Origin of the sequence: Cobetia sp. MM1IDA2H-1 (genome assembly GCF_002916775.2) — a bacterium.
Taxonomy (GTDB): domain Bacteria; phylum Pseudomonadota; class Gammaproteobacteria; order Pseudomonadales; family Halomonadaceae; genus Cobetia; species Cobetia marina.
Window position 1 is genome coordinate 2,703,584 of sequence record NZ_CM133225.1, and the last position, 57,671, is coordinate 2,761,254.

Below are 57,671 nucleotides of genomic sequence, written 5' to 3' on the forward strand. Positions count from 1 at the left end.
TCTTGTTGAGCAGCTGCACGTAGATCTGCTGATTGACTTCGACTTCACGCTCCAGACGCAGGATCTCCTGCTGGGTGTCCGGAAGATCCCCCACCTGCTTCTCGAGCTCACTGCGCGTGCGCTCAAGATCCGCGCGCTTCTTGCGCAGTGCCACGTAGCTTGGGTGGCTCGGGTTGAACTTGCCGGAGAGCTCCGCTTCCTCGAGCTGGGTCTGGTTGAGCTGGTTGTCGATGTTCACCAGCTGCTCGAGCACCGACTTGGTCTCGAGATCCAGATTCACGCTGTCGCTCTTGCCGCGATAGGCATTGAGACGCTCTTCGGCCTCGGTCAGCTTCTTGCGGACGGTCGGCACCTGTTCCTTGAGGAATTCGAGCGACTTCTCCGCTTCCGCCGATTGACGGTCGATGTTCTGCTGCTGATAGGTCTCGGTGATGCGCTCAAGCACCTGCTGGGTGCGCAGCGGGTCTTCCCCCACCAGTGCCAGCCCCAGCACGCCGGTCTCCTTGCCCATCTCGGCCACCGCGAAGCGCGCGCGCAGTGCATTGGTGGCTTCCAGAGTGGACTGGTGCATCAGGGTGAACTCGGCTCCCTCGCCCGCGGTGAGCGAGGTCACCTCGAGACTCACCTCGCCCAGCGGCCCCTCGAAACGCTCACGCTTGCCCACCGAGCCTGTGCCGAGCACCTTGCCGTCGTAGCGCAGTTCATAGCGGCCCTGCTCACCCGAGCCGAGCGTCACCAGCGTCAGCGGGACGTTGTCCCAGGCCTTGGGCACGGCCAGGCTGGCCACTTCCAGTGACTCGCCGGCCCACACCATGCTGGAACCGGACAGCCAGCTCGGGCGCTCCACCTCGTGGCTGCGCAGGAAGGTCCCGATCACCGGGTACTGGTAAGGCTTGACCACCAGATCCAGCTGCTCCTTCTTGACGGTCTCGCCCAGCACCAGGCGCGAGGTGATGATCTGGATCTCGGATTCCGACGGCGGCGCCTCCCCCCGCAGCATGCTGGAGACATCCCGCAGCGGATTCATGTTGCTGCCACCATCCTCGACCTGCACCAGCGCATCGGCCTTGTAGATCGGCGTCGCCAGCAGCGCATAGAGCACCGCCAGCACGGTGAAGGTGCCGGTGATCAGCGCCAGCGTCAGGCGGCTGTCATACAGCTGACCCAGCATGCGGCCCAGATCGAGACTGGTGCGCGCCGGTACCGCTGCGGGTTCGGTGGCCCCCGTCTGACGGGAGGAATGGGCATTGCGAATCGACATCGTTGAGTCACTCTCCTGGTGTCCTGCCCGTGCATCGCGACGGGTAGGGACGCCTTGACGACCCCTCGCCTTACTGGCCGAGGGTATCGAGGTTGTCCTGGATTTCGGTGCTGTAGTAGATGGAGCTCACGGTGGGCAGCAACTGACTGATCACGCGGTTCCAGCGCGACACCGGCGCGGCCGTGACATAGACGACATCCTGCGGCTTGAGCGTGAAGTCGGCGCCCAGAATCAGGGCCGTGGTGTTGCGAGCATCCAGCTGATAGACGGTGGCCAGCTTCTCGGGGTCTTCCCGGTCCCGCCGTACCACGAAGATGCCGGAGGCATCCGCGGAGTCTTCCTTGATGCCGCCCGCCTGGGCGATGGCATCGGTCAGCGAGATGGGGCTTCTGCCCAGCGGCAGGCTGACCGACTTGTCGACCTCACCCATCACGAACACCTTGCGGGTCCCGACATCCGGCACATACAGGACATCACCGTCCTTGAGCAGCCGATCACGTGCCTCGCCGGTCGCCGCATTGCGCTGTGCCAGCAGCTCATAGAGCGAGATGACGGTCTCCTCGCCATTGCGCTTGAGCACCACGTTGTGCCAGTCCGCGTCTCCGGTCATGCCGCCGGCAGCGGCGATGGCATCGAGCAGACTCAACGGCACATCATTGATGGGCTGCACGCCAGGCTGCTCCACCTCACCGCTGATCCGCACCTTCTGACTGCGGAAGGCCGCCACCTTGACGTCGATCTGCGGCTCGTTGAGGTAGGGCTGGAGGCGCTCGCCCAGCACCCGACGGATCTCGTCCAGGGTCTTGCCGCTGACCTGGACACGGCCGATGTAGGGATAGAAGAGCGTGCCGTCGGCATGCACCACGTTGCCGGCTTCCTGGGCGCTGCGCTCGGAGCCCGTGGGCAACGACAGCTCCGGGTGGTCATAGACGACGATATTGAGAATGTCGCCCGGCCCCACGTGGTACTGATAATCCGGCGCCAGTTGCGCACGGGTGCTGCTGTTGAGCTCCTGGGTCAGCGCCTGCTCCAGCTCGCGCTGGGTGCCGTCACCCCGAGCCGCCTGGCGTGCCTGGGCATCCGCCCGCGCCTGGGCCTTGATCAGGCCGAAGGTGATGGGCTCCACATCGACGATGTCATCCACCGGCGCGGCCGAGGTGTCATAGTCGATGTCGCCGCCGGGCGCGAAGACGCAGCCCGCCAGTCCGGTGAGGGCGCCGAGGCTCAAGCTGGCGCCCAGAAGTCGTGCGATCAGTGCATTTTTCATCTGAAGTCCGTTGAGTCGACAGACCCGAGCAGCGATTGATGCGAGGCTGCCCCGATCATTCCCGCCGCACGCTGACGCCGGGACCAATTCGATAACGTCTTCGGTTCGCCTTGCGTAACGCGATGGCCCCATGTGCAACGACGGTTGCAACGACGGTGACCTCGGGCCGAGGGTGATCCCTCGTGCTGGTGTCATGTCTTGGTTTGCTTGAGTACTTGCGCCTGCTGGCGTCCCGCCCCTTGCATGACGGCTTGCGCCTGTCTGGCAATGGCGCGAACACTCCCTTGGGCAATCACGCGAATGCTGGCCCATGAAGACGATGAATGTGATTGAGTCCCCTTCGATTTACACGAAGTCTTCCTCATAAAATCACGTCTCTGCTGCACATCGATGACACCTTTTACAGGCACATATTCACGCCATCGACAGTGCCCACCACACCCACCTGACGGCGCAGGTTCCACAACGTGATGGCAACGTTTATCGCACTGTCCGCTGCGTCGTCTTCATGGGCATCAAGAGTGGAGTGACCAGACTCCATCTGTTGCGCATTTTACCTGATCCACGCCGCTCGCCAATCGAGCGCTGTTACAAAAATCCAATAAAAACATTGCTTTGTATCATCATCAGCACGACGTGTGTCGCTAACCGCCACATGATGACGTAGCCGATCACAGACAGTGCAACGCTGGGTTCGTCTGTAAATCGACACATCCTTCACAAGAATTTCAGCAGCCATGCGGATCAAGTCCAGCGCCCGCGGTGTCTGAAAGATCGACAGGCATGTCTGCTTTTATCCACACCACGATTACTCTTTTTTACATAAATATTTCGCTTTCCATCAACGCCACATCGACGCGACCTCTCTCGCTAGACAGCCGACATTTTCTGGTTAACATGGGCCTCGCTTTCACGGGGGGATAGAGAGAGGCGTCCGCCTGAAATGTGCATGCACATTTCTCATGACGACGGCGATGTCATCACCTCGAAAGCGAGCAATACGGTGGCCAGGGAATGCGGCCATGGCAGGAACACCTCAGGACGAGGCTGCGCCAGGGAAGATGCTACGGACGGTATCAGGGACGGCGCCCTGCAGATCATGGAACAGGCGTGAGCTTGCTCACGCACACCACGACGCAACTCTCAGCAGCAGTGTTGCCGATGGTCAGAGACAGCACGGCATCCGGCATGCACGACGCTGGCCTTGGCCACCCATCACCGAGCCCAGTCATCGCAGCGCCCTGACTGGCAGATGACCGGCAATGCTCATCAAGGAGACTTCATATGCGCAAGTCACATATCGGCGCCATTCTCGGCCTGTCCGGTGCCCTGCTGTTGGCAGGCAACGCCATGGCGGAAGAGGAGGCACCTGCCGCTGGGCAGGCTGCGACGGGGACGACCGGCACGACCGGTACCACTGGCACGACCGGTACCACTGGCACGACTGGCACCACCGGCACGACTGGCACCACCGGCACGACTGGTACTACCGGCACGACCGGCACGACCGGCACCACCGGCACGACCGGTAGCGTTCCCACCGGCAGCGCCGCTGGCAGCGGCACGGCTAGCCAGAGCGCGTCCGGCAGCGTGACCCCGAGCACCAACGGCGGCAGCATCGCGGCCGGCGCGGCCACGGGCACCGTCGGTGGCGGGACGACCGGCACCACCGGTACCACCGGCACGACAGGTACCACCGGCTCTACCGGGACACGTTGATGACGTCGCGCTCCGCATCGCGTCGTTCAGGCGCGAATCATCGCCAATCGCCAGCCAGGCACCTTCCAGGCATCCGGCGCTCGCTGACGCTGCTGGGCATCACTGCCTGTGCCGTGTCAGTGAGCGGCTGTGCCCAGATAGTGGCCAGTTCGGTGGGCGATGCCTTCGGCAAGGATGACTTCGAGGCGGCGCGCGCCAGTGAACTGCCCTACGCCTCCCTCAAGTTCCTGCATGGCAACAACACGGCACTGGTCGTGTTGGCCACGCTCGAGGATGAGGGACGCATCGCGCGTTTCGAGAGCCAGGACCGCGGCATCATCGAACTGCGCGACGGCGTACTGTCCGCGACATCCGGCTTCACGCGAGACATCGCGGACAGGCATGAGCAAAGCACTACCGGGCGCGCCTTGGCGCGTCCGGCCTGGCTGATGGCTGACGACAGCCGCTATCGCGTCAGTGTCAGCGCCCTGAGCCCCTATCCTCGCCGGCTGGAGCGGGCAGATGCCGCTTCCTCCGGCAGTCAGCATCAAGATGACGTGCCGGTGATGCAGGTGCATGAAGCCGATGCACATCTGCGCTGTGAGGCCGCCGCGCCACACGCGCTGCCACTGGCCGAGCTGTCGCTGCAACACTGCACCGAGACCCTGGCATGGGACGATGGCCACACCACCACCAACGAGATATGGCGCGATGCCACTCGGGTGTGGGCCGCCGACATGACGGCCTGGCCGGACGGGCCACGCTTCGGCTGGGAGATCGCCAAGGCATGGTAATGCGCTTTTCACGACGTGATTCTGCTCGCCCCGCACACGACTCGGCCCGCGTCGAGGGGCCGCTGCGCGCCCTCGCCCGCACATTGCCCACGGGGGTGTGCCTGGCCGCCCTGCTGATCCCGACCCTCGCCCGAGCGAACGAGACGCCGCTGCCCTTCAGCGCCGCCAGCACGCCACTGGCCAGTCAGGTACTGGAACAGCAATGGTCCTCCCATCAGACCCGCATGGCGCTGGACTGGCGCTACAGCTTCGTCAGCACGCCGCTGATTCGCCGCCAGATGGCCGCGACCGCCAACCGCCTGAGCGCCGAGATTGAACTGATCGCGGCTCGCTACGCGGTGGGGGCGCCCGAGGGCAGCTCTCGGGCCGCCTATGTCGAGGGGTTGCACGCCTGGCAGCGCTATCTCGATCAGGGCCGTCAACAGGGTGAGCCACGCAGCGTGCTGGCACGCCTGCCCGGCCAGCTGAATCCGCTCACTGACATGCGCGATGGCCCGCGGGCGATACGCATCGCTCCCGGCATGGTGATCGGTGCCTGTCAGGCTCCCCGCGACGTGGTGATCCTGGACGCCAGCGGCGTGCACCAGCGCCAGTGGAGCCCCGGCCTGACACTGGACGCCTTGATCGATGAGCGCCGCGCCGCCGACTCGCTGGGCCAGGCGGCACGGGCCAGCCTCGTCACCCCCCAGGGGCAGGTGCTCACGCGGCCCATCGCCAGCTGGAATCGCCTCACACGTGGCGCAGCCGACCTGCCGGTCGCGCCGGGAGCCAGCCTGGTGATCCATACCCCCGGTATCGATACCGCGCAGCAATGGGTCAACGAGGCGCTGCCGCAATGGCTGGCCAGCCGCCTGCCCGGTGAGAACTGTCACAGCTGGCAGCTGGACGCCGCCTCGCTGCCGTCAGCGGACGACAAGCCGACAGCTCCCGGGACGTCAGGCAGTGACCCGCAAGCGCCGGCCCGCTAGCGGTCGTTCCCGGCACTGCCAGCATCGCCTCGATGTTTCTATCCTCCATACCCTCATTCACGCTCACGCGCCTGTCGCGCGGGAGCATGCGAGACGCCCATGTCGAGTCCCTTTCGCCCAGCCCATCCCTCCACGCGCCCCCGAGACGAGCAGCGCCCTGCTCCGGCACGCACCGGCTGGCTGGCGCTCGGCATGGCGGGAGGCCTGCTCGGCGCCCAGATCGCCCACGCCGCCACCGGGGAATCCCAGAGTGATTTCGGCGGCGTGGGGCTGATGCAGACTCCCACGGCACGCTTCGCCCCACAGGGCGAGCTGAGCTTCACCTACAGCCGTACCCAGCCCTACAAGCGCTTCAGCGTCAACGCCGCCCCCTTCGAGTGGATGGAGCTGGGCTTTCGCTATGTCTCGGTGGAAACGGTCAGCTACGGTGAGGCCGCCCCGGACCGCGACTACCTGGATAAATCCTTCGACACCAAGTTCCGGCTCTGGGAAGAGGACCGTTATCGCCCGGCACTTGCGGTGGGTCTGCGAGATCTCGGCGGTACGGGGCTGTTCAGCTCTGAATATCTGGTGGCCAGCAAGCGCTACGGTGATCTTGATGTCAGTCTGGGGCTTGGCTGGGGCTATCTGGGCACGCGGGGCGACTTCAGCAACCCGCTGGCGCTGGTGAGAAGCAGCCTCGAGACGCGCAGCGATACCACCAGCGACAACGGGGGCGACTTCCAGCTGGGCAGCATGTTCAGTGGCAGCCCGGCCGTCTTCGGCGGTATCGAATATCAGACGCCCTGGGACCCGCTGACCCTGATGCTGGAATACGAGGGCAACGACTACTCCGACGAGCCCCTGACGGTGGAGATAGACCAGGATTCACCGCTCAATCTGGGCGCGACGTTCAAGGTCAATGACAACCTGTCCCTGCATGGCGGCTGGGAGCGCGGCAACACCGCCATGCTGGGCCTGTCGCTGTCCACCAATCTGGCGGGGCTGGCTCAGGCCAAGGATGACGGCACCCCGGAAGATGTCGCCCCCAGTCACCATTCGCGCTACCGCCATGACCAGACCCCGGAAGCCTTCCGGGTGCGCTCGCTGGATGCCGTCAATCGTGGGAACAGCGAGACAGTCCCGTCGGATCGCCCGCCACGTCCCGCCAGTGCCACGCCGGCCTCAACGCCCTCGCTGGCCGGCGACGAGGCTGCGCCGCTCTCAACGCCCTCGCCGACCGGCGACGAGGCTGCACCTCAAGGCCGCCTGCTGACGCTGCCGACCTCCCCGAGTGCCACCACGGGCGAGCCCGCCGCAAGCCCGCCAGCGCCGATACGGCTGGAGGACGTTGACTGGCAGGCACTGGCCGCGACGCTGCGTGCCCAGACGGGGCTTGAAGTCTCCCGCCTGCGGGTAGAGGGCGAGACCTTGATCATCGAGGCGGAGGCCACGCGCTTTCGCAAGGACCTGCAGGCCGAAGGCCGCGCCAATCGCGTACTGCACAACCGCCTGCCCGCCGAGATCACCCACTTCCGCTACCGCCTGAGCAGCAACGGCCTGGCGCTGCGCGAGGATGAGCATCCGCGAGAGGCCTTCGTCGCGGCCGCCAACGACAGACGTTTCGGTGCCGAGTACGAGCATTCCATCACCGCTCGCGCCGCCTCTCCCGCGCCTGACGACGACGCCAGCGCGGATGCCGCCACGGTGCTGGACAGGGAACCCGCCGGCTTCAACTGGGGATTCTCGCCCAACCTGAAACAGAACTTCGGCGGACCGGACGGCTATCTCTACCAGCTCAACCTGCAGCTGGATGCCCTGTGGCGCACCGATCGCAATGGCTGGCTCTCCGGCGTGGCCACCTATCAGCTGGCCGACAACTACGAGAACTACGAGTACATCGCCGACTCCGACCTGCCACGCGTGCGCACCTACGTCGGGGATTACGTCAAGGAGACCGATCTGGGCATCACCAATCTGCAGTACACCCGCACTCATCAGTTCGGGCGTGACTGGTATGCCCAGGCCTACGGCGGCATTCTCGAGATGATGTATGCCGGTGTCGGTGCCGAGGTGCTCTATCGCCCGATGAACAGCTCGCTGGCACTGGGGCTGGATATCAACCGCGTCCGCCAGCGGGAATTCGATCAGCAGTTCGGCCTGCGCGACTATTCCGTCACCACCGGCCATGCCACCGCCTACTGGCAGTCCGGCTGGCACGATGTGCTGGTCAAGGGCTCGGTGGGGCGCTATCTGGCCGGCGATATCGGCGCGACGCTGGATCTGTCCCGCCGCTTCTCCAACGGGGTCAGCGTCGGGGCCTGGGCGACCATGACCGATGCCGGCGATGACTATGGCGAGGGCAGCTTCGACAAGGGGCTCTACGTCAGCATTCCGCTGGACGCCTTCTTCACCACCTCCAGCAAGGGCAGTACCGGCTTTGCCTGGGCACCGCTGACCCGTGATGGTGGTGCGCGCCTCAATCGTCGCTACCAGCTCTATTACATGACCGATGACCGGGACCCCGAGGGCTACTGGGAAGGGATCGACAAGGTCTACAAGTAATCCGTGCGTGAGTATGTTTCACTGCCGGCTGAAGCGTGCCGATGATGGCACCTGACTCACTGTGGCTGACCCTGACCCGATGAATATTCCGATTACCGACGTATCGCCGTTCGCTACCGGCGATACGACACCTGTGAATCCCGAGATCACCTGCAGCAACTGCCAGGCCTGCTGCTGCAGGCTTGAGGTCATCCTGCTCACCGATACCGGCGTGCCGGACTATCTGATCGACGAGGATGAGTGGGGGGGCGAAGTCATGCGCCGCCTCGATGATGGCTGGTGTGCCGCCGTCGATCGCGAGACGCTGATGTGCACCATCTATGATCGCCGCCCCCAGCTATGCCGTGACTATGAGATGGGCAGCCCGGAATGCGAAGACGAGCGCAAGGAAAACGGTCTGGATCAGTGATCCGCCCTCCTGTCGCTCGTCGCTTGGCTTTCGTCGCCTGTCGCTTGCCGCTTGAGTCAATCACTTGAGTCAGTCGCCTGAGCCGCCCTGGTTTCTGGCGTCTGGTGGCTGGCCTCTGGCCGCACCGGTGGCGAGAGCGGCCTGAACGCCGCGCTAGCCGGCGCTGACCTTCTCACCTGCCTGCTCCGCCGGCACATCGCCGCGTTGCTCAGGCGTGCACAGGGCGCGCATGTTGCCGTGCACTTCCACCTCGCGATGCCAGCTGAGCGCCTGCTCCAGGCAATGCGGGGTATGGCCGCCCCGCCGGCAGGCCTCCTCGAAGTAGGCCCGCAGCGCGGGACGATAGCGCGGGTCGGCGCAGTTCTCGATCACCAGCACCGCGCGTTCTCGCGGTGCCAGGCCCCGCAGATCCGCCAGGCCGTGTTCGGTCACCAGAATGTCCACGTCATGCTCGGTGTGATCCACGTGACTGACGAAGGGCACCACGCTCGAGATATCCCCGCCCTTGGCCAGTGACTTGGTGATGAACACCGAGAGCTGGGCATTGCGCGCGAAGTCCCCGGAGCCGCCGATACCGTTCATCATCCGCGTGCCGCACACGTGGGTGGAGTTGACGTTGCCGTAGATGTCGAATTCCAGCGCGGTATTCACGGCGATGACGCCGAGACGCCGCACGATGCCCGGATGATTGGACAGCTCCTGCGGACGCAGGATCAGACGGTCACGGTAACGCTCGAGGTCCTTCCACAGGGTGCGCCCGCGCTCCTCGGTGACGGTGATGGAGGAGCCGGAAGCGAAGTCGAGCTTGCCGGCATCCAGCAGATCGAAGGTGGAGTCCTGCAATACCTCCGAGTACATGGTGAGGTGCTCGAAGGGCCCCTCCTTCAGTCCGCTCATCACCGCGTTGGCCATGCTGCCGATCCCGGCCTGCAGCGGCAGCAACTCAGGCGTCAGACGCCCCAGCGTGACCTCCTGCTTGAGCAGTTCGACCAGATGGTCCGCCATCCGCCGGGTATCCTCATCCGGCGGGGTACAGGTCGAGGGGCTGTCCTTGCCACGCGTCAACACGATGGCGGCGATCCTGGCAGGATCGATGGGGATGTACGGCGTGCCGATACGCGAATCCGGCGCCACCACCGGGATCGGCTGACGGCTGGGGCGCATCTGCGGAATGTAGATATCGTGCAGTCCCTCGAGTGCCGCCGGGGACTCGAGATTGAGCTCGATGATCACCTTGTCGGCCAGAATCGCGTAGCTGGCCGAATTGCCCACCGAGGTGGTCGGCACGATCCCGCCGTCGGCGGTGATGGCACTGGCCTCGACCACCGCGACGTCCATGTCACTCAGCTGATGGTTGCGCAGCAGCTCCACCGTCTCCGAGAGATGCTGATCCATGAACATCACTTCGCCGGCATTGATGGCACGGCGCAGCACCGGATCGACCTGGAACGGCATGCGCCGCGCCAGCATGTGGGCGTCCGCCATCTGACCGTCGAGGTCATTGCCCAGCGAGGCGCCGGTCATCAGCGTGATGGAGAACGGCTCGCGGCGCGCCTTCTCCACCAGCGCCAACGGCAGGGCCTTGGCCTCCCCCGCCCGCGTGAAGCCGCTCATGCCCACCGTCATGCCATCGCGAATCAGCTCGGCGGCCTGGCTCGCGCTCATGTGGCGTGACTCCCATCCCTGCCAGCGACAGCGCCGGGCGAGCTCGCCACGCAGCGCCTCGTCGAGCTCCGTCACCTCCATGCGCGACAGCAGCGAGAACGACTGGCGAAAGGACTGGGCATCGGCCACGTCGCTCGCGGCAGGCGGTGCATCAACGAATCGGGACTTGGAAGAAGACACGGTACGGGTTCCTCGATGACAACGAACAAGGGGTAGGCAGCAAGTCGCGCAAACACCTCACGACACTGGTCAGGCTGTCATCCAGCATCCCACGCGCCGTGGCGGCGTCGCATCAGGCCTTGGTCGCAAGCCGGGGTCGTGCACTGAAACAGGACGGTGCGCTCCAAGCGACGCCCTGACGCGGGCCTGTCCCTGCCCCGGAAACACGAAGACCCGCTTCGAGGAGCGGGTCTTGCGATGCCAGGCAGGCCTGAGGGGAGCCCTGTCACGTCATGGCCGGCGTTACACCATGCCGTCGAGGTCCATGTTGTCGAAGCTTTCCGGGGCATCGGCGTAGCCGTAGAGCGTGTTGCGGCGCTGCAGGCGGAATTCGCCCAGCAGCTGCTCATAGCGACGCGGCACCTCGGCATTGTCACGCGTGACGATGTACAGGTTCTCGTAGACGGCCTCGGTGAGCGGCATCTCGCGCACCTGGCGCTGCCACGGTGACGTCTCCAGCACCGTGCGCGAGACGACGGTGAAGCCCAGGCCACGTGCCACGGCATCCAGCACCATGCCGATGTCGTTGGTGAAACCCTGCTGGGGGAAGTGGCTCATCGAGCGGAATTCACCGGCGAAGTTCTCACGCAGCAAGGCGCTGGCGTTGTTGACGCCGTCGGCGTAATTCATGAAGCCCAGCGCCATCAGCTCATTGAGACTGTTGCCGGCGAAGTCGGCGGGCACCACCAGGCACAGCGGCTCCTGATGCCACAGCTCGAAGTTGAGATCCGGATGCTTGACCGGCTCGGTGACGATGCCAAGATCGAAGCGCCCCGCCAGCACGTCCTGCACGATCTCGGAATTGAAGGCGAAGCTGTAGCTGACCGTCAGCCCCGGATGCTGCTGCTGATAGCCGAGCGTGAACGGATAGAACATCAGCCCGACGCTTGAGGGGCTGGCCACACGGCATTCCCCGCTGTCAGGCGAGTCATCATCCAGCGAGTGCATGAACTGGGTGTGCTCGGCAAACAGCTTGACGGAGTAGTCGTAACAGCGACGCCCCGCTGCGGTGAGCGAGAACTTGCGTCCCTGACGGTTGAGCAGCGAGCGCCCCAGGTACTGCTCCAGCTTGCGGATATGCTGGCTGACGCCGGGCTGGGTCATTTCCAGCTTGCGCGCGGTATGGGTAAAGCTGCCGGTCTCCACCAGGGTGATGAAGGTACGAAAATACTGGGCGTTGAACATGGAGGCACTGACCACTCACGAACGGGGGACGCGACTCGGCGCGTCGTGTTGCCGATAGCTGCCTGAATGTCTGCACAGGGCCACCGACCCGCAAAGCCCATGATTCTACCAGAGCCAGCCGCCATGCGCAGCGCTGCGCCGTGGCGCCCTCGCGTGTTAGCATCATCCTCATTGCCAGGTGCCGCTCTGGCTGCGTCTTTCGTGGGCGATGCCCGAATGACGCGGCAGGGCTCGGCGCCTTTCCTCTGCCCCGACCAGTCCTCGCGACTGGCCCGAATCACGAGATGCTCCAGATGCTTGATCCACTGGCCGCGCGCGGCGAAGCCATCCACAAGGCACTGCTCGCCATGGAAAGCGAATGCGCCGAAGTCGACCTCTTCCCGCTGGGATACATGATTCCCCAGGTGGAACTGGTTCTCGAGAACGCCGATTACGATGCCGCCGATGTGGTCGCGGAAGATTTTGACGCCACCTTCGAAGAGTGGATGCAGCACGCCTTTGCCCAGGACGGCATGAGCGTGGACGACCGCGAGCGCATCGCCGAACTCTGGGCAGAAGCCCGGAACCGCGCCCAGTCAGCCGTGGGCGCCTGACACAAGGAAGACGGTCATGAACTCTGTCACCAGTGAAGCTACCACCTACTCCCGCGATGCCAGCTCGACGCTGGTCTCCACCATCATCTCACCGGAAGGCAGCCTGGAAGTTCTCTCCCAGGATGAGGTCAATCGCCTGCGCGACACCTCCTCCAATGGCCTGCATGACATCCTGCGCCGCTGCGCGCTGGCGGTGCTCAACTGCGGCAGCCAGACCGATGACAGCGTCTCGGTGCTCAATGCCTACAAGGACTTCGAGATCGAGGTGCTGCAGCAGGATCGTGGCATCCGTCTGAAGCTCGACAATGCGCCGGGCGACGCCTTCGTGGATGGCAAGATGATCCGCGGCATTCGTGAGCACCTCTCGAGCGTGCTGCGCGATATCGTCTACGTGGCCAACGAGATCCAGAACACGCCCCGCTTCGATCTCTCCACCACCGAAGGCACCACCAACGCGGTGTTCCATATCCTGCGCAACGCCGGTGCCCTGAAGTCCTCGCGTGAGCCGAGCCTCGTCACCTGCTGGGGTGGCCACTCGATCAATCGCGAGGAATACGAGTACACCAAGGACGTGGGCTATCACCTCGGCCTGCGCGAACTCGACATCTGCACCGGCTGTGGTCCCGGCGCGATGAAGGGCCCGATGAAGGGGGCCAACGTCGCGCATGCCAAGCAGCGTCGCAAGCAGGGCCGTTATCTGGGCATCTCGGAGCCGGGCATCATCGCCGCCGAGTCACCCAACCCGATCGTCAATGAACTGATCATCATGCCGGACATCGAGAAGCGCCTTGAGGCCTTCGTGCGGACCGCGCATGGCATCATCGTCTTCCCGGGCGGCGTGGGCACCGCGGAAGAGATTCTCTACCTGCTGGGTATCCTGCTGCATCCGGAAAACGAAGGCCTGCCGTTCCCGGTCATCTTCACCGGCCCGGCCTCCAGCGCCGACTACTTCCAGCAGATCGACGAGTTCATCACCTATACGCTGGGTGAGGAAGCGCGCTCGCGCTATACCATCATCATCGACAATCCGGTCGAGGTGGCGCGCACCATGCGAGGCGGCATCGATGACGTCGCGGAGTTCCGTCGTCAGCATCACGACGCCTTCTACTACAACTGGCGTCTGCATATCGCCCCGCACTTCCAGCAGCCCTTCGCGCCGACCCACGCCAACATGTCGAGCCTGGCGCTGCATCGCAACCAGCCGGTGCATGAGCTGGCCGCCAACCTGCGCCGTGCCTTCTCGGGCATCGTCGCCGGCAACGTCAAGAAGGAAGGCATCGAGGAGATCGAGCGCGATGGGCCCTTCCGCCTGACCGCCGAAGCCGAGCTGATGGAGCGTCTCGACGCCCTGCTCACCTCCTTCGTGGCCCAGGGCCGCATGAAGCTGCCGGGCAGCGACTACGAGCCCTGCTACACGCTGTGCAAGTGAGGCCGTGACGCCCGGGACATCAGCCCCGGGCCTGATACGACGACGCCCCCGACCATCACTGGCCGGGGGCGTCGTCGTTTGCGGCAGGCGGCAGACAGGGCTCAGTCGCTCTTGCGGCCCCGATGCATCCACAGACTGATGACATGCGCCACCAGCCCCAGTGTCAGGCCATCGACCAGCACTTCCAGCGCCCCTTCCCTGGGACGATCAAGCATCGGCGCGGCGAAGTTGAAGGCCGCCATCGCCGCCAGGCCCACCACCAGCCACACGAACACGCGACGCATCAGCCTCGGCACTTCGCCCTGGGCGACATCGGAGAGCTGGCGATAGATGTAGACCCCCAGCGCCGCGACGGCCACGGCAAAGCCACTGATCAGCATCAGGCGCGTGGTGTCACCGCTGAGCAGAAAACGCGGAATGTTGGCGACCATCACGATGGCGAGGCCCGCCAGCACGGAGACACGTTGCGGTGTCAGGTTGCGGGCGCGCGGATGATCAGGATTGAGTTTCGGCATGTGCAGCAGTCTCGAGGAAAGGTCGGGCAACGTGGAAATTGAACACGACGAAGAAGTCGGACGCCGGGCACGCCCGGCGTGACGGGATCAGGCGGTCGCCGGCAGCGTCGGAATCCAGCTCTCGACCCACGGCAGGGCCGCGTCATCCGCCATGAAGGTCTCCATGGCATCGATCTCGAGGCGCTCGCCGTGGCGCGTGGCGCCCAGATCCGCCAGACGCTCGTCCAGCTGACGCCCGGCACCGCAGTAGGTCTCGCCGTAGGAGCTGTCGCCGAGAGCGATCAGACCATAACGCAGCCAGTCCAGCGCCGGTGACTGGGCCGAGAGCGCATTGAGGAAGCCGCTCAGGTTGCCCGGCACATCGCCACTGCCGGTGGTGGAGGTGACGAACAGCGCCAGATCCGGGCGTGTCTCCGTCAAGTCTTCCAGTGTCGGCTGGTCAAGCACTTCCACCGTATAGCCTGCCTGCTCGAACAGCGGTTGCACCTGCTCGGCCACATCCAGCGAGCCGCCATACATCGTGCCGACAAAAATCTTCAGAAGCGCCATGCATCCTTCCTTATTCGTACGATCACCCGCCACGGGCGGGAACGTGAGTGCGGTGCGAAGAGCCGTGCAGCGGCTCTCCAACATTTGGTCGCGATGGTAGCACAGCCTGCCCGCGGGACGCAGGCCGGCCGGGGCCCGCGCCATGCAGCACGCGCGCTCCAAAGACAAGACAGCGCCACCGTGAAAACACGATGGCGCCGCTTTTTTCTTGCGCTGACGTTCTTGCGCTTACGTTCCTGCACTGACGTTCCTGCGCTGATGCCCTTGCATCGGTGCTGCCGCTGCCGCCGTGTCGCTACCTCGTTCTCTGGAGCGGGCTACGCGTCAGTGAAGCCTCCCGGGGTGCGAGCCTGGATCACGACCGCTGGCGATGCCCTTCCGTCAGAGACACGCTGGCTGACAGCACCTTTTGATCAGAAGCGATACGCCGCCGACAGACGCACGTCACGCCCCGGACTGGTGATGGCGCCCGGCGTGATGCCACGTGGGCTGTTGGTTTCCAGATAGAAGGAGTTCTGGTCGGAGTATTCCTTGTCGAACAGGTTGTAGATACCGGCCGTCAGGGTCAGGTCCGGCATGTCACCCGGCACCCAGCTGGCGTAGAGGTCATGCGTGGCGTAACCGGCACGCTCGCTCTGGTCATCCGGCAGGTCGGTGAGGCGCTCGTAGGCGGTCACGGTCCAGCCCAGGGTCAGCTGCGGGTCGGCGAAGGTGTAACGGTTGTCCAGGCTCCAGCGGTCTCCGGTCTGGTTGCCCAGCCCCATGTCATCCACCACGGTCTCGCCCTGGTTGTCTTCCAGGTCCATGGTCAGGTAGCCCAGCGTCATGTCCCAGCCGCCCAGCCCGTAGGTGGCTCGCGCCTCGACGCCCTTGCTGGTGACGATACCTTCCATGTTGGTGATGGTGGTCACATCACCCGCCGACCCTTCGGTGATGTAGTTGTCGAAGTGGGTATCGAAGTAGGTGACTTCCAGTCCGGCACGGTCACGCTGGGTGAGGATGCCCTCGCCTTTCCAGCGGGCACCGACCTCGGTGCTGCGCGAGGTCTCGGCCTCGAGACCCGGCTCGACCACCAGCGTCTCGCCCGGGCCGACGCCCCCGTCGATCAACAGGGCTTCGCGGCCCTTGTTGCCACGCACGGCCGTGGCGTAGCCGGTGAACAGCTCGACACCCCCGCCGACACGCCAGTTGAGGCTCGCGTTGGGGCTGACATCGGTGTCATCCAGCGTCTCGCCATTGGCGTATTCGGTCCGGTAGTCATCGACCCGGGCACCGAAGGACAGATCCACCGCGCCGAGCGTCATGCGGTGCTGGGCGTAGAGCGCGATGTTGCGCGCCGTCTCGTCGAAGCCAGCGGTGCTGGATTCATCCTCGACGTAATCACTGCCCAGGGTCAGACGGTTGTTCATCGCCTCGGGGCCGAAGCGGAAGGTGTTGTTGAGATCCCCCCCGACACTCTCGACCTTGGCATTCGAACTGGCCCCGGTAGTGAGGGACGTGCGGTCCACTTCCGTACTGGAGTGGAAGACATTGGCGTGCACATCCACCAGCCGCGAGCCCGGTTCGAAATCGTAGTTGGCGGTATAGGTGTCACGGCTCAGCTCGGTATCGACCTTGGCGTTGTTGAACGGCTGACACTCCATGTTGGGACGCACGCAGTAGATGCCGGTGTCCTCATTGTGCTCCGCGCTGAGTCGCAGGCTGTGCGCGCCCTGATCCAGCAGGCTGAACTTGCCGAAATAGCTGCGCTGATGACCGCCGGTGCCCTCTTCCTCATCACCGCCGCCGGTGCGGTAGTCATCGCTGTTGCGTGCGCTGGTGGTGAACAGCAGCCCCGCGTTGGGCGCCACCTCCCCATACACCGACAGCGTGCCCTTGACGGCATCTGCCGCGGATTCCGTGCTGCCCTTCACCATGCCACCGAAACTCTGACCCGGCTTGAGCAGGTCCTGGGCATCCTTGGTCACGAACTTGATGCTGCCACCCAGCGCGTTCGGCCCGTTGTCCGCCGCCCCCGGCCCGGCCTGGACCTCGGCGCGCTTGAGCAGCTCCGGCTCGATGTTGAAGTTGGAGCTGTGGTGGAACAGGTAGCCGTTCTGGCTGGCGCCATCGATGCTGATGTTGAGGTTGGTATCTTCCAGCCCGCGCACGTAGAGCTTCTCGGAGGAGGCCGTGGTGCCGCCAACGGTGACGGAAGGCGTATCGCGGAAGATGTCCTTGAGATCACGCGCCTGATGCAGGGCAAGCTCTTCGCTGTCCACCACCGCCGTGGCCTCGAGGCGATCCTCCTCGACCTGCAGTGTCTGCATCTGCAGCGGCTCGGCATTGACCGTCCCGGCACACAGCAAGGCGATGGCCGCGACCAGCGGACGAGGAGTGAAGACCGTCGCGCGTGAAGCGCTGACGGTGTGGCGCGAAGAGAGGCAGACTGTCATGTGCGGAGCGTTCCCAAGATTAATAATAATAATGATTCTTCTTTGCAGGCGAGATAATGCACTTTCTTGCACATTTCCGTCATCTACCGTTTCTGCAACGCCTCTTCTCGAAACCTGCAATCGTGTGCTCTCCTCACGGGCACGCCCACTCGCCTCGCGCCCACCTACCCCCTCGCCGATTCCCGATTGCTCGCGCCAGAAGGCCCTCCCCAGCCGCGCAAGGACCTGCCCTGCGCCTTGCCTCACGAAAAAGACACTTTTTCTCACCTGTCTGTCATCAGATACGGAACCATCTCCGGTCACTGACGTCTGAGCCGTCATGCCGCCAATGACGCCAGTCCCCCGCCGTTGCGCATTCTGCCGAGGTGTCACGTTTCACGGAGATCGGAATTGCGCAATGCGTGCGACTTTGGATGCAACAATGACGGGATGGTGATATTGTTAGCCTGCTCAGAGTCGCCGGCATCCAGCGCCTGAAAACCGTTCTCGCGTTTCTGGCGCGGCACTGTGCGCGAAGCCGGGTTTCGAGACCGGTTTCGAGACTGGGCTTCAAGACCAGGCTTCAAGACTGAGCCCCAAGACCGGGCTTCACGAGTCGGCCGCAAGAGCTGAAGGCAAGAATCAAGTGCAAGACCTGTCGACGTGCGCTGCGGTGCACGACTGACAGGAGCGGTTGTTGATCGATGAGCGCGTCTTTGCCCGGGGCATCCCCCGCGGTACGAGGGGCACGGTCATCGACAGGCAATCCGTTGTGCAGCCCCTGCGCTGCGACGGGCCCGACATGGCCCGTACAAGGTGGGTGTTTCCCTGACGACACACCCCGACCCCCTGAACAACCGGACCTATTCGATGAGCGATATCGACGCCTATAACACCTTTCTGATGGTCGCGGATCTCGGCAGCCTGTCCCGCGCTGCCGAACGCCTGCGCCTGCCCAAATCCACCGTCAGCCGTCGCCTCGACGCCCTCGAGGGCCGCTTCGGCACTCGCCTGGTGGAACGCGGCCATCGCGGTATCCGCCTGTCGGAAGCGGGAGAGACTCTCTACCGCTACGCACGATCGATGGCCAACCTCGATGATGAAGCGCACCGCGCCATCGAGGATCGTCAGTCGGACCTCACCGGCACCATTCGGATCCACGCCACCCCAGCGCTGGGTCGTCACTTCCTGGGCCACGCTCTCACCAGCTTCCTGTCAGAGCATGACGGAGTCGATATCAAGCTGAAGCTGTGGCACAACGGTCGCGAGATTCTCGAGAACCAGCCGCATCTGGTCATCGGCTTCCCGCACCTGGCCGGCAGCACTCACGTCTTCCGCCCGCTGACCCAGTGGCAGCAAGCCGCCTACGCGGCCTCGCATGTCGAGCATCCCGAAGAGCTGCCGTGGGGCGAGCTGGAACCGCTGGTCTCCGGCACCTCGCTCTCGCGTCACCCGGAAGACCCGCGCCCGAATCACATCCAGTCCGATGACCTCGAAGTCCTTACCGACTACGTCGCCGATGGCCTGATTCGCGCCGTGCTGCCCATCGACTGGGTCAACTCGCTCAGCGAGCGCAACGGCCAGTCCTTCAAGCGTCTGGAATGCGACGAGATCCCGCCGGTCGAGATCGGCATGCTGCTGCCGCGCGGCCCGATCCCGACCCGCGTGCGCATGCTCGCCGACTGGCTCGCCCGCGAGATCGGCAAGACAGAACCGGAGCGCGTCACCGCCAAGGCCGCCCGCCGCACCGTCAGCGAAGCCGCTACCACTGCCGGATGATCGCAGCGGTGCCATGCTGTCGCCCTCCTCTCGCTTGAGATGAACCAGCGCAGCACGCCGCAAAAAGGCCAGCCCTCAGGGGCTGGCCTTTTGCGTTCTGGCTTGTCATGTTTAGCATGTACTGAATCAACGACAGGTAGGGCTTCTCATGTGGCAACGTGACACTCTCACACTCTCCGCCCGCAAGCGCGGTTTTCACCTCATCAGTGACGAGGTGGAGCAGGCATTGGCCAAAATGCCGCCGGTCAATGTCGGCCTGTTGCATGTGCAGCTGCTGCACACCTCCGCCTCGCTGACCCTCAACGAGAACGCCGACCCCGACGTGCGCCACGACATGGACGCCTTCCTGCGCCGCCTGGTGCCTGGGAACCTGCCCTACTTCCGCCACACATTGGAAGGCGATGACGACATGCCCGCCCACGTACTCGCCAGCCTGCTCGGCACCCAGCTCACCCTGCCCGTCGAAGCCCGCCGCGGCGTCAACCGCCTCGCCCTCGGCACCTGGCAAGGCATCTGGCTCGGTGAACACCGCGACCACGGCGGTAGCCGCAGGTTGCATCTGACACTGAGTGGTGAGTAATTAAGAAGATTAAATTTTTAATATCTATCTTTTATTTAATTGCTCAACAACTCCACTAATACCCGGCATAGTGATACCGCTATCTTGTCCAAGCAAACCTGAGTCGCTTCTACTAAACAATGCTTGCAAAACTATTTCACGTGATTTTTCATCAACTGCCGCCTCATTACTAAGAGAGAGATACAAATATGTCAAATGTTCACGCTCTTTGGTATCTCGCATAAGGTGAAGCGAGCTGAATATTAGCTTAGTCAAAATCCTCATCATAAATGCATATATTGCAGCAATCGAACCAAGGATTATAGCGCCCTGCAAACTACCCACACTAAGAGGGGTCGGTTCACCATGTAACCAGCCAAAGAAAAACTCCATGAAATACACAAGTGCGAAAATATTTATGCACATAAATGCAACAATACCGAAAAGGCTTTCTAATCCATACTTCCTTGATGCCTTACGCCAGTAATCAGCAGGACCTTGTAACTTGAGCTTCTCTTTATATGTTTTCTCGAGCAAGTCGATTTCTTCTTTCCATTCTTGGATTTGTGTATCGAATTTTTTCTTCTTAAGTCTCTCACTCCTTTTCCCAAGCTTAATCTGCAGATCATTAAGTCTTTCAGCTCTTTTTCTGGTTTCTGAGTTCCATTCTTCAAAATTATTTTTCGAATTTTGCACATGGAGAAAAAGTGCATTTTGTTCGATAACAAATTTGTCTCTGAGTGCCGATAACGATGCTTCCTCATCTTGTGCACGGCTCATTATATCGGAATCTTGATTTAAATATTCATAACCGTATAGCTGGCCTTGGAATTCTTCAGCATTCTGTGCTCCAGAAAAACCTCTACCTATAATAAAACCTACAAATGAATTTGCTCTAGTTGTACCATACTCTTTCAAACAGTCCATATAACTTCTAGAGAATGGTAAACCACTCCATAACCAATCGACCCCCGAATTTTTTAGTACATCAGCCTTTAATTGATTAATCCTTTGGTTTAATTGCACCTCTGTAACACTCTCGACATCATTCCATCCTTGTATGGCATCCGCAGCAGACTTAAACTTCAGCCCAAAATCCACATACTTGTTATTATTCCTCCATTTTGTGGGAATTTCGTCTTTAAACTCTCTCCAAAACTTATCTTCACATCTCATAAACTCATAAAACAATTTAAGTGACGTAAACTCTAACTCATCACCAGCACAACTTTTCATCTTCACATTTATAGTTACATCATCCATGTATAACCCCTCACTATAAAAATTAAAAAACTTCAAGCTCTAATATCAAAAGAAAAGTATATGTCAAAAACAAAGCATATAAGACTTTAATCTTCTACTACTAACGCAGCAGTCAAAAATTGAAGTCATACCATCATCATATCGGCAGCCGCAGGTTGTGTCTGACACTGAGTGGAGAATGAAAAAAGGCCGCGAGTGATCGCGGCCTTTTGGATCTTCAGAAGCTAGTGAAACACGGGCTTATCGCGTCGAATCCTCGTCCCCTACCGTGCCGCCCATCGGGTCGATGGATTTGCTGGAGGGGTATTTGAAGGAGGCGTAGCGTACGGCGAGTACCGAGAGGGCGAGGAAGAAGATGCCGCCGCAGAGGTAGAGCAGGCCGATATCGGGGGCCTTGTGATGGGAGACGTCGCCGATGAGGTAGCGCGTCAGCGCGGTGATGGCGATGTAGAGCAGAAAGCGGATCGGCAGGTGGTTGGTCTTGAAGTAGATACCGACCATCGCGCCGAGTTCGAGATAGATGAACAGCAGCAGGATGTCATCAACGCTGGCCGAGCCCTTGGCGAACATCTCGAAGAAGGCCGACACCGAGGCAATGGCGATGGCCCCGCCGATGGCGAACAGGCCGAGATAATGAAAGCCTTCGACCAGGAAGTTGCCGATCGAGTTGGCTTGCTTGTGCATGCGCTCCCGATGCTTGTCTAGCCTGTTCATGCCGCGTGTCCTCAGACAGAGATGATGAGAAAGAGACTGCAATATCGGTGCCGCGGTCGTGATGAAGGCAAGATTGGGCCAAGTAGCCCGCGCAGGCGCTGCCCTACCAGCCGAGGGTCTGCTTGACGAAGGGAATGGTGAGCTTGCGCTGGGCGGAGAGCGAGGCGTTGTCGAGCTCGATCATCGCGGCGAACAGACCCGGCAGGCTGCGCGGCCCGCGATGCAGGATGTAGCGGGCGACTTCATCGGGTAGCGCGAGGCCGTGGTCCTTGGCGCGCAGCTTGAGCGCCTCGAGACGCTGGCCATCATCCAGCCCGGAGAGGTGGAAGGTGACGCCCCAGGAGAGGCGTGAGGCCAGGTCCGGCAGGGTGACGGGAAGCAGGCGCGGCGCACAGCTGGCGCTGACCAGCAGGTGGCGGCCACTGTCACGCAGGCGGTTGTAGAGGTGGAACAGCGCCTCTTCCCAGCGCTTGCGGCCGATCACGCTCTCGAGGTCGTCGATGGCGACCAGATCCATCTCGTCCAGCCCTTCCAGCATGTGCGGCGGGAAGTGGCCAATCTCCTTGAGCGGCAGGTAGAAGGCACGCTTGCCCTGCTCTCCCGCCAGATGGCATGCCGCCTGCAACAGATGGCTACGTCCACTCTGCTCACCGCCCCATAGATAGACGAAGGGCTCCCCGCCGTCAGCAAGCTGCCCCTTGAGGGCCTCTGCCAGCGAGGTGGAGGTGAAGTGGTAGTTGTCGAAGGTCGCGGCGTCGCGTACCCCGACGCCGAGTGCCATCTGTCCCTGTGTCATTGCCATCCGTCATGCTGATTGTTGTTGCCGTGATCTCTCTCGATCACTGGGTATCCTCTGCCGCCGAAGGCGCGGGTGGCTCACTGGCGGCCACGGGGCGAGAATCACGCTGTTGATCATATAAAGTACTGTTTTTATAGCGATCATGTAGATAACGCAAGAGCACCATGATCACGGCGGCCACCGGCAGCGCCAGCAGAATGCCCGTGAACCCGAACAGCTGCCCGCCGGCCATGACGGCGAAGATGACCGCCACGGGGTGCAGGCCAATCTTGTCGCCCAGCAGCAGGGGTTGCAACACCACGCCTTCCAGCAGCTGCCCCAGCGCGAAGACACCGCCCACCGCCAGCAGCGCCCACCACTCGCCGAACTGGAAGAAGGCCACCGTCGCCGCGATCAACACCCCGACGATGACGCCCAGATACGGCACGATACTCGCAAGCCCCGCCACCAGCCCGATGAGCAGCGCGAACTTGAGGCCGATGATGGCCAGGCCGATAGCATAGACGATGCCCAGACTCAGCATCACCAGCAGCTGCCCGCGCAGGAAGGCACCCAGCACCTCGTCGCAGTCATGGGCCAGCCGCGTGGCGGTCGGCTCCATGTGGCGCGGCAGGAGCCCCTGCAGCTTCTCCTTCATGCGGTCCCAGTCGAGCAGCAGATAGAAGGTGACGACGGGAATCAGCGCCAGGTTGCCCAGCCAGATGGCCATGGCGAGCCCGGATTTGGAGACGGTGCCCAGGAAAGCGGCGGCGAAGGTACCGGTTTCCTTCCAGTTGCCCAGCAGCAGCGAGCGCACCTGATCGAAATCGGCGCTGAAATCCATGCCGGTGAAGGCCTGCACTTCCGGCAGGATCGTCTCGCGTATCCAGTTGAAGACCATCGGCATGAAGCTGATCAACTGCGCCAGCTGACGCCCGAGCAGCGGCACCAGAATGAGCAGCGCGATCAGCAGCACCACCGAGAGCACGCTGAACACCAGGCTGACGGCCAGTCGGCGCGACAGGCCCTTCTCTTCCAGCCAGTCGGCCAGCGGGTCGCCCAGATAGGCGAGAATCATGCCGATGAAGAACGGCATCAGAATCGGCTCCAGCAGAACCAGCAACCCGAGCAGGGCCACGCCTGCGGCCAGCAACCACCATTTACGCTGCATCATCACTCCTTGAGACAAGCTGTGTGGCTCACAGGCGGCATGTCGCCGACGGTCCACGCATGCCCCCATTGTTGCCTGTCACTGACTCACCCACAAGCGCCCGGCGAACGGGACGACCCGCCTGACGAAAGATGGCCAAAGGGACTGGCGCGCCCTCAGGAAAGCGCTCGGGACGTGTCTTTCACATCATGGCCATTTTTTGTGAAACGCCACGGTGTCAGCCGTGAAGCGCAATGCTACAATAGCCGCCTTTCTTTCCCCCGATCGATCATGTCTCACCGCTCAGGCCGCACCGACAGGAACCTCACATGACGCAACGCCCCCAGGACTCCTCGCCCAGCAAGACTTCCTTGAGCTACAAGGATGCAGGTGTCGATATCGATGCAGGCAACGCCCTCGTGGAACGCATCAAGGGTGTCGCCAAGCGCACTCACCGCCCGGAAGTGATGGGTGGTCTGGGTGGCTTCGGCGCCCTGTGCGAACTGCCGCAAGGCTATCGCCAGCCCGTGCTGGTCACCGGTACCGATGGCGTGGGCACCAAGCTGCGCCTGGCCATGGACCTCAACCGTCACGACACCATCGGCATCGATCTGGTCGCCATGTGCGTCAATGATCTGGTGGTCGCCGGCGCCGAGCCGCTGCAGTTCCTCGACTACTATGCCACCGGCAAGCTGGACGTCGACATCGCCGCTGACGTCGTCACCGGGATCGGCGAAGGCTGCCTGCAGTCCGGCTGTGCACTGGTCGGCGGCGAGACGGCCGAGATGCCGGGCATGTACGAAGGCAGTGACTACGACCTGGCCGGCTTCTGCGTCGGTGTGGTCGAGAAGTCCGAGATCCTCGACGGCAAGAAGGTCGGCGAAGGCGACGTGATTCTGGGTCTGGCCTCCTCCGGCCCGCACTCCAACGGCTACTCGCTGATCCGCAAGATTCTCGAAGTCGCCGATGCCTCGCTGCTGGAGCAGCAGATCGACGGCCAGCCGCTGGCTGACGCCCTGATGGCGCCGACGCGCATCTACGTCAAGCCGCTGCTGTCCCTGCTCAAGGAAAGCGATGTCAGCGTGCACGCCATGTCCCACATCACCGGTGGTGGCCTGCTCGAGAACATCCCGCGCGTGCTGCCGCATGACTGCACCGCCGAGATCGACGTCGCCAGCTGGAAGCGTCCGGCCGTGTTCGACTGGCTGCAGCAGCAGGGCAATGTCGAGGAGCACGAGATGCACCGCGTGCTCAACTGTGGCGTCGGCATGGTCGTCGTCGTGGCCGCGGCGGATGCCGATGCCGCGCGCGCTCACCTGGAAGCCCAGGGCGAGACGGTCTTCACCCTCGGTGCCATCCGTGCACGCAAGGGCGAAGAAGAACAGGTCCAGCTGGAGAATCTGTCCGCATGATCGAACCGACTACCAACGCCTCCAACGGTGACACTCTCGGCGGCTTCGGCAACGGTTTCGAGGCGGATGACACGCCGGTACGCCCACGCGTCGTGGTACTGATCTCCGGCAGCGGCAGCAACCTGCAGGCGCTGCTGGAGGCTCAGGAGCACGATGAGCTGGGCGGCGACGTGGTCGCGGTGATTTCCAACAAGGCCGATGCCTACGGCTTGGTGCGCGCACGCGAAGCGGGCGTGGATGCCGTGGTGCTGCCGCATGACGAGTACGAGAATCGCGAGCACTACGATGGCGCCCTGATCAAGGTGATCGAACGCCACGAGCCGGATCTCATCGTGCTGGCCGGCTTCATGCGCATCCTGTCGCCGATCTTCGTGCAGCGCTTCTTCGGTCGACTGATCAACATCCATCCGTCACTGCTGCCGGCCTGGCCGGGCCTTGATACCCATCGCAAGGTTCTGGAAGCTGGCGAGAAGGAACACGGCGCCAGCGTGCACTTCGTCACCGAGGAGCTCGACGGTGGTCCGGTGGCGATCCAGGCCGTCGCCAACGTGCTGGAAGGTGATGATGAAGCCAGCCTCAAGGAACGCGTGCACACGCGTGAGCATCTGATCTACCCGATCGCGGTGCGCTGGTTCCTCGAAAGCCGCCTGAAGCTCGACGGCGAAGTGGCCAAGCTGGATGGCCATGACCTGCCGGTGGGCGGTCTGCGCCTCTCCCACGCCGATGTGGAAGAAGAGCTCAGCGATGAGCTGCCGGAAGGTGAAGAAGACTGATCCGCACTGCCTGCCTTGCTGGCAAGGCCGACTGAACTGACAGCGAACTGAAAACAGAAGACCCCGCGACATGCCAATGTCACGGGGTCTTCTTGTCTCTCACGCTTCACTTCTCTCTCGGCGGCTTGCGCTTCTAGAAGGTATAACTCACGCCCACCTCGCCGCGCGCCGTCACCTCATCCCATGTCTCGATGCCGGCGCCCAGATGCAACATGGCATTGCGGCCCAGTTGCATGCGCCAGCCGCCATCGACACGCAGGTAGTTGTCACTGCCGCGATCGAGATCCTCGGCGCTGTAGGCATTGGTCGGCAGGCCCGCCAGACGCACCTCGGCGCTCTCGGCGTCATCATCGAGACGCTTGCCGTAGGCCAGCTCCCCGTAGAGGCCGAAGCCATCCGCGACGGCGCGATCGACCATGAAGCCCAGCTCGACACGCCGATCGCGCAGCGTCTGATCCGAGACGCTCAGGGCATTGGCGGCAGAGCCGGATTCGGTGTAGCCATCGAGGTCGGACTCGGTGTGGCGATAGGCCACGAAGGGCGCGTTGTACCACAGCGAATCGGCGGCGGTGAGGCGATAATCGAGACGCGCCTCGGCGCTGAAGCCATCGCCATCCGTCTCACCGGACAGGGTGCGCGATGACTGGCCCAGCGCGACATGGCGGTCGAGGTCGTACTCGAAGTCACCGTAGCTGGCCACTGCCTGCATGCCAACTCTGCCCAGCTGCTGACGGGCGAACAGACTGAATACCTGACCTTCCAATTCAAGCTCACTGCCGTCGTCGACATCGAAGTCCGCATGGCGCTGACTGACCGCCACCCCGCCCCAGGCGCGGCCGAGCGCGTTGTCCAGCGGCAGCATCACGCCGACACCCGCGCCGCGCTGTTCGCTGTCAACGCCTTGCTGGCCGGTGGAGGTCTCGCCATCGCCGGTGCCGCCAGTGGCCGAGCCGATGGCGAACACACGCACGCCCGTCTCCCCTCCCGCGTGCGGATGCTGCGCCCCGGGGCGCAATTCATCGGCGAGACTACGCTGACTGGCATTGAGCGCCCCCGTGCCCAGCTGCGGCGCCAACCCCAGTACCGAGGGCGCGGCGAGCATCGCATAGGCGTAGTCGGCGAGAATCTCCTGGCCGGCGGTGGTGGGGTGCACCCCGTCATTGAACAGCAGGGAGTCCGGGTCTTCTGCAGCTCCGTCCAGCCCATAAGGCGTGACGTTGCAGCTGTCCGAGAAGCACACCTGGGTCAGCGGCACGTCGCTGGCAAAGCCGAACTCGGCCGGCGATGCCAGTACCTCCTCGAGAATGCCGACGGTGTCGAGCCGGATGATGTTGACCTGACCATCCAGCGCCGCCAATCGCTCGCCCAGCGCGTCATTGAAGACGCCCACCAGCGCGGAGGTCCCCGCCGCCTGCGCGGCACCCGCCGACTGACCTGCCGGCGTGCTGCCGACATCCGGCAGGTTGGAGACCATGATGGTGGTCGCCCCCGCCGCCGCCAGTGCCTCCACCGCCGCGGCCAGATTGCCGGCGGAGGCGACCGCCGTGGCCGGTGAGGTGATCACGCCCTGCAGGAAGTCATTGCCACCGCCATTGACGTAATAGAGCGCGTCCGGGTCGGCACTGCCGCCGGTGCTGACCAGATAGCCATCCTCGACCCTGAGCACCGTACCACCGCCCGGGCTGCCCGCGGGGATGACCACCTCGGAGCCATCCTCGTCGGTCACCGAGGCCAGAATCTGCGCCGTGGTATAGCCGCCCACGGCGTAGTTGGTGCCGTCACTGAAGCCGGCCAATTGATAGATCACCGAGGTGGAAGGCTCAGCGGCAAGCCCAAGCTCCGTGGCCAGCAACTGGGTCGAGACGCTGCCATAGGGCGAGTTCTCGTAATCCGGCCCGCTGCGGTTGGTGAATCGCAGGCTGTTGAGGCCGCCCAGGGTGGTATCGGGGAACTGCCCGGAATCGCTCAGGCTGTCGCCGAAGAGATAGATGTCGGAATAGGCCTGCGCGGGAGTCGCCAGCAGCGTGGTGCTGATGGCGAGCGCGAGACTGCTCAGAGTGAAACGTCGGACCAGACCGCTGGCGCTGGTCGAAGGGAATACAGCGCGATGTGAACGCGATGGCATGGCGTGCCCCTTGCTTGTGGGAGGTATCCGTCCTGCAGCCACTCTGGGGTGGCCTGCAGACAAGCATAGGCAATAAAACAAGTGATTGAATCGATTGTTTCGTTCAACTTCCGACTAATGCTTCGGCTCGCAAGCAGCAAGCAGCGAGCACATCCACGACGGATCTCGCCTGCGTTCGCGCAAAGAAAAAGCGCCTCCCGGGGGAGGCGCTTTCGGCAATCACAGGCGCGGCTGGCAGCGGAAGCAGTACCGCTACCGGTGCCTCAGGTGCGCGGCAGTGTCACGCCACGCTGGCCCTGATACTTGCCACCGCGATCCTTGTAGCTGGTCTCGCAGACTTCGTCGGACTCGAGGAACAGCATCTGCGCCACGCCTTCGTTGGCGTAGATGCGCGCCGGCAGGTTGGTGGTGTTGGAGAACTCGAGGGTGACGTGCCCTTCCCACTCCGGCTCCAGCGGCGTCACGTTGACGATGATGCCACAGCGCGCATAGGTGGACTTGCCCAGGCAGATGGTCAGCACGTTACGCGGAATGCGGAAGTACTCGATGGTACGGGCCAGCGCGAAGGAGTTGGGCGGAATCACGCAGGAATCGCCTTTCACGTCCACGAAGCTCTTCTCGTCGAAGTGCTTGGGGTCCACCGTCGCCGAATGGATGTTGGTGAAGACCTTGAACTCATCCGAGCAGCGCACGTCGTAGCCGTAGCTGGAGGTGCCGTAGGAAATCACACGGCGCTCATCGTGAAAGCGCACCTGATCGGGCTCAAAGGGTTCGATCATGTCGTGGCTTTCGGCCATGCGACGGATCCACTTGTCGGATTTGATGCTCATCGAGCGTACCTGACTGACTGATGGGGGAGAGACGCGTGAGCGCCATGAAACGCGGGCCAGCATGATACCGGCCCGCTGCGCCGCTGGAAACCTCGCGACGAGGCGACGACGGCGTGTCGGCTCAGGCTCAGCTGAAGCTGATGCTCGGGCCTTCGTCCGCCTCGGCAGTGTCCAGGGTCTCGATGACCTGACGCGCGATGGAGAGGAAGCACTTGGCCACCTCGCCTTGCGGCTCCGCGATCACGCTGGGACGACCACCATCGGCATTCTCGCGGATGCTCAGGGTCAGCGGCAGCTGGCCCAGCAGGCGAGTCTGGTATTCCTCGGCGATGCGCTCACCGCCACCGGCACCGAAGACCGCTTCACTGTGGCCACACTGGCTGCAGGTATGCGTGCTCATGTTCTCGACCACGCCCAGCACCGGCACCTTGACCTTGCGGAACATCTCGATGCCCTTCTGGGCATCCAGCAGCGCGATGTCCTGCGGCGTGGTGACGATGACAGCCCCAGAGACCGGCACCTTCTGGGACAGGGTCAGCTGGATGTCACCGGTGCCCGGCGGCATGTCGATCAACAGCACGTCCAGCTCTCCCCAGGCAGTCTGGTTGAGCAGCTGCTGGAAGGCACCCGCGACCATCGGGCCACGCCAGACCATCGGGTCCTTCACGTCGACCAGATAGGCCATCGACATGGTCTTGATGCCGTGGGCCTCGATGGGGCTGAAGACCTGCTCACCGACCATCTCCGGACGCTGACCGGTCGGCACGCCGAACATCTGCGCCTGACTCGGCCCGTAGATGTCGGCGTCCAGCAGGCCGACCTTGAGACCTTCCTGAGCCAGCGCCAGTGCCAGATTGGCCGTCACGGTGGACTTGCCGACGCCACCCTTGCCGGAGGCGACGGCCACGATGTGCTTGATACCTTCCATATCTTGAAACTCCTGTGACGGCCTGCGCCGCGCAGTCAACGCAGCAGGCGCAGACGTCTGAACTGTCAGCGAAAAAAGCCGTGGAACACGATGGGCACAGTATGCCTGCCACCGCGATACGGGCCAAGCCGATGGGACATGCCTCGAGGAGTCATGACCCGATGAACCATGATCAGAAACGCACGTCGACCGGCAGGAAACGCCACTCGCCCGGTGCCATGCGGCCCAGCAGGATCGCGCCCAGGCGCAGACGACGGACCTCGATGACCTTGAGGCCCTGCTCCTCAACCGCGCCACGGATACCGCCCACCGGCACGCGCTTCATGGCGATGCGCAGACGGGTATCGCTCTGCCAGCTGATGCTGACCTTGGGCTTGCGGCCACGGATGTCGGCGCACAGCGCGAAGCCGATACGCTTGAGGCCGTCGTCATCAAGCGTCCCTTCCACCTCGACGACGTATTCCTGCTCCAGCTGGTCCAGGTCATCACCGAGCTTGCGGATCACACCGCGATTCTGTGACCACACCACCAGGCCGGACTCCTGCTCGGCCAGCTCCGCCAGCGGCTGCTGGGACAGGAAATGCACCTTGAGCCAGTCGGCACCGCTGTTGTCCAGCGCACTGCGCGGCGCGCCGTCACGCAGGGTGAGCGGGTCCGGCAGCGGAGCGCCCGGCGGGCGATACCACACCAGAGTCATCGGCGCGATGGGCTCCATGCTGGCGCCCTCATCGACCGTGACTTCCTCATCCGTGACCTTGAAGAACGGCGCCTCGACGACTTCGCCCGCGACTCGCACCACGCCCTGGGCGATGAGATGCTCGGCTTCACGACGTGAAATGCCCTGCTGATGGGCCAGGAACTTGGATAGACGGACGGGTTCAGTCATGGAAACTCTCAAGGACAGCGACGCTAGCGACCGGAGGCAATGGCACGCACCAGCGCAGGATGACGAAGTGTGATGCACGATGGACAATCACGAAGACCGGCCATGATAACGACATGCCGGCACGATGACACGGGAGAATGCCCGCCGCCGCCCGGCGTGATTCAATGGCGGCAGGGAACTCTTCCCGACTGTCGTCGTCTGAGCTGCGTCAGAGTTGCGTTGAAGCCGACAAGGGGCATCGAACGAATGACATCGGGCAAGATGGCGCGTCTGCGCGACTCGCCCTCATGCGACCATCACTGCTCGATCGCGCCCGAAGGGTCATCACGCCGGGGGATGCCTGTGTCACTGCCTAGATTGGCACACCACCCCAAGCCTACAGGACATGTCTACAGGTAAACTGCATGCGTCCATCGACATCCGCGCACCCCGTGCGTGCCCACGCTACACCCCCGGCACCGCGCCGCGGCATTGCCGGCATCGACCGCCACGCCACGCTGCGTGGACTGCGTCATCTGCTGCTTGTCGCGGGGCTGACGCTGGCGGCTGGCTGCTCGGCGCCACAGGCCTCGGACACCCCTGCCGCTGCCAATGCCGTCAGCGCCGCCGCCAAGGCCGAGCGCCTCGAGAGCCTGCTGATGCGAGGCCAGGACGATATCCCCGATGAGCTGTTGCTGACCAAGGCCGGCGCCCGCGCCATCGACCCCAATGGCCAGCGACCGGTGGACGACCCGCTGACCTGTCTGGCGCGCGCCGCCTACTGGGAAGCCAAGGGCGAAGGCCGAAGCGGCATGCAGGGCATCGTCAACGTGGTGATCAATCGCGCCGCCGACCCGCGCTTCCCCGACAGCCTCTGTGGCGTGGTCAAGCAGGGCGGCGAGAGCGGCAGCTGCCAGTTCTCCTGGTGGTGTGACGGGCGTTCCGACAGGATTCGCGAGCCGGAAGCCTATGCCGAGGCACGCGACGTGGCCCGTCAGGCGCTCAACCATCAGCTGGAAGACGTCACCGACGGCGCGCTCTACTTCCACGCCCGCTACGCCACGCCCTACTGGGCCAAGCGCTTCGTGCGCACCGCGCGCATCGGTCAGCACCTGTTCTATCGCAACTGAGCGCGAGCCGCTGCTGCTGGATGACCGCTGTTGAGAGCCAACCGACACTGCGACCACAAGTCGGAAACACGACGCCCCCGTTGCCATTGGCAGCGGGGGCGTCTGCATGAGAGCGGCTGCGCTTACTTGTCCGGCTGGGCCGCCAGCTTGGTACGGATGAATTCGCTGTGACTGACGTGCAGCAGTCCGGCAAGCCGGCGGATGCGATGCTCCTCATGGGCATCCAGCTCGCCATCGGCGTACGCCAGCTCCCAGAGCATGCCGATCAGCTCGGTGCGCTCCTCAAGGCTCATGTGCTCGTTGAGCTGCTTGACGAAGCGGTAGTGATCCGTGGCCTGTTCGGCATCCTGTTCGGCCTGGGACAACAGGCTGGCAAGCTCATCCTTCTCCAGCGAGAAACGCTCGGCCAGCTGGCGTGCAAGCGCTTCTCGCTCGCGCACGTCGAGGTGGTCATCGGCGCGCACCACCTCGAACATCAGCACGGCCATCGCAAGTTCGGGGCCAGGTTCATCGTTGGGGCGCGCGTTACTGCCGGGCATCATCACCTGACGGATGAGACGATTGATCTGACCTGCGACGGATAGTTGAGCTGCCATGCTGACCTCCAGAAACGGGAAAAGTGGCGTATAGCATCCTTCATGAGGGCGCCGGGAAGGGATGCAACCGTTCAGTTGCGCATGGCGGCGTTGCTGGTGACGCGACGCGCCCTTCGCGCCGCCCGCACCTTCGCGATATAGTAGCGCTCATCCCGACGGGGCGATGCGTTCGCCCCTATCACGTGTCATTCCGGCGAGCCGCTGCCCTTCACGCAGCAGGCGCCCTTTACCGTCAAGACGAGGCCTCATGTCAGCGCGCAAGATTCTGGTCACCAGTGCCCTGCCCTATGCCAATGGGTCGATCCACCTGGGTCACCTGCTTGAGTACATCCAGACCGACATCTGGGTACGCTTCCAGAAAAGTCGTGGCCACGAATGCCATTACGTGTGCGCCGATGACGCCCACGGTACCGCCATCATGCTGCGTGCCGAGCAGGAAGGCGTCACCGCCGAGCAGCTGATCCAGCGCGTGAGTGACGAGCACCAGGCCGACTTCGCCAAGTTCGGTGTCGACTTCGACAACTACCACTCCACCCACTCGCCGGAGAACCGCGCCCACAGCGAGCGCATCTATCTGGCGCTGCGTGATGCCGGCCATATCGCCACCCGCGATATCGAGCAGATGTTCGATCCGGTCAAGGGTCTGTTCCTCGCCGACCGCTTCATCAAGGGCACCTGCCCGAAGTGCAAGACCGAGGACCAGTACGGCGACAACTGTGAAGCCTGTGGCGCGGCCTACACGCCGGCCGAGCTGATCGATCCGGTCTCGGCCATCTCCGGTGCTACCCCGGAAATGCGCACCTCCACCCACTACTTCTTCAAGCTGCCGAACTTCGCCGAGTTCCTCAAGGAGTGGACCAGGAGCGGCCGCGTGCAGAGCCAGATTTCCAACAAGCTGCAGGAATGGTTCGAGGCGGGTCTGGCCGAGTGGGACATCTCCCGCGATGCACCCTACTTCGGCTTCGAGATTCCCGACGCGCCGGGCAAGTACTTCTACGTGTGGCTAGACGCGCCGATCGGCTATCTGGCCAGCTTCCAGAACCTGTGCGAGAAGCAGGGCATCGACTTCGACAGCTACTGGAAGGCCGATTCCGACGCCGAGGTCTATCACTTCATCGGCAAGGACATCGTCTACTTCCACGCCCTGTTCTGGCCGGCGATGCTGGAAGGTGCCGGCATGCGCACCCCGACCGGCGTCAACTGCCACGGTTTCGTGACCGTGAACGGCGCCAAGATGTCCAAGTCGCGCGGCACCTTCATCAAGGCCGATACCTACGCGCAGTTCCTCAACCCGGAATACCTGCGCTACTACTTCGCCGCCAAGCTGACCTCCGGCGTCGATGACCTCGACCTCAACCTCGAGGACTTCACCGCCCGCGTGAATTCCGACCTGGTCGGCAAGGTGGTCAACATCGCCAGCCGCTGTGCCGGTTTCGTCAAGAAGCTGGGCGACGGCAAGCTGTCCGCCACCTGCGCCGAGCCGGAGCTGGTCGAGCGCTTCATCGCCGCTGGCGAAGGCATCGCGGCGGACTTCGAGGCCCGTGAATTCGCCCGCGCCATGCGCAAGGTGATGGAGCTGGCCGATGAAGCCAACACCTACATCGCCGACAAGGCGCCGTGGGCGATGGCCAAGGAAGACGGCCGCGAGCAGGAAGTGCTCGACGTCTGCTCCGTGGGCATCAACCTGTTCCGCCAGCTGATGGTCTATCTGGCGCCGGTGATTCCGGAGCTGGCCGACAAGGCGCGCGACTTCCTGAACCTCGAGAGCCTGGACTGGGCCAGCCGCGAAAGCGTGCTGACCGATCATGCCATCAACAAGTTCAAGCCACTGCTGACCCGTGTCGAGCCGGAGCGCATCGACAAGATGCTCGAAGCCTCGCGCGAAGTGCTGGTCGAGGAGCAGAAGATCAAGGACGGCACCGCCAAGGCGGAAGCTGCCGCCGCGCCGAGCCCGCTCGACGCCGACCCGATCGCCGAGGAGATCGACTTCGACACCTTCATGAAGACCGACCTGCGCGTGGCGAAGATCGTCAAGGCGGAGCACGTCGAGAAGGCGGCCAAGCTGCTCAAGCTGACATTGGATATCGGCGGCGAGACGCGCACCGTATTCTCCGGCATCAAGTCCGCCTACGCGCCGGAAGCCCTGGAAGGCCGCCTGACCGTGATGGTCGCCAACCTGGCACCGCGCAAGATGCGCTTCGGTGTCTCCGAAGGCATGGTGCTGGCCGCCGGTGATGACGAAGGCATCTACCTGCTGGAGCCGCACACCGGTGCCAAGCCGGGTCAGCGCGTCACTTGATCCGCTGATTCAGCCTCGCTGAAGCCTCTTCAGCACAACGCCCCGCCAGAGAGTCTCTGGCGGGGCGTCGTCGTTCATGCGCCACATCCGGGCGGCGGAACGGCTACTCGTAACGGCGACCGGCATGCTCCAGCCAGCCGCCCACATGGCGACCACCGGGATCATGATGCGTCCAGTGGATCACGCCGCCCTTGTCGGTCCACTCGTATTCCCCGTAGAAGCCGATGCGATCCCCGACCTGAAGACTGTCGATACGCGGCGCGAGATCGATGTTGTGCGCCACCAGAATGGTGGTCCCGCCTGCCACTCGAATCAGGAACTTCTGATGACGACTGCCCTTGAGATCATCCCGGAGCAGGCGTATCACCTCCCCCGTGCCGCGCACCTGCACATCACTCTGCTGCGCGCGGATGGCATCGCGCAGGCGCTGCTCATCCGCGGAGCCGGTGCCCTGCTCCTGCGCGGCCTGCGGAGAGCGGAAGTCGCTCCACAACTGTGTGAGCGAAAGGTTGCCATTGCCCGTCAGCTGGGAAATTCCCGCCAGGATGACCACGATGACAATGACCCACAACGGCCGCCTGCCGCGCGAACCCGATCGACGCATATCCCACTCCTTGTGCAATCCCTTGAGGATGAAGAGACACTGGCAACGCCAGAATCATAAAAAGTAATAAAGGAATTCTTCTTTATTACTTCAAGAACCAAGCAAAACACGAAACAATGGCCGTCTCACACTGGCAACACTGCGCCTTGATTGCCACGCTACAGGCTGTCGGCAGGCAGTATCTTGCGTATAATGCTGCCGCGCTCGACGCTCCTTCCTGACGTGCCGCATCCTGACTGCGCACGACAGCGACGCGCCATGATCTTCTGCTAGCGCAGCGTCATGCCTGTCGACCGTACACCAGAGCGCCTTCGAAACACCCTGACCGAGCGACGCCCCTGATGAGTGAATACCTTCTTATCCTGATCAGCACCATCCTGGTCAACAATTTCGTGCTGGTTCAGTTCCTCGGCCTGTGCCCGTTCATGGGGGTCTCCAACAAGCTGGAGTCGGCGATGGGCATGTCGCTGGCCACCACCTTCGTGCTCACTCTGTCCTCGATGTGCGCCTACCTGACCTACCACTTCATCCTCGCGCCGCTGGGGCTTGAGTACCTGCGCACCATCGCGTTCATCATGGTGATTGCCGTGGTGGTGCAGTTCACCGAGATGGTGGTCAAGAAGACCAGTCCGCTGCTCTACCAGGTGCTAGGCATCTTCCTGCCGCTGATCACCACCAACTGTGCGGTGCTCGGTGTGGCGCTGCTGACCCTGAACCGCAATTCAAGCTTCATGGAAGCCACGCTCTACGGTTTCGGTGCGGCCGTGGGCTTCTCGCTGGTGCTGGTGCTGTTCGCCGCCATGCGTGAGCGCCTGGCCTTCGCCGATGTGCCACGCCCCTTCCAGGGCCCGGCCATCGCGATGATCACCGCCAGCCTGATGTCGCTGGCCTTCCTCGGCTTCTCCGGACTGGTGCAGATCTGACATGCTCGATTTCCTCAACGACCATACGCTGATCTCCGCCATCATCGCGCTGGTGGCCATGGCGATCGTCTTCGGTGGCCTGCTCGGCTTCGCCTCGGTGGCCTTCAAGGTCGAGGGCGACCCCATCGTCGAGCAGATCGACCAGCTGCTGCCGCAGACCCAGTGCGGCCAGTGCGGCTATCCGGGCTGCAAGCCCTATGCCCAAGCCATCGCCGAGGGGGACGAGATCAACAAGTGCCCACCGGGTGGCGAGAGCACCATCGCCTCGCTGGCCGACCTGCTGGGGCGCGAGGCCACGCCGCTGGATGGCGATGCCGACAACACCCCCAAGGTGGCGGTGATTCGCGAAGACGAATGCATCGGCTGCACCAAGTGCATCCAGGCCTGCCCGGTGGACGCCATCCTGGGCGCCGCCAAGCACATGCATACCGTGATCGCCGACGAATGCACCGGCTGCGACCTGTGCGTCGAGCCCTGCCCGGTGGACTGCATCGACATGGTGCCGGTCGCCACCGACGTGCGCAGCTGGCACTGGCCACAGCCGGCCGGCCCGACCCGAGACAATACCCGCTTCAGCGGCAGCCTGATCGTCACTGACGCTGCCCCGCAAGAGCGCGCTACCGCCACCTCTGCAAGGAATGTCGCCTGATGGTTCTGTCGTTGCTCAAGTCCATGGTGACGTCCCGTTCTGCCACGAGCACTGCTGCCCCGCGCGCGACAGGCAGTGACAGCGCTCCCCGCGTATTCGACTTCCACGGCGGCATTCACCCGCCGGAACACAAGGCACTCTCCAATCGCGCCCCGCTGGTGGCCGCCCCGCTGCCCCATGAGGTGGTACTGCCGCTCAGTCAGCATATCGGCGCGCCCGCCCAGCCGCTGGTGGAGATCGGCCAGCGCGTGAAGACCGGTGAGCTGATCGCTCGCGCCCAGGGCATGATCTCCGCGCCGGTGCATGCCAGCATCACCGGCGTGGTCACCGCCATCGAGCCGCGTCAGATCCCTCACGTCTCGGGCCTGGAAGATCTGTGCATCGTGATCGAGCGTGACAGCGAGATCGATGAATGGGCGCGCCTTGAGGCCTGGCGCGACTGGCGCCAGCAGGAAGCCCAGGACCTGATCCAGCGCCTGCAGGATGCCGGCGTGGTCGGCCAGGGCGGCGCGGGCTTCCCCTCGGCGGTGAAGGCGCGCGTGCGTGAGCGCCACGCCATCGACACCCTGATCCTCAACGCGGCGGAGTGCGAGCCTTACATCACCGCCGATGACCTGACCATGCGCACCCACCCGGAAGCGCTGATCGAAGGGCTCGAGATTCTCGCCAGCCTGATCGGCCCCGAGTGCATCCTGATCGGTATCGAGGACAACAAGCCCGAGGCCGTCATCGCGCTGGAGCAGGCGATTCGCGCCCGGCGTGCCGACAAGCGCCTGCCGCCACTGGATTCACGTCTGGAAGTCGTGGTGGTGCCGACCAAGTACCCCTCCGGCGGCGAGAAGCAGCTGATCAAGCTGCTGACGGATCGCGAAGTGCCCAGTCGCGGCCTGCCCGCGGATGTCGGCGTGGTGGTACACAATCCGGGCACCGTACGCGCGGTGCAACGTGCGGTGTGCTTCGGCGAGCCGATGATCTCGCGGGTCGTCACCCTGACCGGCGAGGCCCTGCAGCACCCGCACAACGTCGAGGCCCGCCTGGGCACCGCCATCGGTGACCTGCTGCGCCTGGCTGCTCCTTCTGCGAGCGGCATCGCCCGTCTGGTGATGGGTGGGCCGATGATGGGCTTCACCCTCGAGAGTGACGCCCTGCCGATCATCAAGACCACCAATTGTCTGCTGGCCTCCTCACCTGAGGCGGTGCCGGCCCCTGCTGTCGAGCAACCCTGCATCCGCTGTGGCATGTGCGAGCAGGCATGTCCGGCGGAGCTGCTCCCGCAGCAGCTCTACTGGTTCTCCAAGTCTCGCGAGTTCGACAAGGCCGAGCTCTACAACCTCGCGGACTGCATCGAGTGCGGTGCCTGCTCCTATGTCTGCCCCAGCCAGATTCCGCTGGTGCAGTATTACCGCTTCGCCAAGGGCGAGATACGTACCGCCCAGCACGAGGCGCGCAAGTCAGAGCGCGCCCGTCACCGCTTCGAGTTCAAGCAGGCGCGCATGGCACGCGAGGAAGCCGAGAAGGAAGCCAAGCGCCAACAGCGTGCCCAGGCCGCCCAGAAGGCCGCCGCAGCGCGCGCCGATGCCAGTGCCACCGCAGACACGACGTCGACCTCGGCCTCCACAGCGACCACGGCTGCCCAACCGGCACCGGCCACCGATATCAAAGCCTTCAAGACGGCGCGCGCCGCAGCCAACATCGCCCTCAAGAAGGCCGAGAAGGCGCTCAAGGCGGCTCAGGACAGTGGCGAGAGCAGCGCCAGTGATCTTGCGGCGCTTGAGGCCAACGTGACCGCGGCCAAGGCCAAGCTTGCCAGCGCCGAGAGCGCCCTCAAGGCCGCCAGTGAGGCAAGCGAGTCCGCCGCTGCGGCCCCCGCCTCTGCTGCCACCGGCGCGTCCGCCCCCGCCGCCGCAGCCCCAGCTGCCGCAGCTTCGGCTGGCGACCTCAAGGCGCTCAAGACGGCGCGTGCCGCCGCCAACATCGCCGTCAAGAAGGCCGAGAAGGCCCTCAAGACCGCGCAAGACAGCGGTGAGGGTGACATCGCGGCGCTGGAGGCCAGCGTCACGGACGCCAGGGCCCGACTGGCCAAGGCCGAAGCCGACCTCAAGGCCGCCAGCGAGACCAGCGAGTCAGCTGCCCCTGCGGCGGCAAGCACCTCCACGACAGGCGCCGCTGCCCCGGCAGCCGCAGCGCCGGCTGCCGACCTCAAGGCGCTCAAGACGGCGCGTGCCGCCGCCAACATCGCCGTCAAGAAGGCCGAGAAGGCCCTCAAGACGGCACAGGATAGCGGTGAGGGTGACATCGCGGCGCTGGAGGCCAGCGTGACAGATGCCAGGGCGCGACTTGCCAAGGCCGAAGCCGACCTCAAGGCCGCCAGCGACGCCAGCGAGCCAGCTGCCCCTGCGCCAGCCAGCACTTCCTCGACAGGCGCCGCTGCCCCTGCAGCCGCAGCGCCGGCTGCCGCAGCTTCGGCTGCCGCAGCTTCGGCTGCCGATCTCAAGGCGCTCAAGACGGCGCGTGCGGCCGCCAATATCGCGGTCAAGAAGGCCGAGAAGGCGCTGGCCCGCGCCAGCGAAAGCGGTGAAGGCGATATCGAGGACCTGCAGACCCTGCTGGCCACCGCACAGGAAAACCTGCGCGCCGCCGAGGTTCGCCTGACCAGCGCGCAAGCTGACGGCACTGGCGCGCCGCCTGCCGCCAAGGGCGCGGGTGAATTGATTCCCGAGGCCCCCAAGGCTGCCGCAGGATCGGTGGGACGTGGCAGCATGGCCAGCAACGTGACGCTCTCCCAGGCCGAGATCGAGGCATCGCGCGCCGAGAACCTCGCCAAGCGTCACAAGCAGGTCACCATCGCGGTCAAGGCGGCCGAGGCGGCCCATCGCAAGGCAGAGGCGGCACTGAGCGAGGCGGATGACGAAAGCCGCCAGCGACTGGCCACCAAGGTCGACCGTACGCGCCGCAATCTGGAACACGCCCGCGAGTCGCTGGCCGAGGTACAGGCACTGGTGGACGCGCAATGAGTGACGCGCGTCCCTTCACCGCCCCCTTGGCAGGCCACTGCACCGCACGCCACACGTCATTGTCCATTTATCGCAAGGATCTGAACGCCTCATGAGCCTGATGCACGCAAGCTCCCCCCATGCCCATGGGCCCACCGCCACCTCGCGCGTGATGGCCTGGGTGCTGGCTGCCACGCTGCCGGGCATCGCCGTACTCTGCTGGCACTATGGCTGGGGCGTGCTGTTCAATCTCGTCTTCGCCTGCCTGACCGGCATCGCGCTCGAGGCGCTGTTGCTCAAGCTGCGCGGACGGCCGGTCAGCTTCTTCCTCAAGGACAACTCGGCGCTCGTCACCTGCGTGCTGCTGGCCGTCTCGCTGCCGCCGCTGGCCCCCTGGTGGCTGGTACTGACCGGCGTGGTCGCGGCCATCGTGGTCGCCAAGCAGCTCTACGGCGGCCTGGGCCAGAATCCGTTCAATCCGGCGATGGTCGCCTATGCGCTGCTGCTGATCTCCTTCCCGGTCGAGATGTCGCGCTGGTCGGCCCCCGATGGCTTCACGCTCGGCTTCGCCGACAGCCTCAGGCAGTTCTTCGGCATGATCGCCACGCCGGATGCCCTGACCGGCGCCACACCGCTGGACGCCTTCCGCAACAAGGGCGAGCTTTCCAGCAGCGAGTTCTGGGCCGACCCGAGCCTGCTGCCCGCCGCCAACCTGCTGGCCTGGCAGCAGACCGCCATCGCCTGGGGCCTCGGCGGCCTGGTGCTGCTGGCACGTCGCCTGATCACCTGGCATATCCCGGTGGCGATGCTGGGCAGCCTGAGCGTGATCTCGGGCATCTTCTTCTTGATGGAGGGCGATCAGCATGCAAGCCCGCTATTCCACCTGCTATGCGGCGCGGCGATCTTCGGTGCCTTCTTCATCGCCACCGACCCCGTCACGGCGGCGACCTCCAACAAGGGCAAGCTCTACTACGGCGCGGGTATCGGCGTGCTGATCTATCTGATTCGCACCTTCGGTGCCTATCCGGATGCCATCGCCTTTGCGGTGCTGCTGATGAACTTCAGCGTACCGTTCATCGATTACTACACGCAGCCCCGCAGCTATGGTCACAAGAAGGCCCGTCGCGGCATCAAGCTGGAGGACAAGGCATGAGCCTGACGCCGGATCAGCCCGAACAGCAAGCCCAGGCCGCGCGAGGCCTGAAGCACAACATCGCGCGGGCCGCCTCGGGCCTGGCGGTGTTCGCCATCGTCACCGCCGGCGTAGTGGCCGTCACCCAGATGACCACCGCCGACACCATCGCGGACAACGAGCGTGCCGCCCAGAGCGCCGCGCTTGCCGAGATCATCCCGCCGTCACTGCACGACAATGACCTGCTCGACGATGCCTTCGTCCTGCCGCCCTCCCAGGTGCTGGGACTAGTGAGCGCCGACACCGGCTGGCGCGCCACTCGGGATGGCAAGACCGTCGCGGTGCTGCTGCCGGTGGTCACAGGCAAAGGTTACAGCGGCGATATCCGCCTGCTGGTCGGTATCCGGGCAGATGGCAGCGTGGCCGGCGTGCGCGCCGTCAAGCACGCCGAGACCCCGGGGCTGGGCGACAAGATCGAAGCCCGCAAGTCCGGATGGATCCATGAGTTCGACGACCAGACGCTCAGCTCGGTGGAGTGGAAGGTGCAGAAGGATGGTGGAGACTTCGACCAGTTCACCGGCGCGACCATCACCCCGCGTGCAGTCGTGGGGGCCGTGCGTCAGGCGCTGATCTACTTCATGGCGCATCGCACGGCGCTGCTGGCCGGCGACAGCGAGACGCTGGCCGCGACACGCCGCGCCGCCAAGGCACAGGACACCGCACACGCTCCCTCCGCTGACGGCACGCTTGCGCCATCAGCGACTTCTGAACACGGCGGAGATGAACCTCATGAGTGATATCTCACTTGGCAAGATCAGCCGCGACGGCCTGTGGGACAACAACCCGGCGCTGGTACAGCTGCTGGGCCTGTGTCCGCTGCTGGCCGTCACCGCCAGCGTCGTCAATGCCATCGGCCTGGGACTTGCCACCCTGCTGGTGTTGGTCGGCTCCAACGTGGCGGTATCACTGATCCGCAATCTGGTGCCGTCGGCGGTACGCCTGCCGGCCTTCGTGATGATCATCGCCTCCTTCGTGACCTGCGCTGAGCTGTTGATGAAAGCGTATACCTATGAGCTCTACCAGATTCTGGGCATCTTCATTCCGCTGATCGTCACCAACTGCGCGATTCTCGGGCGTGCCGATGCCTTCGCCGCCAAGCACCCGGTGCTGCCGGCGGCCACCGATGGCCTGATGATGGGGCTGGGCTTCATGGCCGTGCTGGCACTGCTGGGCGGCATGCGCGAGCTGTTCGGTCAGGGCACGCTGTTTGCGGGCATGGAGCTGCTGCTCGGGCCGGTGGCCGCCGACTGGAAGCTGACGCTGTTCCCGGACTACTCCTTCCTGTTCCTGGTGCTGCCGCCCGGCGCCTTCTTCTGCATGGGGCTGATCATCGCGGGCAAGAAGACCATCGATGAGCGCCTCGAGCAGCGCCGCAAGGCAGCAGCCGTGGATGCGCCCAAGGCCTCGCGTCGCGTGCGCGTCACCGGCACGATTTCCTGATACGCGGGCCTGAGCCCCGGGCCTGCCTGCTTTATTCTGTCTGTTTCCCCTGTCTGCTTTTCCCTGTCTGGAGGCCAGCTGTGTTCCTCCAGACAGACACTGACCGAACCTCGCCGACCTGACACCGAGCTGCCATGAACGCCCAGAAACGTCTCGAGATCTTCACCCGCCTGCGCAACGAGAATCCAGAGCCACGCACGGAGCTTGAGTGGTCGACGCCCTTCGAGCTGTTGATCGCGGTCCTGCTCTCGGCGCAGGCCACGGATGTGGGCGTCAACAAGGCCACCGCCAGGCTGTATCCGGTCGCCAATACCCCGGAGAGCATTCTGGCGCTGGGCGTCGAGGGACTGAAGGAGTACATCAAGACGATCGGGCTTTTCAATACCAAGGCCGAGAACGTCATCAAGACCTGCCGCATGCTGATCGAGCAGCATGGAAGTGAGGTGCCGCAGACCCGCGAGGCACTGGAAGCGTTGCCCGGCGTGGGCCGCAAGACCGCCAACGTGGTGCTCAACACCGCCTTCGGTCAGCCGACCATGGCGGTGGACACGCACATCTTCCGCGTCTCCAATCGCACGCGAATCGCGCCGGGCAAGAACGTGCTGGAGGTCGAGCACAAGCTGATGCGCCATGTACCGAAGGAGTTTCTGGTCGACGCCCATCACTGGCTGATCCTGCATGGCCGCTACACCTGCGTGGCACGCAAACCACGCTGCGGCAGCTGCGTGATCGAGGACCTCTGCGAGTACAAGGACAAGGTAGACCTCTAACACATCAGGACACCAGGCGTTATCGGGGGGCTTGACCATGCGTGGCCGGCAGGCGTGAACGTTGACTGAGCGAGGACCCCGCCTCCCTGCCTATTCAACCGAGCGGCAACGTAGACTGGAGGCTATCTCCATCGCCCCGGGAACCCGCCATGGCCGCACCTTCCGATGCCGAGGGACGCCACCCTTCGCATTCAGAAGTCTCCACCGAGACCCTAGCGTCTGACGACGACAGCCTGCATGCACGACTGCAGGCCATGTCGTCACGTCTCGAGGCGCTGCAAGCCGAGAACCATCTGCTGCGCACGCTGGTCGATACCCATCCCGACATCCTGTTCATCAAGGATGCCAAGGGGCTGTTTCGCTTCGCCAATCGCACCCTGACCGACTTCTACGGCACCACGCTCGAAGACATCATCGGACGCGACGACAGTCATTACACCGGCAATACCGAGCAGAGCCGCTTCTTCCGCCGCAGCGTGGAGCAGGTGCTCAGCAAGTTCGAGCGTGAGCAGGTCTTCGAGGATGCCACCGACGGCACCACCGGCGAGATCAATCATTTCCGCTCCATCAAGCAGCCCTTCCATGACATTCATGGCAAGCCGCTGGTCGCCGTGCTGGCGCACAACATCACCGCGGAAGTCCGTGAGCATGAGCGCAAGAGCCGTCATATCGATCATATCTATGACACCTCGCTGGAAGGCTTCTGGGACTGGAACATCACCAACAGCTCCGTGACGCACAATCGGCGCTGGTCCGAGATCCTGAACGTCCCCCACGACGAGCTGCACAACAGCCTCGAGGAATTCGCCAGCCTGCTGCATCCCGAGGACACGCCGGACGTCATGGTCGCCATCCAGGACTGCCTGGAAGGCGGGACACCCTACTACCATCGCCATCGCATGCTGACACGGGACGGGAATGTCGTCTGGGTCATCGACAAGGGGGACGTGATCGAGCGTGATCACGACGGCACTCCCCTGCGCATGATCGGTTCCATCACCGACATCACGCGCATCGTCGAATCAGAAGCCCTGCTGCATCAGCACAGTCGCTTCGACCCTCTCACCAAGCTGGCCAATCGCGCCACGCTGATTGATGCGCTGCAGCAGGCGATCATCATCACGGACGCCAGAGACACTCACGGGGCGCTCATCTTCATCGACCTGGATCACTTCAAGAAGATCAATGACCTGCTGGGGCATACCACCGGCGACCATCTGTTGATCGAAGTGGCCCACCGTCTGACCGGCCAGGTGCGAGAGACGGATCTTGTCGCGCGCTTTGGCGGAGACGAGTTCGTCATCCTGGTACAGCCCTTGAGCCATGACCCGCAGGCAGCCTGTCGTGAACTGGATGAGCTGATGGAACGTCTGCAGCAGGCGCTCAACCAGCCCTATACGCTCTCCGACCCGCAGTCGCAGCCACTGGATCATCACAGCTCGGCCAGTCTGGGCAGCATCATGTTCCATGATCGCGCCCTGAGTGCGGAGGAGCTCATCCGCCGCGCCGATATCGCGATGTATCGCGCCAAGGAAGCCGGACGCAACCAGACCGTGCGCTTCGACCCCAGCATGCGCGTGGAGCTTGAGCGGGCCGTGCAGCTGGAAAATGACCTGCGTCGCGCCATCGAGCACGAAGAGCTTTACATGGAGCTTCAGCCGCAATTCGACAGAGGGCTCAAGCTGGTCGGCGCCGAATGCCTGTTGCGCTGGCGACATCCTCGGTTCGGCAACATCTCCCCCTATGAATTCATCCCGCTGGCCGAGAAGAGCCAGCTGATCGACAGCCTCGGCGACTGGGTATTGGAACAGGCGTGCAGGCTGCTGGCGGGCTGGCAGAACGGCACCGGTTTCGCCGAGCTCTATCTATCTGTCAACGTCAGCGTCAAACAGCTGGAATCACCGCACTACGTCAGCAATGTCGCCAGAACGCTCGGCCAGCACACCCTCTCCCCTGAATACCTGCAACTGGAACTGACCGAGAATGTCTTCGCGACCGACATGCCAGCCACGGTGGCACGCATGCATGAATTGCGCTCGCTGGGACTGCGGCTGTCACTGGATGATTTCGGCACCGGCTTCTCCTCGCTGACCTACATCAAGCACCTGCCCTTCGATGAACTCAAGGTGGATCGCAGCTTCGTCAATGATCTCGAGAACGACGAGATGAACCGCCGGATGGTGAACTTCATGGTGCAGCTGGGGCATGAACTGGGCATGTGCGTGGTGGCGGAAGGCGTTGAGACCTCCAGACAGCGAGAGCTGCTGCTGGAGATGGGCTGCGACGCCCTGCAGGGCTACCTGATGGACAAGCCCATGGGAATCGACGATTTCACCGCCAGGTACCTGGACACCTGATGCTGCAAGAGTGGGAGTGGGACTTGGAGTGAGAGTGAGAGTGAGAGTGAGCGGGTGAGTGAGGAGTGACGCTCGGGCCCACATGACGCAGTGCAACAGCACGACAGCGTCCACGCCGCATTCATGGCACACTGTGGCCTCTTTTCTGTCCGGGTACCGTGCGCAATGGAAGACTTCTTCAACTGGATCGGCACTCAGCTTGGCGCCGCCATCCGCTTCATCGTGGAGGGCCTGAGCGGCTTCTTCGCCAATTTCGACGACGCCCTCAAGGGCTTCTTCAGTGGTCTGGCCGGTGAGCTGGGCATGAGCACCTCCCTGTTCAGTCTGCTGGGCCTGGTGTTCGGGCTGTATCTGCTGTTCAAGGGCGTCACGTCACTGCTCAGAGGTTCGATCATCGGCGGCATCCTGCTGGTGTTCCTCGGACTGACCTTCCTGGGCTGGATGATCGCCTGATCGTGCCATCTCATCGGCCACAAAAAATCCCGCCAGTCCAAGACTGGCGGGATTTTTTCGTTCTCGACCGAGAGAAGGCGTCCGACGCAAACGCGTCCCCTCAGCCTTCCAGCAACAGCAGGATCGACAGCGCGAACAGCACCCACATGGTCGGGCGAATCTCCCGCGCCTTGCCGACCCCCAGCTTGATGATCACGAAGCTCAGGAAGCCGAACACGATCCCGTGGGTGATGGAGTAGGTCAGCGGGATCATCACCATGGCGATGAAAGCCGGAATCGCATCATCGAACTGGTGCCAGTGAATCTTGCGAATCGGCTCCATCATGAACACGCCGACCAGAATCAGCGCCGGCGCGGTGGCGATGGCAGGCACCAGCGACAGCAACGGCGCCAGGAACAGGAACGGCAGGAAGCACAGTGCCACGACCACGGCGACGAGACCGGTGCGCCCACCCTGGCTGATACCGGCCGCCGATTCGATATAGGCGTTGGCAGGGCTGGTGCCCAGCGGTGCAGAGACCAGCGCCGAGAAGGCATCGACCATCATCGAGCGACGGATGTTGCGCGGGTCACCATTCTCATCCTTCAGATTGCCCGCCTCAGCGACCGCCATGAAGGTGGACAGGGCATCGAAGAACACCGTGAACAGGATGACGAAGATGAAGGGCACGTAGGCGATCTTCAGCGAGCCCATGAAATCCAGTGCCAGCAGGCCGCTGAAATCAGGTGCCGCGAAGATGCCGGTGAAGTTGACCAGCGTCGGCTGCGCGATCTCGGGCGGGAAGTAGGCAGTCCCGTCCCCCCACAGACGGCCGATGGTGGCCGCCATCAGGGTGGTCGCCACGATGCCGATGATCAAGGCGCCATGGATACGTCTGGCGACCAGAACCGCCGTCAGCGCCAGCCCGATCATGAAGATCACCAGCGAGGGCGTCATGGGGGCGACACTGACCACGGTGACGGGGTTGGACACGATCAGCTTGGCATTCACCAGCCCGATCAGGGTGATGAACAGGCCGATACCGCAGGCAATCGCATAGCGCAGCTGAGCGGGAATCGCATCGATGACCAGACGTCGCACGTTGAACAGCGCCAGGATGGCGAAGATGACACCCGCCCAGAAGACGCACCCCAGCGCGACCTCCCAGCGCATGCCGGTCCCCAGCACCATGGTGTAGGCGAACAGGGCATTGATGCCCATCCCCGGTGCCACCAGGATCGGATTGCGGGCGTACAGTCCCATCATCAGGCTGCCGAAGAAGCTGACCAGCACGGTGGCGGTCAGTGCGGCACTGAACGGCATGCCCGTAGCGGACAGAATGCCGGGATTGACCACGATGATGTACATCGAAGCCAGGAAGGTGGCAATGCCTGCCAGCACTTCCGTGCGCGTCGTGGTGCCTTCGGCGCGAAGTGAAAAGAGGCGCTCGAACAAGGTGAGACTCCCGTGGACTAGGTCGCGATTGGTTGGAGACAAGACGGATTTCACTGCAGGCGTTTCAGAGGCTGTGTGCTTTGCAGGACACTGCCGGATGTGGCGATTCGTCCCTGACAGGCAGGGACAGACGCCGCAGCGCAAGGCACTGATGCGCCAGAGCATGGCACCAGCGCAAGGCACTGCGAATGACGCACCGTCTCCGTGCATGACGCTGTGAATGACGACCAGCGCTCGCCACCACTTGCGCGTCACATTCTTCGCCCGGCATGTGACGGGCAGCATTATAGACGCAAAGTCAGCACGAATTGAGCGTTTCTCGCCAGAACCGCTGCAGCGGCGCATGGCGGTGCCTGCCATCTCCCGCCTGGCGTCCGCCATCTGCCCCGCAAGCCGCGACTTGACGCCACTGGCCGCCGGCATGCCATGATGCTCACAAGGATCATCCCCATCGATGAAGCAAGGACCACGCCATGTCACCCTCCTCTTCCCAGTCAACGTCTTGCGACCCGACGGCCTCCGCCTCGTTCAGCTCTGAGCAGAACCTGCTGCCCTTGATCGTCGAGCCTGCGCAGCTGCTGCCGCTGCTTGACCACCCGGACATCGTGATCGTCGATGTTCCGCTCAAGGCCGAGAGTCATGCCAGTCATGTGCCCGGCGCACGCCTGCTCGACTTCAAGCGCCTGGTCGGCAGCAACGAGGACGAGATCCCCGGCGTGCCGAGCCCACAGGCGCTGTCCGACATCATGTCCGAGCTGGGCATCACGCGGGACAGCCATGTCGTCGCCTATGACGACGAAGGCGGTGGCTGGGCAGGTCGTCTGCTGTGGACCCTCGCGCTGCTGGGCCACACGCGCTTCAGTTATCTCAACGGCGGTCTGCATGCCTGGCAGGGTGAAGGACTTGCCCTGAGTGAGGCTGCCAGCGAATGGCAGGCCAGCGAATATCACGCCGCCTATGTCGATACCAGCGTGATGGCGACCCGCGAGGACATTCTCGAGCGCCTGTCCGCCGAGGCCCCCGAGGAGAAGGTCGTGGTGTGGGATGCCCGTTCACTGGAGGAGTATCGCGGAGAAAAAGGCCAGAACGCGCGTCTTGGCCATATCCCCGGCGCCGTGCACTTCGAGTGGACCGAGGCCATGGACCGCGAGCGCGACCTGCGCATTCGTGACTATGCCGAGTTGATCACCGAGCTGGGCGCGCGGGGCATCAGTCCCGAGCAGCATGTGGTGACGCACTGCCAGAGCCACCACCGCTCAGGCCTGACCTGGCTGGTGGGGCGTGCACTGGGGTTCGAGGACATTCGCGCCTATCCCGGTTCCTGGAAGGAATGGGGCAATCGCGAGGACACGCCGATAGAACGCTGAGCGGCCGGAGGGGGCTCGCTGCTGCCCCTGCCTGCCCCCGCGCTTGAGCGGCCAATGACGATGGGCTAAGGTGCTGCCAGCCTGCTGGCCGCCATCTCGTTGGTCAGCGCCCGCCCTTCGGGGCGGGCTTCTCTTTTCTGCAAGGATCAACATCGTGGATCGTGCCAAGCTGTTCTCTCTGAGCCAATACCCGTTACCCCAGCACCTGATCTCACGCCTCATCGGGCGCATCGCCGCCTGCGAGAACCCGTGGGTCAAGAACACCTTCATCGAACGTTTCATCAAGGCCTACGACGTCAACATGAACGAGGCGCTCGAGGAGAATCCGCGCGCCTACGCCTGCTTCAACGACTTCTTCACCCGCGCCCTCAAGCAAGAGGCCCGCCCCATCGAGGAAGGACTAGTCTCGCCTGCCGATGGTGTGCTGTCGCAGTTCGGGGCCATCAGCCACGGCACCCTGGTGCAGGCCAAGGGTCAGGCCTTCTCGCTGACCCAGCTGCTGGGTGGCAGCGAGGAGCGTGCCGCCCCCTTCCGCAACGGCCGCTTCGCTACCGTCTATCTGTCACCGAAGGACTATCACCGCGTCCACATGCCCCTGGCGGGCCGCCTGGTGGAGATGGCCTACGTGCCGGGACGCCTGTTCTCGGTCAATGAAGCCACCGCCACGCATGTGCCGGGCCTCTTCGCCCGCAATGAGCGCCTGGTCTGCATCTTCGAGACCGAACACGGCCCGATGGCCATGGTGCTGGTCGGCGCGATGATCGTCGCGGCGATCAAGACCGTGTGGAGCGGCCAGGTCACGCCACTGTCCGGCGATGTCGAGACGACCCGCTTCGATCAACTCATCGAGCTGGCACGGGGCGCCGAGATGGGTCGCTTCCAGCTCGGCTCCACCGTGGTGATGTGCTTCCCGGACAGCGTCGAGTTCGATGACACCCTGATGCCGGGCCAGAAGGTCAGCATGGGGCAGTCACTCGGCATGCGGCCAGCCTCCTGCGAGTCGCAGGTCGTTGACGAGTCGGCCCTCGGCAATGAGGAAACCTTCGCGCCAGACAGCGAATGACAGGCAGGAGCGCTGCCGAAGGCAATGGATGACACATAAAAAAGGGAAGCCGCCAGGCTTCCCTTTTCAACTGAGGCACCAGTATCAACCGGCCCCCTCTGGCATCCTTGCACGTCAGCATCTCGCCAACGTGCCTGGACATGCCTGTTCGTCCAACTGCGAGTCTTCCTCCCTGAATGGCGTAGTTCTCTTGAGGCTCTACTGCCGGAATCTCTCATGAGCGGCTCCGAGAAGCTCATGCGAGACCCCTGTCGACACCTTGTCACCATGCCCGATGAAAGGCGCCCGACAGCCACTCCTTCGGTCATGTGAGTCGCCTCACCCCGTGCCGATCGATGGAGCAGGTACCCAAAGGGAATGTCTGCCCCGCTACGACGCCGGTATGACGACATCAGACTCCCTGTCTGATACCTGCAGTCTAGACGACTCAGATGTCCCTAGCGTGTCAAAGATAAACGCAATTGCTTGCGAGCAACGTGACACCTCAAGCACGTGCTGCCGGAAAGGCAACCACTGCGGCAATATCACGCTCACCCAGTGCCAGCATGATCAGACGATCCAGCCCCAGCGCCACACCACTGCCTGCCGGCATCCCGGCGTGCAAGGCGGCCACCAGGCGCTGGTCTGCCGCGACCTGCGGCAGGCCTGCCGCATGACGCTCGGCATTGTCAGCCGCAAAGCGCGATGCCTGCTCGGCGGCATCGGTCAGCTCATCGTAACCGTTGGCCAACTCGATCCCTGCGACATACGCCTCGAAACGCGAGGCTACCCAATCCCCTTCAGCATCCCGATGCTTGCGTGCCAGCGCCGCCTGGGCCGCAGGATAGTCCGTCACCAGCTCCACGGCGCCCTGCCCCAATGTCGGCTCGATCACCAGACTCATCAGCGCATCCAGGCAGGTCTCATGGGACCAGTCACTGGCATCGACAGCGCACTCACGCCCGCATGCCGCGCGTACCTCGTCCAGAGAGGCACTGAACGGGTCCAGTGACAGCACTCGCCGGAAGAGATCACGGTAGGCCGTGACGGCAGGACCAGCCCCTGAGGCGTCTGATGCATCAGAGGTGTCCAGCAGCGACGACTTGCCGGTCAGCTGCGCCCCGAGCGCCATCACGCGCTGGATCAGCTCACAGGTTTCTTCGCTCAGGCCCTCGAGACTCATGCCGGGGCGATACCACTCCAGCATGCAGAACTCGGGGTTGTGGCGACGACTGACCTCACCATCGCGGAAGGCACGCGCGATCTGGAAGATCGGCCCGCTGCCGGCCGCCAGCAGACGCTTCATGTGGAATTCCGGCGAGGTCTGCAGCCACATCGGCACCCGTTCACGCTCACCGGGCAGTTGCAACGACGATGACAACGAGGCCAGCCCCACGTCGGTCGAGCCGGCCTGCCCCAGCACCGGCGTCTCCACCTCCAGCACCTCACGCTCGGCGAAGAAGGCCCGCACCTCATTGATCAGTCGTGCGCGCTGCACGAGTCGCTCTCGCGTCGCAGTGGGCGCCCAGTCTTGCGGCAAGGGGGGCTGGGGAGAATCAGAGGGAATATCGACGTCTGACATGGCGAGCTCGACGAGTGGATCAGCAAGGAACAGTGGCCAGCCTGCAGGATTGACCGGCACAAACGATGATGCCCCGCACGAGGCGAGGCATCAGAGGGGTCACGACGTGAGCGAAAAGGCTCAGGCGCGCGAGACGTACTCGGCGCTGCGCGTATCGACCTTGAGCACTTCGCCCTGGTTGATGAACAGCGGGACACGCACCACGGCACCGGAAGACAGCGTCGCCGGCTTGGAGCCACCGTTGGCGGTGTCACCCTTAAGGCCCGGATCCGTCTCGACGACTTCCAGCTCGATGAAGTTCGGCGGAGTCACCGCGATCGCGTTGTCATTCCACAGCGTGATGGTGTAGACGACCTGCTCTTTCAGCCACTTGATGTTGTCGCCCAGCGCCTTGCCATCGACGGCATACTGCTCGAAGGAGCCATCGGTACGCATGAAGTGCCACATTTCCCCGTCGGTGTAGAGGTATTCCATGTCGACTTCCATGACGTCGGCAGCTTCGATGCTCTCACCGGACTTGAACGTCCGCTCCCACACACGACCGGTCTTCAGGTTGCGCAGCTTGACGCGATTGAAGGCCTGCCCCTTGCCCGGCTTGACCAGCTCATTGTCAACGATGGCACAGGGGTCATTGTCCAGCATCACTTTCAGACCGGACTTGAATTCGTTGGTAGAATAATTGGCCATCTTGCTCGCTCTCGACTCGTTAACGGGTCTTGCCCGCCATGAATTCCAGATTGCCGCCTCACGGGCAGCAACCATGACTAAGAAGTGATGCGCATGATAACCCGAACCTCGCCATCCTTGCATACCATCACGCATGAGACGTGCGAAAGTCACGATGTGACGCCCCTCGCACTCCACTCGAGTCCGCGCGGTGACTGGCGTGCACAGCTGCGCGACGTCATTCGCTCTCCCGAGGCGCTGCTGGACCGCCTGGGACTGGATCACGAATGGCTTCCCGGCGCCAGCGACGGCCATGCCCTGTTCTCGATCCGCGTTCCCGAGGCCTATGCCAGCCGCATCCGCCCCCAAGACCCGAATGACCCGCTGCTGCGTCAGGTACTGCCACTGGACAGCGAGACGGACGTGCTCGACGGCTATGTCACCGACCCGCTGGAAGAAGCGGAGCACACCCCGCTCCCGGGACTGATCCACAAGTACACCAACCGGGTGCTGCTGATGGCCAGCGGTGGCTGCGCGATCAATTGCCGCTATTGTTTCCGGCGCCATTTTCCCTATGAAGACCACCAGCCCAGCCGCGCGCAATGGCAGGACATTCTCGACTACCTGCGCGCCGATGAGCGCATCCACGAGGTCATCCTCTCGGGTGGCGACCCGCTCGTGTCTCCCGACAGGCGACTGGCCTGGCTGGTGGAATCATTGGGCGAGATACCGCATCTCAAGCGTCTGCGTATCCACACCCGCCTGCCGGTGGTGATACCGGATCGCGTCAATGCCGAGCTGCTGGACTGGCTGAAGGCGACGCGGCTGCAGAAGGTGCTGGTCATCCACAGCAACCACGCCAACGAGCTGGACGCGGAGGTCGCCGCGGCCATGACACGCCTCAAGGCAGCCGGGGTCACCCTGCTCAACCAGAGCGTCATCCTGCGCGGCGTCAATGACTCGGTGGAAACGCAGACGGCCCTCGCCGAGCGACTGTTCGAGTGCGGGGTGCTGCCCTACTACCTGCATGCCTTCGACCCCGTCCAGGGCGCCGCCCACTTCGCGGTCAGCGATGAAGACGCCTGTGCCCTGATGGAGGCACTGCTGGAGCATCTGCCCGGCTTCCTGATGCCACGTCTGGTGCGCGAGATCCCCGGGCGCCGCTCCAAGACGCCCCTGAGTGGTGCTCACTCCCCGGGCCACCTTGCAGACCACGCCCAGACTGTCGGCCATGATGACCATCCGGACCCGACGAGAGCCACGCTGATTGCCCGCAGCTGAAATCCACCGATGAAATCCACCGATGAAATCCACCGATGAGATCAGCCGATGAGATCAGCCGATGAGGTCAGACCTTGAGGTCAGACCTGCGCCATGCGCGGTGCGCTTGCGAAAATCTGCTACCATCGCGGCCCCATTTCGCTAGAATCGCTGGCCATCATCACCATCGGCACACGCCCCAAGAGGCGTGGCCACGCTCAAGGAGCCCATCACATGCCTCATCTCGTCATTGATTATGCCGACAGTCTGGCCCCCAGCCTCGACATGGACGCGATCATGGATGACCTGCATGCCGCCGCCATGCAAAGCGGCCTGTTCAAGGAAAGCGACATCAAGGTGCGCGCGGAAAGCTGGCGTCACTGGCGCCTGGCGGGCAATCAGGCACCACTGGCGCACAAGCATGGCTTCGTCAACCTTCACTGCCATCAGCTGGAAGGCCGAAGCGATGACGACAAGTCGCGTCTGGCGGACATCCTGATGGAAGCCCTCAAGCCGCACTGCGAGGCCGCTCGCGAGGTCAGCGTGGAGATCGTCGAGATCACGCGCGCGACCTATCGCAAGCACAAGGCCTGACCCCTCAGGCAATAACGCAAGACGCCCCGCCGGCAGGCTGCCGCGGGGCGTCTTGCGTTATTGCACCTGTCCCCGGATATCGCCGTATCCGGGGCTCATGCGCGGTGTTCAGGTCCCTGTCATGGCCTGGGGAACGTGCAGCAGATCGTTCAGACGATGGGCATGCTCGGCAGCCTCACGACCCACGGAGGTCAGATAGCCACCATCGGGCAGCGTGGTCAGGCCCTTGGCGTGCAGACGTTCTGCCGCAGCGACCATGTCAGGACTGGCATCGTGGCGAATCTTCAAGCCCTTGAGGGCGGCGTCATGCGGGAACAGACACAGCAGGTGCAGTTCATCGTCATAGGGTGACGGCATGGGCAAACTCCTGACGGCGTGGCGAATGGCGTTTTGGGAGGGCGACAACAGACAGACTCCGAGTCGTCGGCGCCTGTCACCAGTCTAGTCACCGTGCACAAAACCACCCTGCTGCTTTGGGACTAGACCCCGTCCCATCCGCCCCGAGCATCGAAACGCCCCCACTGCAGACTCAGTGCTTGAGGTCCTGCTGGCGGTAGCCCATCAGATAGAGCACGGCATCAAGCCCCAGCGTCGAGATCGACTGACGCGCCTGTTCACGTACCAGCGGCTTGGCGCGGAAGGCGATGCCCAGCCCTGCTTCAGCAAGCATCTTGAGGTCGTTGGCACCATCCCCGACGGCGATGGTCTGCTCCATGCGCAGGCCGTGACGCTCGGCGATCTCGCGCAGCAGCAGCGCCTTGCGCTCGGCATCGACGATCGGTTCACGCACCTCACCGGTCACCTTGCCATCGACGATCACCAGCTCGTTGGCGTGGATCTCATCGAAGCCCAGCAGCTGCTGGAGGTGACGCGCGAAGTAGGTGAAGCCACCGGAGAGAATCGCGGTGCGATAGCCCAGCGCCTTGAGATTGGCCATCAGACGCTCGACCCCATCCATCAGCGGCAGGTTGGCGGCGATCTCCGCCAGCACCGACTCGTCCAGCCCCTTGAGCTTGCTCATTCGCTCACGGAAGCTTTCCTGGAAGTCCAGCTCACCGCGCATGGCACGCTCGGTGACTTGCGAGACTTCCTCGCCGACCCCATGACGACGCGCCAGCTCATCGATCACCTCGGTCTTGATCAGGGTCGAATCCATGTCGAAGCAGATCAGGCGGCGATGACGACGCCAGATATCGTCTTCCTGGATCGCGATATCGACACCATGCAGCGCGCCCAGCGCCAGCGCCTTCTCGCGCAGCGCATTGATGTCGGTCTCGTGCTCCGGCAGGCGCAGCCAGCACTCGACACAGGCGCCTTCGGCCGGTGACTCGCCATCCAGCGGTTCACGCCCCGACAGGCGATGCATCAGCTCGACGGTGATACCGAATTCCGCCGTCAGGCCGCCGACCTCGGCGAGAATGCCCGCCGGCAGCCGCGGCGCCAGCAGCGTCAGAATCCAGCGCGGGCGCTCCAGCTGATGGCTCCAGCGTGCATATTCCTCGGCGCCGACCTGCACGGCCTGCACATCCAGTCCCAGCTGTTCCCCGGCAGCACTCAGCGCCGCTTCCAGTTCGGACTGCGCCTCCAGTGCCACCAGCGCTTCCAGCGACACAAGCCCGAAGGTCACGCTCTGGTTGATATCCAGCAGACGTGCGCCACTGCGGGCCAGCGCCTGACCGAGCCCTGCCAGCTGTCCCGGACGAGCCGCACCGGTGGCGCGGATCAAGATACGTTGTGTCATCGGAAAATCGTTCCTGAGCAATGAATCATCAAGAGGTTACCTCCAGGGCAGCTCGCCACTGGCATCATCAACTGTCTACGGCCAGACGATCGACCTTCTGGAAGCCCTTGGGCAACTTGCTGCCGCGTCGGCCACGCTCGCCACGATAGTAGTCAAGATCCGCGCCCTTGAGCAGCGTCTTGCGCTTGCCGGCGTGCACCACCAGCGTGGCCCCGGCAGGCACGACCACCAGCGAGCGCACGAATTCCTCACGATTGGCGGCGCGTTCGCCCGGAATCGACAGCATCTTGTTGCCCTTGCCCTTGGACATTTCCGGCAACTCGGCGAGCGGGAAGACCAGCAGACGCCCTTCGTTGGACACCACCGCCACTTCCAGCGGCGCGGCATCCCCCTGCGCCGTCTCAGGCACCTCGGGGATCGCCACCGGCGGCAGCACCGCACAGCCGCGCGGCAAGGTCAGCGCCGCCTTGCCGGACTTGTTCTTGCCGGTGAGCTGCTCGAGCGTGGTCACGAAGCCATAGCCGCCATCGGAGGCCAGCAGATAGCGCGCCGAGGGCGCATCGAGCAGCAGTCCGACCATCGAAGCCCCCGCCGCCGGATTCATGCGCCCGGTGATCGGCTCGCCCTGCCCGCGCGCACTGGGCAGATTGTGCGCGGCCAGCGTGTAGGCGCGCCCGGTGTCATCCAGCAGCACCAGCGGCTGATTGGTCTTGCCGCGCGCCGCCAGATGGAAGCGATCGCCGGCCTTGTAGGACAGGCCTTCGGGGTCGATATCATGCCCCTTGGCGGCACGGATCCAGCCCTTCTCGGACAGCGCGACGGTGATCGGGTCGGCGCCCATCAGCTCGACTTCCGACAGCGCCTTGGCCTCGCCGCGTTCAACCAGCGGCGAGCGACGTGCATCGCCGAAGTCAGTGGCAGCTTGCTCAAGCTCACTGTCGATCAGGTCCGTCAGGGCCTCGTCATTGCCCAGCAGATGCTTGAGGTGCTTGCGCTCGCGCTTGAGCTCGTCCTGCTCGCCCCGCAGCTTCATCTCTTCGAGGCGTGCCAGGTGACGCAGACGCAGCTCGAGGATCGCCTCGGCCTGACGCTCGGAAAGCTGGAAGGTCTCGATCAGGCTGGCCTTGGGGTCTTCCTCCTCGCGGATGATGCGAATCACCTCGTCGAGATTCAGGTAAGCCGTCAGCAGCCCCTCGAGGATATGCAGACGATCCTCGACCTTGGCCAGACGATGCTCGAGACGGCGACGCACGGTGGCACGACGATAACGCAGCCACTCGGCCAGCATCTCGTGCAGCGCCATCACGCGCGGGCGACCCTTGAGGTCGATGACGTTCATGTTGACGCGCGCGTTCTTCTCGAGATCCGTGGTGGCGAACAGGTGCGCCATCAGGCCTTCGATATCGACCCGATTGGAGCGCGGCTGAATCAGCAGGCGCGTCGGGTTCTCGTGGTCGGACTCATCGCGCAGGTCCGCGACCATCGGCAGCTTCTTGGCCTGCATCTGGGCGGCGATCTGCTCGATCACCTTGGCGCCGGAGACCTGATACGGCAGCGCCGTGATCACGATATCGCCTTCTTCCAGCACATAGCGGGCGCGCATCTTCACGCTGCCACGACCGGTGCGATAGAGCTTTGCGAGGTCGGTGCGCGGCGTGATGATCTCCGCCTCGGTGGGGAAATCCGGTGCCGGCAGGAAATCCATCAGCTGATCGCTGTCGGAGTCCGGGTTGCGCAGCAGGTGGCGTGTGGCGGCCACGACTTCATGCACGTTGTGCGGCGGAATGTCGGTCGCCATGCCCACCGCGATGCCGGTGGTGCCGTTGAGCAGCACATTGGGCAGACGCGCCGGCAGTACCTTGGGCTCGTTCATGGTGCCATCGAAGTTGGGC

The 57,671-nt window shown here is 63.6% G+C and carries 49 protein-coding genes (2 of these 49 running past the window's edge); 26 read left to right on the plus strand and 23 right to left on the minus strand.

Annotation, left to right across the window (positions count from 1 at the left end; genetic code table 11):
* Together BOH68_RS11425 and BOH68_RS11430 are read right to left on the minus strand one after the other, a co-directional pair.
* On the minus strand, positions 1–1,261 hold the 5' portion of the coding sequence (locus BOH68_RS11425) for a polysaccharide biosynthesis tyrosine autokinase (RefSeq protein WP_077374120.1). 1,088 nt of this gene lie to the left of the window's left edge; 1,261 of the gene's 2,349 nt are visible here — the first part of the coding sequence; it begins with the start codon at positions 1,259–1,261; the stop codon falls past the left edge of the window.
* Between the two features lie 70 nt (positions 1,262–1,331).
* Positions 1,332–2,528, minus strand: coding sequence for a polysaccharide export protein (locus BOH68_RS11430; RefSeq protein WP_077374123.1), 1,197 nt, complete (start codon positions 2,526–2,528; stop codon positions 1,332–1,334).
* A 1,284-nt stretch (positions 2,529–3,812) separates the two neighbouring features.
* On the opposite strand from BOH68_RS11430, the gene BOH68_RS11435 reads away from it, so the two are divergent.
* The 5 genes from BOH68_RS11435 to BOH68_RS11455 all read left to right on the plus strand — a co-directional run bounded on the left by BOH68_RS11435 (position 3,813) and on the right by BOH68_RS11455 (position 8,941).
* Positions 3,813–4,247 (plus strand): hypothetical protein, encoded by a 435-nt coding sequence (locus tag BOH68_RS11435; RefSeq protein ID WP_170877382.1) that lies wholly within the window; start codon positions 3,813–3,815, stop codon positions 4,245–4,247.
* Positions 4,247–5,020 carry a YjbF family lipoprotein gene (locus BOH68_RS11440; RefSeq protein WP_077374126.1) on the plus strand — a complete coding sequence of 258 codons (774 nt, stop codon included), beginning with the start codon at positions 4,247–4,249 and terminating at the stop codon, positions 5,018–5,020. Before BOH68_RS11435 ends, BOH68_RS11440 begins: the two co-directional genes overlap by 1 nt.
* Positions 5,020–5,988, plus strand: coding sequence for a hypothetical protein (locus BOH68_RS11445; RefSeq protein ID WP_077374129.1), 969 nt, complete (start codon positions 5,020–5,022; stop codon positions 5,986–5,988). The genes BOH68_RS11440 and BOH68_RS11445 overlap by 1 nt, the downstream gene beginning before the upstream one ends.
* A 99-nt stretch (positions 5,989–6,087) precedes the next feature.
* Entirely contained in the window at positions 6,088–8,532 is a 2,445-nt protein-coding gene (locus BOH68_RS11450) for a YjbH domain-containing protein (RefSeq protein WP_139345442.1), read from the plus strand.
* 79 nt (positions 8,533–8,611) lie between these two features.
* On the plus strand, positions 8,612–8,941 hold the full coding sequence (locus BOH68_RS11455) for a YkgJ family cysteine cluster protein (RefSeq protein ID WP_077374131.1): 330 nt from the start codon (positions 8,612–8,614) through the stop codon (positions 8,939–8,941).
* Between the two features lie 153 nt (positions 8,942–9,094).
* Here BOH68_RS11455 and BOH68_RS11460 read toward each other — a convergent pair whose 3' ends face one another.
* Together BOH68_RS11460 and BOH68_RS11465 are read right to left on the minus strand one after the other, a co-directional pair.
* Positions 9,095–10,786, minus strand: a complete 1,692-nt coding sequence (locus BOH68_RS11460; protein WP_258038210.1) for an acetyl-CoA hydrolase/transferase family protein — start codon at positions 10,784–10,786, stop codon at positions 9,095–9,097.
* Between the two features lie 282 nt (positions 10,787–11,068).
* Positions 11,069–12,010: a LysR family transcriptional regulator gene (locus BOH68_RS11465; RefSeq protein ID WP_077374134.1), complete on the minus strand. Its 942-nt coding sequence runs from the start codon at positions 12,008–12,010 to the stop codon at positions 11,069–11,071.
* Between the two features lie 293 nt (positions 12,011–12,303).
* Here BOH68_RS11465 and BOH68_RS11470 point away from each other — a divergent pair, with 293 nt between their 5' ends.
* Positions 12,304–12,603, plus strand: a complete 300-nt coding sequence (locus BOH68_RS11470) for a hypothetical protein (RefSeq protein ID WP_077374137.1) — start codon at positions 12,304–12,306, stop codon at positions 12,601–12,603.
* Between the two features lie 16 nt (positions 12,604–12,619).
* A complete protein-coding gene (ppnN, locus tag BOH68_RS11475; RefSeq protein ID WP_077374140.1) occupies positions 12,620–14,032 on the plus strand; it encodes a nucleotide 5'-monophosphate nucleosidase PpnN in 1,413 nt (470 codons plus the stop codon).
* Between the two features lie 101 nt (positions 14,033–14,133).
* On the opposite strand, the gene BOH68_RS11480 is transcribed toward ppnN, so the two are convergent.
* From BOH68_RS11480 to BOH68_RS11490, 3 genes are all read right to left on the minus strand, one after another.
* Positions 14,134–14,547, minus strand: a complete 414-nt coding sequence (locus BOH68_RS11480) for a hypothetical protein (RefSeq protein WP_077374143.1) — start codon at positions 14,545–14,547, stop codon at positions 14,134–14,136.
* An 87-nt stretch (positions 14,548–14,634) separates the two neighbouring features.
* The gene (locus tag BOH68_RS11485) at positions 14,635–15,096 is read right to left on the minus strand and encodes a flavodoxin domain-containing protein (protein ID WP_077374146.1); all 462 of its coding nucleotides are present in this window, start codon (positions 15,094–15,096) and stop codon (positions 14,635–14,637) included.
* 413 nt (positions 15,097–15,509) lie between these two features.
* Positions 15,510–17,531, minus strand: coding sequence for a TonB-dependent receptor domain-containing protein (locus tag BOH68_RS11490; protein WP_170877383.1), 2,022 nt, complete (start codon positions 17,529–17,531; stop codon positions 15,510–15,512).
* 849 nt (positions 17,532–18,380) lie between these two features.
* Here BOH68_RS11490 and BOH68_RS11495 point away from each other — a divergent pair.
* Both BOH68_RS11495 and BOH68_RS11500 read left to right on the plus strand, forming a co-directional pair.
* Positions 18,381–19,289 carry a LysR family transcriptional regulator gene (locus BOH68_RS11495; RefSeq protein WP_077374153.1) on the plus strand — a complete coding sequence of 303 codons (909 nt, stop codon included), beginning with the start codon at positions 18,381–18,383 and terminating at the stop codon, positions 19,287–19,289.
* A gap of 148 nt (positions 19,290–19,437) precedes the next feature.
* Positions 19,438–19,869 (plus strand): secondary thiamine-phosphate synthase enzyme YjbQ, encoded by a 432-nt coding sequence (locus BOH68_RS11500; RefSeq protein ID WP_077374156.1) that lies wholly within the window; start codon positions 19,438–19,440, stop codon positions 19,867–19,869.
* 24 nt (positions 19,870–19,893) lie between these two features.
* On the opposite strand, the gene BOH68_RS11505 is transcribed toward BOH68_RS11500, so the two are convergent.
* The 4 genes from BOH68_RS11505 to BOH68_RS11520 form a co-directional block, all read right to left on the minus strand.
* Complete coding sequence (locus BOH68_RS11505; RefSeq protein ID WP_139345443.1) at positions 19,894–21,111, minus strand: DUF6161 domain-containing protein; 1,218 nt, start codon at positions 21,109–21,111, stop codon at positions 19,894–19,896.
* Between the two features lie 240 nt (positions 21,112–21,351).
* A complete protein-coding gene (locus tag BOH68_RS11510; protein WP_077374162.1) occupies positions 21,352–21,825 on the minus strand; it encodes a phosphate-starvation-inducible protein PsiE in 474 nt (157 codons plus the stop codon).
* A 103-nt stretch (positions 21,826–21,928) separates the two neighbouring features.
* Positions 21,929–22,627 (minus strand): DnaA regulatory inactivator Hda, encoded by a 699-nt coding sequence (gene hda, locus BOH68_RS11515; protein WP_077374165.1) that lies wholly within the window; start codon positions 22,625–22,627, stop codon positions 21,929–21,931.
* A 37-nt stretch (positions 22,628–22,664) separates the two neighbouring features.
* A complete protein-coding gene (locus tag BOH68_RS11520; RefSeq protein WP_103751398.1) occupies positions 22,665–23,774 on the minus strand; it encodes an AI-2E family transporter in 1,110 nt (369 codons plus the stop codon).
* A gap of 308 nt (positions 23,775–24,082) precedes the next feature.
* On the opposite strand from BOH68_RS11520, the gene purM reads away from it, so the two are divergent.
* The gene (gene purM, locus BOH68_RS11525; protein WP_077374169.1) at positions 24,083–25,165 is read left to right on the plus strand and encodes a phosphoribosylformylglycinamidine cyclo-ligase; all 1,083 of its coding nucleotides are present in this window, start codon (positions 24,083–24,085) and stop codon (positions 25,163–25,165) included.
* Positions 25,162–25,938, plus strand: coding sequence for a phosphoribosylglycinamide formyltransferase (gene purN / locus BOH68_RS11530; protein ID WP_077374172.1), 777 nt, complete (start codon positions 25,162–25,164; stop codon positions 25,936–25,938). The genes purM and purN overlap by 4 nt, the downstream gene beginning before the upstream one ends.
* A gap of 133 nt (positions 25,939–26,071) precedes the next feature.
* Here purN and BOH68_RS11535 read toward each other — a convergent pair whose 3' ends face one another.
* From BOH68_RS11535 to BOH68_RS11550, 4 genes are all read right to left on the minus strand, one after another.
* Entirely contained in the window at positions 26,072–28,063 is a 1,992-nt protein-coding gene (locus tag BOH68_RS11535; protein ID WP_077374175.1) for an autotransporter outer membrane beta-barrel domain-containing protein, read from the minus strand.
* A gap of 263 nt (positions 28,064–28,326) precedes the next feature.
* Positions 28,327–28,893 (minus strand): dCTP deaminase, encoded by a 567-nt coding sequence (dcd, locus tag BOH68_RS11540; RefSeq protein WP_043334107.1) that lies wholly within the window; start codon positions 28,891–28,893, stop codon positions 28,327–28,329.
* Between the two features lie 127 nt (positions 28,894–29,020).
* Positions 29,021–29,821 carry an iron-sulfur cluster carrier protein ApbC gene (apbC, locus tag BOH68_RS11545; protein ID WP_077374178.1) on the minus strand — a complete coding sequence of 267 codons (801 nt, stop codon included), beginning with the start codon at positions 29,819–29,821 and terminating at the stop codon, positions 29,021–29,023.
* Positions 29,822–29,993: 172 nt separating this feature from the next.
* Complete coding sequence (locus BOH68_RS11550) at positions 29,994–30,707, minus strand: RNA pseudouridine synthase (RefSeq protein ID WP_077374181.1); 714 nt, start codon at positions 30,705–30,707, stop codon at positions 29,994–29,996.
* A gap of 404 nt (positions 30,708–31,111) precedes the next feature.
* On the opposite strand from BOH68_RS11550, the gene BOH68_RS11555 reads away from it, so the two are divergent.
* Positions 31,112–31,816 carry a cell wall hydrolase gene (locus BOH68_RS11555; protein WP_077374184.1) on the plus strand — a complete coding sequence of 235 codons (705 nt, stop codon included), beginning with the start codon at positions 31,112–31,114 and terminating at the stop codon, positions 31,814–31,816.
* Positions 31,817–31,938: 122 nt separating this feature from the next.
* Here BOH68_RS11555 and BOH68_RS11560 read toward each other — a convergent pair whose 3' ends face one another.
* Positions 31,939–32,412: a tellurite resistance TerB family protein gene (locus BOH68_RS11560; protein WP_077374187.1), complete on the minus strand. Its 474-nt coding sequence runs from the start codon at positions 32,410–32,412 to the stop codon at positions 31,939–31,941.
* A 247-nt stretch (positions 32,413–32,659) separates the two neighbouring features.
* Here BOH68_RS11560 and metG point away from each other — a divergent pair, with 247 nt between their 5' ends.
* Entirely contained in the window at positions 32,660–34,711 is a 2,052-nt protein-coding gene (metG, locus tag BOH68_RS11565) for a methionine--tRNA ligase (protein WP_077374190.1), read from the plus strand.
* Between the two features lie 103 nt (positions 34,712–34,814).
* On the opposite strand, the gene BOH68_RS11570 is transcribed toward metG, so the two are convergent.
* Positions 34,815–35,315 carry a DUF3465 domain-containing protein gene (locus tag BOH68_RS11570; protein ID WP_077374193.1) on the minus strand — a complete coding sequence of 167 codons (501 nt, stop codon included), beginning with the start codon at positions 35,313–35,315 and terminating at the stop codon, positions 34,815–34,817.
* Between the two features lie 341 nt (positions 35,316–35,656).
* On the opposite strand from BOH68_RS11570, the gene rsxA reads away from it, so the two are divergent.
* From rsxA to BOH68_RS11615, 9 genes are all read left to right on the plus strand, one after another.
* The gene (rsxA, locus tag BOH68_RS11575; protein ID WP_077374196.1) at positions 35,657–36,238 is read left to right on the plus strand and encodes an electron transport complex subunit RsxA; all 582 of its coding nucleotides are present in this window, start codon (positions 35,657–35,659) and stop codon (positions 36,236–36,238) included.
* 1 nt (position 36,239) lies between these two features.
* The gene (rsxB, locus tag BOH68_RS11580) at positions 36,240–36,887 is read left to right on the plus strand and encodes an electron transport complex subunit RsxB (RefSeq protein WP_077374199.1); all 648 of its coding nucleotides are present in this window, start codon (positions 36,240–36,242) and stop codon (positions 36,885–36,887) included.
* Positions 36,887–39,901, plus strand: coding sequence for an electron transport complex subunit RsxC (rsxC, locus tag BOH68_RS11585; RefSeq protein ID WP_103751399.1), 3,015 nt, complete (start codon positions 36,887–36,889; stop codon positions 39,899–39,901). Before rsxB ends, rsxC begins: the two co-directional genes overlap by 1 nt.
* Positions 39,902–39,992: 91 nt before the next feature.
* Positions 39,993–41,033 (plus strand): electron transport complex subunit RsxD, encoded by a 1,041-nt coding sequence (rsxD, locus tag BOH68_RS11590; protein ID WP_077374202.1) that lies wholly within the window; start codon positions 39,993–39,995, stop codon positions 41,031–41,033.
* Complete coding sequence (gene rsxG / locus BOH68_RS11595) at positions 41,030–41,809, plus strand: electron transport complex subunit RsxG (protein WP_077374205.1); 780 nt, start codon at positions 41,030–41,032, stop codon at positions 41,807–41,809. Before rsxD ends, rsxG begins: the two co-directional genes overlap by 4 nt.
* The gene (locus tag BOH68_RS11600) at positions 41,802–42,512 is read left to right on the plus strand and encodes an electron transport complex subunit E (protein WP_077374209.1); all 711 of its coding nucleotides are present in this window, start codon (positions 41,802–41,804) and stop codon (positions 42,510–42,512) included. Before rsxG ends, BOH68_RS11600 begins: the two co-directional genes overlap by 8 nt.
* Before the next feature lie 134 nt (positions 42,513–42,646).
* Complete coding sequence (nth, locus tag BOH68_RS11605; RefSeq protein WP_077374212.1) at positions 42,647–43,282, plus strand: endonuclease III; 636 nt, start codon at positions 42,647–42,649, stop codon at positions 43,280–43,282.
* Between the two features lie 149 nt (positions 43,283–43,431).
* Positions 43,432–45,639 carry an EAL domain-containing protein gene (locus BOH68_RS11610; protein ID WP_077374215.1) on the plus strand — a complete coding sequence of 736 codons (2,208 nt, stop codon included), beginning with the start codon at positions 43,432–43,434 and terminating at the stop codon, positions 45,637–45,639.
* A 165-nt stretch (positions 45,640–45,804) separates the two neighbouring features.
* Positions 45,805–46,092 (plus strand): hypothetical protein, encoded by a 288-nt coding sequence (locus BOH68_RS11615; protein WP_077374218.1) that lies wholly within the window; start codon positions 45,805–45,807, stop codon positions 46,090–46,092.
* A 100-nt stretch (positions 46,093–46,192) separates the two neighbouring features.
* On the opposite strand, the gene BOH68_RS11620 is transcribed toward BOH68_RS11615, so the two are convergent.
* Positions 46,193–47,527, minus strand: a complete 1,335-nt coding sequence (locus BOH68_RS11620) for an NCS2 family permease (protein WP_084208211.1) — start codon at positions 47,525–47,527, stop codon at positions 46,193–46,195.
* A 473-nt stretch (positions 47,528–48,000) separates the two neighbouring features.
* Here BOH68_RS11620 and BOH68_RS11625 point away from each other — a divergent pair, with 473 nt between their 5' ends.
* Together BOH68_RS11625 and asd are read left to right on the plus strand one after the other, a co-directional pair.
* On the plus strand, positions 48,001–48,894 hold the full coding sequence (locus BOH68_RS11625) for a sulfurtransferase (protein ID WP_077374227.1): 894 nt from the start codon (positions 48,001–48,003) through the stop codon (positions 48,892–48,894).
* Positions 48,895–49,048: 154 nt separating this feature from the next.
* Positions 49,049–49,957, plus strand: coding sequence for an archaetidylserine decarboxylase (asd, locus tag BOH68_RS11630; RefSeq protein WP_077374230.1), 909 nt, complete (start codon positions 49,049–49,051; stop codon positions 49,955–49,957).
* Between the two features lie 484 nt (positions 49,958–50,441).
* On the opposite strand, the gene epmA is transcribed toward asd, so the two are convergent.
* Together epmA and efp are read right to left on the minus strand one after the other, a co-directional pair.
* On the minus strand, positions 50,442–51,476 hold the full coding sequence (epmA, locus tag BOH68_RS11635) for an EF-P lysine aminoacylase EpmA (protein ID WP_103751414.1): 1,035 nt from the start codon (positions 51,474–51,476) through the stop codon (positions 50,442–50,444).
* A gap of 162 nt (positions 51,477–51,638) precedes the next feature.
* Positions 51,639–52,205: an elongation factor P gene (gene efp, locus BOH68_RS11640; RefSeq protein ID WP_077374233.1), complete on the minus strand. Its 567-nt coding sequence runs from the start codon at positions 52,203–52,205 to the stop codon at positions 51,639–51,641.
* 156 nt (positions 52,206–52,361) lie between these two features.
* Here efp and epmB point away from each other — a divergent pair, with 156 nt between their 5' ends.
* Both epmB and BOH68_RS11650 read left to right on the plus strand, forming a co-directional pair.
* Positions 52,362–53,465, plus strand: a complete 1,104-nt coding sequence (gene epmB, locus BOH68_RS11645) for an EF-P beta-lysylation protein EpmB (RefSeq protein ID WP_258038212.1) — start codon at positions 52,362–52,364, stop codon at positions 53,463–53,465.
* Positions 53,466–53,678: 213 nt separating this feature from the next.
* On the plus strand, positions 53,679–54,038 hold the full coding sequence (locus BOH68_RS11650) for a 5-carboxymethyl-2-hydroxymuconate Delta-isomerase (RefSeq protein ID WP_077374236.1): 360 nt from the start codon (positions 53,679–53,681) through the stop codon (positions 54,036–54,038).
* 108 nt (positions 54,039–54,146) lie between these two features.
* Here the strand turns inward: BOH68_RS11650 and BOH68_RS11655 are convergent, their stop codons facing one another.
* The 3 genes from BOH68_RS11655 to parC all read right to left on the minus strand — a co-directional run.
* Positions 54,147–54,395, minus strand: a complete 249-nt coding sequence (locus BOH68_RS11655; protein ID WP_077374239.1) for a TIGR02647 family protein — start codon at positions 54,393–54,395, stop codon at positions 54,147–54,149.
* Between the two features lie 172 nt (positions 54,396–54,567).
* Positions 54,568–55,779 (minus strand): phosphoserine phosphatase SerB, encoded by a 1,212-nt coding sequence (serB, locus tag BOH68_RS11660; RefSeq protein ID WP_077374242.1) that lies wholly within the window; start codon positions 55,777–55,779, stop codon positions 54,568–54,570.
* A 67-nt stretch (positions 55,780–55,846) separates the two neighbouring features.
* On the minus strand, positions 55,847–57,671 hold the 3' portion of the coding sequence (parC, locus tag BOH68_RS11665) for a DNA topoisomerase IV subunit A (protein WP_077374245.1). 452 nt of this gene lie beyond the right edge of the window; the window shows 1,825 of its 2,277 coding nt (coding positions 453–2,277); the start codon falls outside the window, past its right edge; it ends in the stop codon at positions 55,847–55,849.

Bases quoted from the DNA above. Each gene is read 5' to 3' on its own strand.
- BOH68_RS11485 (WP_077374146.1), bottom strand. From the start codon at position 15,096: ATGGCGCTTCTGAAGATTTTTGTCGGCACGATGTATGGCGGCTCGCTG.
- BOH68_RS11480 (WP_077374143.1), bottom strand. From the start codon at position 14,547: ATGCCGAAACTCAATCCTGATCATCCGCGCGCCCGCAACCTGACACCG.
- BOH68_RS11510 (WP_077374162.1), bottom strand. From the start codon at position 21,825: ATGAACAGGCTAGACAAGCATCGGGAGCGCATGCACAAGCAAGCCAAC.
- BOH68_RS11560 (WP_077374187.1), bottom strand. From the start codon at position 32,412: ATGGCAGCTCAACTATCCGTCGCAGGTCAGATCAATCGTCTCATCCGT.
- hda (WP_077374165.1), bottom strand. From the start codon at position 22,627: ATGGCAATGACACAGGGACAGATGGCACTCGGCGTCGGGGTACGCGAC.
- purM (WP_077374169.1), top strand. From the start codon at position 24,083: ATGACGCAACGCCCCCAGGACTCCTCGCCCAGCAAGACTTCCTTGAGC.
- BOH68_RS11505 (WP_139345443.1), bottom strand. From the start codon at position 21,111: ATGGATGATGTAACTATAAATGTGAAGATGAAAAGTTGTGCTGGTGAT.
- BOH68_RS11500 (WP_077374156.1), top strand. From the start codon at position 19,438: ATGTGGCAACGTGACACTCTCACACTCTCCGCCCGCAAGCGCGGTTTT.
- BOH68_RS11470 (WP_077374137.1), top strand. From the start codon at position 12,304: ATGCTTGATCCACTGGCCGCGCGCGGCGAAGCCATCCACAAGGCACTG.
- BOH68_RS11550 (WP_077374181.1), bottom strand. From the start codon at position 30,707: ATGACTGAACCCGTCCGTCTATCCAAGTTCCTGGCCCATCAGCAGGGC.
- rsxB (WP_077374199.1), top strand. From the start codon at position 36,240: ATGCTCGATTTCCTCAACGACCATACGCTGATCTCCGCCATCATCGCG.
- BOH68_RS11555 (WP_077374184.1), top strand. From the start codon at position 31,112: ATGCGTCCATCGACATCCGCGCACCCCGTGCGTGCCCACGCTACACCC.
- efp (WP_077374233.1), bottom strand. From the start codon at position 52,205: ATGGCCAATTATTCTACCAACGAATTCAAGTCCGGTCTGAAAGTGATG.
- BOH68_RS11655 (WP_077374239.1), bottom strand. From the start codon at position 54,395: ATGCCGTCACCCTATGACGATGAACTGCACCTGCTGTGTCTGTTCCCG.
- BOH68_RS11615 (WP_077374218.1), top strand. From the start codon at position 45,805: ATGGAAGACTTCTTCAACTGGATCGGCACTCAGCTTGGCGCCGCCATC.
- BOH68_RS11570 (WP_077374193.1), bottom strand. From the start codon at position 35,315: ATGCGTCGATCGGGTTCGCGCGGCAGGCGGCCGTTGTGGGTCATTGTC.
- BOH68_RS11625 (WP_077374227.1), top strand. From the start codon at position 48,001: ATGTCACCCTCCTCTTCCCAGTCAACGTCTTGCGACCCGACGGCCTCC.
- rsxD (WP_077374202.1), top strand. From the start codon at position 39,993: ATGAGCCTGATGCACGCAAGCTCCCCCCATGCCCATGGGCCCACCGCC.
- rsxG (WP_077374205.1), top strand. From the start codon at position 41,030: ATGAGCCTGACGCCGGATCAGCCCGAACAGCAAGCCCAGGCCGCGCGA.
- metG (WP_077374190.1), top strand. From the start codon at position 32,660: ATGTCAGCGCGCAAGATTCTGGTCACCAGTGCCCTGCCCTATGCCAAT.
- BOH68_RS11440 (WP_077374126.1), top strand. From the start codon at position 4,247: ATGACGTCGCGCTCCGCATCGCGTCGTTCAGGCGCGAATCATCGCCAA.
- ppnN (WP_077374140.1), top strand. From the start codon at position 12,620: ATGAACTCTGTCACCAGTGAAGCTACCACCTACTCCCGCGATGCCAGC.
- rsxA (WP_077374196.1), top strand. From the start codon at position 35,657: ATGAGTGAATACCTTCTTATCCTGATCAGCACCATCCTGGTCAACAAT.
- BOH68_RS11535 (WP_077374175.1), bottom strand. From the start codon at position 28,063: ATGCCATCGCGTTCACATCGCGCTGTATTCCCTTCGACCAGCGCCAGC.
- BOH68_RS11495 (WP_077374153.1), top strand. From the start codon at position 18,381: ATGAGCGATATCGACGCCTATAACACCTTTCTGATGGTCGCGGATCTC.
- BOH68_RS11520 (WP_103751398.1), bottom strand. From the start codon at position 23,774: ATGCAGCGTAAATGGTGGTTGCTGGCCGCAGGCGTGGCCCTGCTCGGG.
- BOH68_RS11610 (WP_077374215.1), top strand. From the start codon at position 43,432: ATGGCCGCACCTTCCGATGCCGAGGGACGCCACCCTTCGCATTCAGAA.
- BOH68_RS11465 (WP_077374134.1), bottom strand. From the start codon at position 12,010: ATGTTCAACGCCCAGTATTTTCGTACCTTCATCACCCTGGTGGAGACC.
- BOH68_RS11445 (WP_077374129.1), top strand. From the start codon at position 5,020: ATGCGCTTTTCACGACGTGATTCTGCTCGCCCCGCACACGACTCGGCC.
- BOH68_RS11435 (WP_170877382.1), top strand. From the start codon at position 3,813: ATGCGCAAGTCACATATCGGCGCCATTCTCGGCCTGTCCGGTGCCCTG.
- dcd (WP_043334107.1), bottom strand. From the start codon at position 28,893: ATGAGCATCAAATCCGACAAGTGGATCCGTCGCATGGCCGAAAGCCAC.
- BOH68_RS11600 (WP_077374209.1), top strand. From the start codon at position 41,802: ATGAGTGATATCTCACTTGGCAAGATCAGCCGCGACGGCCTGTGGGAC.
- BOH68_RS11430 (WP_077374123.1), bottom strand. From the start codon at position 2,528: ATGAAAAATGCACTGATCGCACGACTTCTGGGCGCCAGCTTGAGCCTC.
- BOH68_RS11490 (WP_170877383.1), bottom strand. From the start codon at position 17,531: ATGACAGTCTGCCTCTCTTCGCGCCACACCGTCAGCGCTTCACGCGCG.
- BOH68_RS11650 (WP_077374236.1), top strand. From the start codon at position 53,679: ATGCCTCATCTCGTCATTGATTATGCCGACAGTCTGGCCCCCAGCCTC.
- serB (WP_077374242.1), bottom strand. From the start codon at position 55,779: ATGACACAACGTATCTTGATCCGCGCCACCGGTGCGGCTCGTCCGGGA.
- apbC (WP_077374178.1), bottom strand. From the start codon at position 29,821: ATGGAAGGTATCAAGCACATCGTGGCCGTCGCCTCCGGCAAGGGTGGC.
- nth (WP_077374212.1), top strand. From the start codon at position 42,647: ATGAACGCCCAGAAACGTCTCGAGATCTTCACCCGCCTGCGCAACGAG.
- rsxC (WP_103751399.1), top strand. From the start codon at position 36,887: ATGGTTCTGTCGTTGCTCAAGTCCATGGTGACGTCCCGTTCTGCCACG.
- BOH68_RS11450 (WP_139345442.1), top strand. From the start codon at position 6,088: ATGTCGAGTCCCTTTCGCCCAGCCCATCCCTCCACGCGCCCCCGAGAC.
- purN (WP_077374172.1), top strand. From the start codon at position 25,162: ATGATCGAACCGACTACCAACGCCTCCAACGGTGACACTCTCGGCGGC.
- BOH68_RS11455 (WP_077374131.1), top strand. From the start codon at position 8,612: ATGAATATTCCGATTACCGACGTATCGCCGTTCGCTACCGGCGATACG.